56 protein-coding genes and 1 pseudogene (2 of these 57 only partly in view) are annotated in these 57,237 nt (G+C 68.9%); 37 read left to right on the plus strand and 20 right to left on the minus strand.

Going from position 1 to position 57,237, the window contains the following annotated elements; translation table 11 throughout:
* Window positions 1–579: the start of an alkaline phosphatase D family protein gene (locus P3102_RS34255; protein ID WP_276364798.1), read on the minus strand. It extends 993 nt beyond the left edge of the window; only the first 579 of its 1,572 coding nucleotides appear in the window; the start codon lies at window positions 577–579; its stop codon lies off the left edge, out of view.
* Between the two features lie 147 nt (window positions 580–726).
* Here P3102_RS34255 and P3102_RS34260 point away from each other — a divergent pair, with 147 nt between their 5' ends.
* The 3 genes from P3102_RS34260 to otsB all read left to right on the plus strand — a co-directional run bounded on the left by P3102_RS34260 (window position 727) and on the right by otsB (window position 6,407).
* Window positions 727–2,301 carry a threonine/serine exporter family protein gene (locus P3102_RS34260; RefSeq protein WP_276364799.1) on the plus strand — a complete coding sequence of 525 codons (1,575 nt, stop codon included), beginning with the start codon at window positions 727–729 and terminating at the stop codon, window positions 2,299–2,301.
* A gap of 82 nt (window positions 2,302–2,383) precedes the next feature.
* Window positions 2,384–3,826: a trehalose-6-phosphate synthase gene (locus P3102_RS34265; protein WP_276364800.1), complete on the plus strand. Its 1,443-nt coding sequence runs from the start codon at window positions 2,384–2,386 to the stop codon at window positions 3,824–3,826.
* A 52-nt stretch (window positions 3,827–3,878) separates the two neighbouring features.
* Window positions 3,879–6,407: a trehalose-phosphatase gene (otsB, locus tag P3102_RS34270; protein ID WP_276364801.1), complete on the plus strand. Its 2,529-nt coding sequence runs from the start codon at window positions 3,879–3,881 to the stop codon at window positions 6,405–6,407.
* A gap of 76 nt (window positions 6,408–6,483) precedes the next feature.
* On the opposite strand, the gene P3102_RS34275 is transcribed toward otsB, so the two are convergent.
* From P3102_RS34275 to P3102_RS34300, 6 genes are all read right to left on the minus strand, one after another.
* Complete coding sequence (locus P3102_RS34275) at window positions 6,484–6,756, minus strand: MoaD/ThiS family protein (protein WP_276364802.1); 273 nt, start codon at window positions 6,754–6,756, stop codon at window positions 6,484–6,486.
* Window positions 6,757–7,809: an exo-alpha-sialidase gene (locus tag P3102_RS34280; protein ID WP_276364803.1), complete on the minus strand. Its 1,053-nt coding sequence runs from the start codon at window positions 7,807–7,809 to the stop codon at window positions 6,757–6,759.
* A gap of 165 nt (window positions 7,810–7,974) precedes the next feature.
* Entirely contained in the window at window positions 7,975–8,931 is a 957-nt protein-coding gene (locus P3102_RS34285; protein ID WP_276364804.1) for a glycoside hydrolase family 6 protein, read from the minus strand.
* Window positions 8,932–9,040: 109 nt separating this feature from the next.
* A complete protein-coding gene (locus P3102_RS34290) occupies window positions 9,041–9,706 on the minus strand; it encodes a C39 family peptidase (RefSeq protein WP_276364805.1) in 666 nt (221 codons plus the stop codon).
* A 455-nt stretch (window positions 9,707–10,161) separates the two neighbouring features.
* A complete protein-coding gene (gene radA, locus P3102_RS34295; RefSeq protein WP_276364806.1) occupies window positions 10,162–11,520 on the minus strand; it encodes a DNA repair protein RadA in 1,359 nt (452 codons plus the stop codon).
* Between the two features lie 148 nt (window positions 11,521–11,668).
* Window positions 11,669–12,400, minus strand: a complete 732-nt coding sequence (locus tag P3102_RS34300; RefSeq protein WP_276364807.1) for a hypothetical protein — start codon at window positions 12,398–12,400, stop codon at window positions 11,669–11,671.
* Between the two features lie 297 nt (window positions 12,401–12,697).
* Here P3102_RS34300 and P3102_RS34305 point away from each other — a divergent pair, with 297 nt between their 5' ends.
* The 11 genes from P3102_RS34305 to P3102_RS34355 all read left to right on the plus strand — a co-directional run bounded on the left by P3102_RS34305 (window position 12,698) and on the right by P3102_RS34355 (window position 20,806).
* Window positions 12,698–13,189, plus strand: a complete 492-nt coding sequence (locus tag P3102_RS34305) for a CarD family transcriptional regulator (RefSeq protein WP_005165253.1) — start codon at window positions 12,698–12,700, stop codon at window positions 13,187–13,189.
* A gap of 74 nt (window positions 13,190–13,263) precedes the next feature.
* Window positions 13,264–13,896 (plus strand): 2-C-methyl-D-erythritol 4-phosphate cytidylyltransferase, encoded by a 633-nt coding sequence (locus tag P3102_RS34310; protein WP_276371479.1) that lies wholly within the window; start codon window positions 13,264–13,266, stop codon window positions 13,894–13,896.
* Window positions 13,893–14,363: a 2-C-methyl-D-erythritol 2,4-cyclodiphosphate synthase gene (gene ispF / locus P3102_RS34315; RefSeq protein WP_276364808.1), complete on the plus strand. Its 471-nt coding sequence runs from the start codon at window positions 13,893–13,895 to the stop codon at window positions 14,361–14,363. Before P3102_RS34310 ends, ispF begins: the two co-directional genes overlap by 4 nt.
* Window positions 14,364–14,391: 28 nt before the next feature.
* Complete coding sequence (locus P3102_RS34320) at window positions 14,392–14,787, plus strand: PPOX class F420-dependent oxidoreductase (protein ID WP_276364809.1); 396 nt, start codon at window positions 14,392–14,394, stop codon at window positions 14,785–14,787.
* A 22-nt stretch (window positions 14,788–14,809) separates the two neighbouring features.
* Window positions 14,810–15,205 carry a PPOX class F420-dependent oxidoreductase gene (locus P3102_RS34325; RefSeq protein WP_276364810.1) on the plus strand — a complete coding sequence of 132 codons (396 nt, stop codon included), beginning with the start codon at window positions 14,810–14,812 and terminating at the stop codon, window positions 15,203–15,205.
* A gap of 106 nt (window positions 15,206–15,311) precedes the next feature.
* Entirely contained in the window at window positions 15,312–15,998 is a 687-nt protein-coding gene (locus P3102_RS34330) for an HAD family hydrolase (RefSeq protein ID WP_276364811.1), read from the plus strand.
* Window positions 15,999–16,044: 46 nt separating this feature from the next.
* A complete protein-coding gene (cysS, locus tag P3102_RS34335) occupies window positions 16,045–17,436 on the plus strand; it encodes a cysteine--tRNA ligase (protein WP_276364812.1) in 1,392 nt (463 codons plus the stop codon).
* 35 nt (window positions 17,437–17,471) lie between these two features.
* A complete protein-coding gene (rlmB, locus tag P3102_RS34340; RefSeq protein WP_034310192.1) occupies window positions 17,472–18,428 on the plus strand; it encodes a 23S rRNA (guanosine(2251)-2'-O)-methyltransferase RlmB in 957 nt (318 codons plus the stop codon).
* Window positions 18,429–18,514: 86 nt separating this feature from the next.
* Complete coding sequence (locus tag P3102_RS34345; protein WP_276364813.1) at window positions 18,515–19,948, plus strand: MBOAT family protein; 1,434 nt, start codon at window positions 18,515–18,517, stop codon at window positions 19,946–19,948.
* 12 nt (window positions 19,949–19,960) lie between these two features.
* Window positions 19,961–20,314, plus strand: a complete 354-nt coding sequence (locus P3102_RS34350) for a hypothetical protein (protein WP_276364814.1) — start codon at window positions 19,961–19,963, stop codon at window positions 20,312–20,314.
* A 9-nt stretch (window positions 20,315–20,323) separates the two neighbouring features.
* Window positions 20,324–20,806 carry a hypothetical protein gene (locus tag P3102_RS34355; RefSeq protein ID WP_276364815.1) on the plus strand — a complete coding sequence of 161 codons (483 nt, stop codon included), beginning with the start codon at window positions 20,324–20,326 and terminating at the stop codon, window positions 20,804–20,806.
* Here the strand turns inward: P3102_RS34355 and P3102_RS34360 are convergent.
* Entirely contained in the window at window positions 20,740–21,453 is a 714-nt protein-coding gene (locus P3102_RS34360) for an alpha/beta hydrolase (protein ID WP_276364816.1), read from the minus strand. The genes P3102_RS34355 and P3102_RS34360 overlap by 67 nt on opposite strands.
* A gap of 87 nt (window positions 21,454–21,540) precedes the next feature.
* Between P3102_RS34360 and P3102_RS34365 the strand changes: the two genes are divergently transcribed.
* The 5 genes from P3102_RS34365 to P3102_RS34385 all read left to right on the plus strand — a co-directional run bounded on the left by P3102_RS34365 (window position 21,541) and on the right by P3102_RS34385 (window position 25,365).
* Window positions 21,541–22,113: a TetR/AcrR family transcriptional regulator gene (locus P3102_RS34365; RefSeq protein WP_276364817.1), complete on the plus strand. Its 573-nt coding sequence runs from the start codon at window positions 21,541–21,543 to the stop codon at window positions 22,111–22,113.
* A gap of 144 nt (window positions 22,114–22,257) precedes the next feature.
* Complete coding sequence (locus P3102_RS34370) at window positions 22,258–22,704, plus strand: transglutaminase domain-containing protein (RefSeq protein WP_276364818.1); 447 nt, start codon at window positions 22,258–22,260, stop codon at window positions 22,702–22,704.
* Between the two features lie 149 nt (window positions 22,705–22,853).
* On the plus strand, window positions 22,854–23,900 hold the full coding sequence (locus P3102_RS34375) for a hypothetical protein (protein WP_276364819.1): 1,047 nt from the start codon (window positions 22,854–22,856) through the stop codon (window positions 23,898–23,900).
* 40 nt (window positions 23,901–23,940) lie between these two features.
* A complete protein-coding gene (locus P3102_RS34380) occupies window positions 23,941–24,579 on the plus strand; it encodes a hypothetical protein (protein WP_276364820.1) in 639 nt (212 codons plus the stop codon).
* A gap of 66 nt (window positions 24,580–24,645) precedes the next feature.
* A complete protein-coding gene (locus P3102_RS34385; RefSeq protein ID WP_276364821.1) occupies window positions 24,646–25,365 on the plus strand; it encodes an HD domain-containing protein in 720 nt (239 codons plus the stop codon).
* Window positions 25,366–25,444: 79 nt separating this feature from the next.
* On the opposite strand, the gene P3102_RS34390 is transcribed toward P3102_RS34385, so the two are convergent.
* The gene (locus P3102_RS34390; protein WP_276364822.1) at window positions 25,445–26,095 is read right to left on the minus strand and encodes a class II aldolase/adducin family protein; all 651 of its coding nucleotides are present in this window, start codon (window positions 26,093–26,095) and stop codon (window positions 25,445–25,447) included.
* A 49-nt stretch (window positions 26,096–26,144) separates the two neighbouring features.
* The gene (locus P3102_RS34395) at window positions 26,145–27,116 is read right to left on the minus strand and encodes a hypothetical protein (protein ID WP_276364823.1); all 972 of its coding nucleotides are present in this window, start codon (window positions 27,114–27,116) and stop codon (window positions 26,145–26,147) included.
* 120 nt (window positions 27,117–27,236) lie between these two features.
* On the opposite strand from P3102_RS34395, the pseudogene P3102_RS34400 reads away from it, so the two are divergent.
* The 4 genes and pseudogenes from P3102_RS34400 to P3102_RS34415 form a co-directional block, all read left to right on the plus strand.
* A pseudogene (locus tag P3102_RS34400) lies at window positions 27,237–27,506 on the plus strand (DUF445 domain-containing protein); the annotation flags it as partial.
* Window positions 27,507–27,554: 48 nt separating this feature from the next.
* Window positions 27,555–28,781 carry a DUF445 family protein gene (locus P3102_RS34405; RefSeq protein WP_276364824.1) on the plus strand — a complete coding sequence of 409 codons (1,227 nt, stop codon included), beginning with the start codon at window positions 27,555–27,557 and terminating at the stop codon, window positions 28,779–28,781.
* Window positions 28,782–28,825: 44 nt separating this feature from the next.
* Window positions 28,826–30,049, plus strand: coding sequence for a DUF445 domain-containing protein (locus tag P3102_RS34410; protein WP_276364825.1), 1,224 nt, complete (start codon window positions 28,826–28,828; stop codon window positions 30,047–30,049).
* A gap of 100 nt (window positions 30,050–30,149) precedes the next feature.
* The gene (locus tag P3102_RS34415) at window positions 30,150–31,463 is read left to right on the plus strand and encodes a hypothetical protein (protein WP_276364826.1); all 1,314 of its coding nucleotides are present in this window, start codon (window positions 30,150–30,152) and stop codon (window positions 31,461–31,463) included.
* A gap of 89 nt (window positions 31,464–31,552) precedes the next feature.
* Here the strand turns inward: P3102_RS34415 and P3102_RS34420 are convergent, their stop codons facing one another.
* Genes P3102_RS34420 through P3102_RS34430 form a run of 3 tightly spaced genes read right to left on the minus strand, consistent with a single transcriptional unit; the run spans window position 31,553 to window position 34,261 of the window.
* On the minus strand, window positions 31,553–32,482 hold the full coding sequence (locus P3102_RS34420; RefSeq protein ID WP_276364827.1) for a metal ABC transporter permease: 930 nt from the start codon (window positions 32,480–32,482) through the stop codon (window positions 31,553–31,555).
* Window positions 32,483–32,486: 4 nt separating this feature from the next.
* Window positions 32,487–33,320, minus strand: a complete 834-nt coding sequence (locus tag P3102_RS34425; RefSeq protein ID WP_276364828.1) for a metal ABC transporter ATP-binding protein — start codon at window positions 33,318–33,320, stop codon at window positions 32,487–32,489.
* Window positions 33,320–34,261 (minus strand): zinc ABC transporter substrate-binding protein, encoded by a 942-nt coding sequence (locus tag P3102_RS34430; protein WP_276364829.1) that lies wholly within the window; start codon window positions 34,259–34,261, stop codon window positions 33,320–33,322. Before P3102_RS34430 ends, P3102_RS34425 begins: the two co-directional genes overlap by 1 nt.
* A gap of 199 nt (window positions 34,262–34,460) precedes the next feature.
* On the opposite strand from P3102_RS34430, the gene P3102_RS34435 reads away from it, so the two are divergent.
* From P3102_RS34435 to P3102_RS34450, 4 genes are all read left to right on the plus strand, one after another.
* Window positions 34,461–35,561, plus strand: a complete 1,101-nt coding sequence (locus P3102_RS34435) for a LacI family DNA-binding transcriptional regulator (RefSeq protein ID WP_276364830.1) — start codon at window positions 34,461–34,463, stop codon at window positions 35,559–35,561.
* Window positions 35,562–35,613: 52 nt separating this feature from the next.
* Window positions 35,614–36,114, plus strand: a complete 501-nt coding sequence (locus tag P3102_RS34440) for a carbonic anhydrase (RefSeq protein ID WP_276371481.1) — start codon at window positions 35,614–35,616, stop codon at window positions 36,112–36,114.
* Between the two features lie 9 nt (window positions 36,115–36,123).
* Window positions 36,124–36,999, plus strand: coding sequence for an A/G-specific adenine glycosylase (locus P3102_RS34445; protein ID WP_276364831.1), 876 nt, complete (start codon window positions 36,124–36,126; stop codon window positions 36,997–36,999).
* A gap of 88 nt (window positions 37,000–37,087) precedes the next feature.
* Entirely contained in the window at window positions 37,088–38,050 is a 963-nt protein-coding gene (locus tag P3102_RS34450) for an N-acetylmuramoyl-L-alanine amidase (RefSeq protein ID WP_276364832.1), read from the plus strand.
* Here P3102_RS34450 and P3102_RS34455 read toward each other — a convergent pair.
* Window positions 37,995–39,158, minus strand: coding sequence for an MFS transporter (locus P3102_RS34455; protein WP_276364833.1), 1,164 nt, complete (start codon window positions 39,156–39,158; stop codon window positions 37,995–37,997). The genes P3102_RS34450 and P3102_RS34455 overlap by 56 nt on opposite strands.
* Window positions 39,159–39,326: 168 nt before the next feature.
* Between P3102_RS34455 and P3102_RS34460 the strand changes: the two genes are divergently transcribed.
* Entirely contained in the window at window positions 39,327–40,769 is a 1,443-nt protein-coding gene (locus P3102_RS34460; RefSeq protein WP_276364834.1) for a M1 family metallopeptidase, read from the plus strand.
* A 269-nt stretch (window positions 40,770–41,038) separates the two neighbouring features.
* Here P3102_RS34460 and P3102_RS34465 read toward each other — a convergent pair whose 3' ends face one another.
* The 3 genes from P3102_RS34465 to P3102_RS34475 are packed head-to-tail and all read right to left on the minus strand — an operon-like array spanning window position 41,039 to window position 44,018.
* Window positions 41,039–42,019 (minus strand): LysR family transcriptional regulator, encoded by a 981-nt coding sequence (locus P3102_RS34465; RefSeq protein WP_276364835.1) that lies wholly within the window; start codon window positions 42,017–42,019, stop codon window positions 41,039–41,041.
* Entirely contained in the window at window positions 42,016–43,329 is a 1,314-nt protein-coding gene (locus P3102_RS34470) for a cytosine permease (RefSeq protein ID WP_276364836.1), read from the minus strand. Before P3102_RS34470 ends, P3102_RS34465 begins: the two co-directional genes overlap by 4 nt.
* 2 nt (window positions 43,330–43,331) lie before the next feature.
* The gene (locus P3102_RS34475; RefSeq protein ID WP_276364837.1) at window positions 43,332–44,018 is read right to left on the minus strand and encodes a tRNA-dependent cyclodipeptide synthase; all 687 of its coding nucleotides are present in this window, start codon (window positions 44,016–44,018) and stop codon (window positions 43,332–43,334) included.
* Window positions 44,019–44,184: 166 nt separating this feature from the next.
* Between P3102_RS34475 and P3102_RS34480 the strand changes: the two genes are divergently transcribed.
* The 3 genes from P3102_RS34480 (at window position 44,185) to P3102_RS34490 (ending at window position 46,043) form a co-directional block, all read left to right on the plus strand.
* Complete coding sequence (locus tag P3102_RS34480) at window positions 44,185–45,138, plus strand: LysR family transcriptional regulator (RefSeq protein ID WP_276364838.1); 954 nt, start codon at window positions 44,185–44,187, stop codon at window positions 45,136–45,138.
* 91 nt (window positions 45,139–45,229) lie between these two features.
* On the plus strand, window positions 45,230–45,580 hold the full coding sequence (locus tag P3102_RS34485; RefSeq protein ID WP_276364839.1) for a rhodanese-like domain-containing protein: 351 nt from the start codon (window positions 45,230–45,232) through the stop codon (window positions 45,578–45,580).
* A gap of 28 nt (window positions 45,581–45,608) precedes the next feature.
* Window positions 45,609–46,043 carry a thioredoxin family protein gene (locus P3102_RS34490; RefSeq protein WP_276364840.1) on the plus strand — a complete coding sequence of 145 codons (435 nt, stop codon included), beginning with the start codon at window positions 45,609–45,611 and terminating at the stop codon, window positions 46,041–46,043.
* On the opposite strand, the gene P3102_RS34495 is transcribed toward P3102_RS34490, so the two are convergent.
* A complete protein-coding gene (locus tag P3102_RS34495) occupies window positions 46,025–46,822 on the minus strand; it encodes an alpha/beta hydrolase (protein WP_276364841.1) in 798 nt (265 codons plus the stop codon). The genes P3102_RS34490 and P3102_RS34495 overlap by 19 nt on opposite strands.
* On the opposite strand from P3102_RS34495, the gene P3102_RS34500 reads away from it, so the two are divergent.
* The 3 genes from P3102_RS34500 (at window position 46,821) to P3102_RS34510 (ending at window position 49,507) form a co-directional block, all read left to right on the plus strand.
* Window positions 46,821–48,266, plus strand: a complete 1,446-nt coding sequence (locus tag P3102_RS34500; protein WP_346660153.1) for a M1 family metallopeptidase — start codon at window positions 46,821–46,823, stop codon at window positions 48,264–48,266. The two genes, P3102_RS34495 and P3102_RS34500, sit on opposite strands and share 2 nt — an antisense overlap.
* Before the next feature lie 124 nt (window positions 48,267–48,390).
* A complete protein-coding gene (locus P3102_RS34505) occupies window positions 48,391–48,699 on the plus strand; it encodes an antibiotic biosynthesis monooxygenase (RefSeq protein ID WP_005165349.1) in 309 nt (102 codons plus the stop codon).
* Complete coding sequence (locus P3102_RS34510; RefSeq protein ID WP_276364842.1) at window positions 48,692–49,507, plus strand: Sir2 family NAD-dependent protein deacetylase; 816 nt, start codon at window positions 48,692–48,694, stop codon at window positions 49,505–49,507. Before P3102_RS34505 ends, P3102_RS34510 begins: the two co-directional genes overlap by 8 nt.
* An 81-nt stretch (window positions 49,508–49,588) precedes the next feature.
* On the opposite strand, the gene P3102_RS34515 is transcribed toward P3102_RS34510, so the two are convergent.
* Window positions 49,589–50,614, minus strand: a complete 1,026-nt coding sequence (locus P3102_RS34515; RefSeq protein ID WP_276364843.1) for an endonuclease/exonuclease/phosphatase family protein — start codon at window positions 50,612–50,614, stop codon at window positions 49,589–49,591.
* A 146-nt stretch (window positions 50,615–50,760) separates the two neighbouring features.
* On the opposite strand from P3102_RS34515, the gene P3102_RS34520 reads away from it, so the two are divergent.
* Window positions 50,761–51,738 carry an ATP-binding cassette domain-containing protein gene (locus P3102_RS34520; protein WP_276364844.1) on the plus strand — a complete coding sequence of 326 codons (978 nt, stop codon included), beginning with the start codon at window positions 50,761–50,763 and terminating at the stop codon, window positions 51,736–51,738.
* A complete protein-coding gene (locus P3102_RS34525) occupies window positions 51,735–52,535 on the plus strand; it encodes an ABC transporter permease (protein ID WP_276364845.1) in 801 nt (266 codons plus the stop codon). The genes P3102_RS34520 and P3102_RS34525 overlap by 4 nt, the downstream gene beginning before the upstream one ends.
* Before the next feature lie 62 nt (window positions 52,536–52,597).
* On the opposite strand, the gene P3102_RS34530 is transcribed toward P3102_RS34525, so the two are convergent.
* The gene (locus P3102_RS34530; RefSeq protein WP_276364846.1) at window positions 52,598–55,783 is read right to left on the minus strand and encodes a BTAD domain-containing putative transcriptional regulator; all 3,186 of its coding nucleotides are present in this window, start codon (window positions 55,781–55,783) and stop codon (window positions 52,598–52,600) included.
* A gap of 185 nt (window positions 55,784–55,968) precedes the next feature.
* Here P3102_RS34530 and P3102_RS34535 point away from each other — a divergent pair, with 185 nt between their 5' ends.
* Window positions 55,969–57,237: the 5' portion of a M1 family metallopeptidase gene (locus tag P3102_RS34535; protein ID WP_276364847.1), read on the plus strand. It continues 147 nt past the right edge of the window; only the first 1,269 of its 1,416 coding nucleotides appear in the window; the start codon lies at window positions 55,969–55,971; its stop codon lies beyond the right edge, outside the window.

Raw genomic sequence — 57,237 nt, forward strand, 5'->3', positions numbered from 1 at the left:
CGCAGGGTTGGGATTCCCTTCGTAGAGGTAGTCACCCAGGTGAATGAAGGCGTCCAGGTCGTCACGGTCGGCCAAATAGCCGTAGGGGGCGAAGTGACCGACAGCCCAGTTCGCACACGAGACCACGCCGAAACGCAGGCTCGCGACGTCTTCGTCGTGCGCGGGCGCGGTGCGCGTCCGCCCGGTCTGGGAGACCTCTCCTTGAGCCGTGAAGCGGTACCAATACGCCGTCGACGCGCGCAGTCGGTCCGCCGTCACCTTCACCGTATGGTCACGCTCCGCGCTGGTCCGCACGTGACCGCGAGCGACGACATCGGTGAATCCGGCGTCCTTCGCCACCTCCCATCGGACGGTGACCGGCGCTCCTTTCCCGGATCCCGGAGCGGCCTCGGCCGAGGGTGTGACGCGGGTCCAGAGGAGCACCGAATCGGGCATCGGATCACCGGAGGCGACCCCGTGTGCGAAAACCGGGGCCTCCGCCCCGCTGGATACCCCCGGAAGGGTGAATGTCGCCGCTGTCCCGGCCGCGGTGAAACCGGCCGCACGGAGAACGGATCGCCTGCTCACGGGAAAGGTCATGGCATGCAGTGTGCCTCAAGCCGATCGAGTGACGATGATCTTGGTTCGACGTGGTGGAGGCCACTTCGAATTTCCTGCAACAGTCGGGCCGCCGCTCCCGATGGTCCTCGGGAAGTACCGGCGAAAGAGTGAGGAGGTGGAGCGATCATGAAGATCAACGAGCACACCAGGGGAGCCCAGCGCGGCGAACACATCGAACACGGTGCCGAAAAGAACCAGGACGAAACACCCGAACGGGGCGAATGGCTGCTGGAAGCGCCGCGCCAACGTGACGGAGAGCGATCGATCCCCCAGGCCCGCTCGCATCGGCCGAATCTGCTTCGCCGCCGCGCCTGGCAGATCCTCGAAGCCCCGACGGCCGAGCAGCCCGCCGTCGAGAGCGACGAGGCGATGGGCCCGAAGCCGCCCGACGACTCGACGGTCAACTTCGTCCTCGACCTCGCGCTGCGCATCGGCGAGGTCCAGATGTCGAGCGGCGCCGGCGCCTCCGACGTCACCGCGACGATCATCGCGCTGACCTCCGCCCTCGGGCTGCCGCATTGCGAGGTCGACGTGATCTTCACGTCGATCACGGTGACCTGCCACCGCGGCACCGACATGGCGCCGGTGACGGCGCTGCGGGTGGTCCGGTCGCGCGGTCTCGACTACACGCGGCTCACCCAGACGGAGACGCTGGTCCGCCGGATCGTCCGCGGCAACATCGGCGCCGAAGAGGCCCAGCAGGCACTTCAGCGGATCACGACCGCGCCGCATCCGTACCCCCGCTGGGTGGCCACGGCCGCCTGGGGCGGGCTGGCCGCGTTCATCACCCTGATCCTTGGCGGCAGCATCGACGTCGCACTGGTCGCGCTGGTGATCAGCGCGGTCATCGACCGGCTCGGGCGCCTGCTGAACCGCTTCGCGCTCCCCTTCTTCTTCCAGCAGGTGATCGGTGGTCTGGTCGCGACGCTGTCCGCGATGGCGATAGTCAGCAGCGATCTGCTCACCACGGACAAACCCACGCTGGTCGTCGCCGCGGCCGTCACCGTGCTGCTGTCCGGTCTTTCCACGGTTTCCGCCGTGCAGGACGCCATCACCGGCTATTACGTCACGGCGGCCGGGCGCACGATGGAAACCGCGTTGATGAGTGCCGGGCTGATCGCGGGGGTGGTGCTCGCGCTGAAGATCGCGCTGCTGCTCGGCCTGCCGCTGACGCCGCTGCCCGAGGTCGTCTCCTCGACGCCCCAGCAACTTCCGATCATCGTCGTCGGCAGCATCGGCGCGTCCGCCTGCTTCGCGCTCGCCTCGTATTCGACGCTGCGCGCGATGATCGTCGCGGGTGCGGCGGGCGCCATCGGTGGCGCGGTGTACGGCGCCTTGATGCTGACCGACTTCCAGGCCGTCAGCTCCTCCGCCATCGCCGCCACGCTGGTCGGTTTCTGCGGTGGCGTACTTGCCAGGCGGCTCAAGGTGACGCCGCTCGTGGTGGCTGTGTCCGGCATCACGCCCCTCCTCCCCGGCCTCTCCACCTATCGTGGTCTATACCAATTGGGCGTCGAACCCGGCGGGAACATCTCGACGCTGATGACCGCGGTCGCGATCGGGCTTGCCCTGGCCGCGGGCGTGGTACTCGGCGAATACCTCGCACAACCGGTGCGGACGGGGCTCGGCAGGCTGGAACGCAAGTTCGCCGGGCCGCGGATGGCGGGTCCGCTGGAACCCGCCGAACGACGCTTGGAGTGATCGCTCGCCGAGAAGGCCGCGGTCTCCTCACGCGATAGGGTTTCCGCTTAGGGCAGCGACCCGCGAACCGAGGGAGCGGCTGGTGGACGAAGTGACGGGCAGAACGGCCTCCGCGGAGTTCGTGGTGGTGGCGAACAGGCTTCCGGTGGACCTCGAACGGACCGCCGACGGGAGCAGGCGTTGGACGGCGAGCCCCGGCGGGTTGGTGTCGGCGCTCGAACCGTTCCTGCGCTCCCGCAAGGGCGCCTGGGTCGGTTGGCCCGGCGTGCCCGACGTCGAGGTGGAGGAGTTCGACGACGACGGTTTGGTCCTCCATCCGGTCTCCCTGACGTCGGACGACGTCCGCGACTATTACGAAGGCTTCTCCAACGCGACGCTTTGGCCGCTGTACCACGACGTGGTGGCCAGGCCGGTGTTCGACCGGAGCTGGTGGGAGTCCTACGTCCGGGTGAACCGGCGCTTCGCCGAGGCGAGCGCGAAGGTCGCCGCCGAGGGCGCGACCGTGTGGATCCAGGACTACCAGTTGCAGCTGGTCCCGGCGATGCTCCGCGAACTCCGGCCCGACCTGCGGATCGGCTTCTTCCTGCACATCCCGTTTCCCCCGGTCGAGTTGTTCATGCAGATGCCGTGGCGGACCGAGATCGTCCGCGGCCTGGTCGGGGCCGACCTCGTCGGCTTCCACCGGCCGGGTGGCGCGCAGAACTTCCTCTGGCTGGCGCGGCAGCTCGCCGGTCTCGAGTCCAGCCGCGGCGCGGTCGGCATCCGCACCCGCCCCGGCCTGATGCAGGTCGGCGACCGCACGGTGCGGGTCGGCGCGTTCCCGATCTCCATCGACGCCATCGGCCTCGACAAACTCGCCAAGACCAAGGGCGTCGCCGAACGCGCCGCCCAGGTGCGCCGCGATCTGGGCAATCCGAAGACGGTTTTGCTCGGCGTCGACAGGCTCGACTACACGAAGGGCATCGACCTGCGGTTGCAGGCGTTCCACGAGCTGCTGCACGAAGGCCGCGTCCGGCCGGAGGACGTCACGTTCGTCCAACTGGCCACGCCGAGCCGCGAGCGTGTCGAGCACTACCAGCGGATGCGCGGCGACATCGAGCAGATGGTCGGACGGATCAACGGCGAATTCGCCCGCGTGGGTCATCCGGTCGTGCACTATCTGCATCAGTCCGTGAACCGGACGGAGCTGGCCGCGTTCTTCTCGGCGGCCGACGTCATGGTGGTCACTCCCCTGCGTGACGGGATGAACCTCGTCTGCAAGGAGTACGTCGCCTGCCGCCACGACCTGGGCGGCGCGCTCGTGCTTTCGGAGTTCGCCGGCGCCGCGGCGGAGCTGACCAGTGCGCTCCTGGTCAACCCCCATGACCTGGACGGGGTGAAGAACGCCTTGGAGACTGCCATTACGCTCGACCCCGCAGAGGGACGCCGCCGTATGCGCGCCATGCGTCGTCAGGTCCTCACGCACGATGTCGACCGCTGGGCGCGTTCGTTCCTCCAAGCGCTCGGTGCCGAACCGGCCGACTAGGCAGTATTCGTACAACCGCCCCTCCCCCCGCATAGTTCCCGAGGAGAAATCGTTGACCGCCGAGGCACTGCCCGCCGAGTTGCGGCGCGCGATTGTCCAGGTCGCGCGGACCCCGCGGCTGCTGGTCGCCTGCGACTACGACGGCACGCTGGCCCCGATCACGGCCAACCCGGACGAAGCCCGGCCGCTGCCCGAATCGGTGGGCGCGCTCAGGTCGCTGGCCGGCCTGCACGAGACGACCACCGCGGTCATCTCCGGCCGCGCGCTGCGCGATCTCGCCACCCTGTCCCGTCTTCCGGCCGAGGTGAACCTGGTCGGCAGCCACGGATCCGAGTTCGACATCGGCTTCATCCACGCGCTCGACGACAAGGCCCGTGAGCTCCACAGGCGGCTCGAGGCCGAGCTGGAGAACCTGGTGCTCGACGTGCCCGGGGTGTCGCTCGAAGTCAAGCCCGCGAGCATCGCGGTGCACGTCCGCCGCGCCGAGCACGAGGCGGGCCGCCGGGTCCTGCGCGACGTCCACACCGGCCCCTCGCAGTGGGAGGGCGTGTCCACGACCGACGGCAAGGAGGTCGTCGAGCTCGCGGTCGTCCAGACGGACAAGGGCCGCGCGCTGGACACCCTGCGTCACCAGGTCGGCGCGACGGCGGCGGTCTTCCTCGGCGACGACGTCACCGACGAGAAGGCGTTCGCCCGGATCTCCGGCCCGGACCTCGGTGTGAAGGTCGGCGACGGGGAAAGCCTCGCGCAATACCGCGTCCCGGACACCGTCGACGTCGCGATGGCGCTCGCGTTCCTTCTCGAAGAGCGGCGCAACTGGCTCTACGGCGAGCAGGCACCGCCGATCGAGCGGCTTTCCATGCTGGCCAACGAACGGTCGGTCGCGCTGGTCACGCCGGACGCCCGGCTGACCTGGCTGTGCCACCCCGGCCCCGACGCGCCCGCGATCTTCGCGGATCTCCTCGGTGGCGCCGGCGCCGGTCACTTCTCGATCAAACCGCACCGCAACGGCCTGCCGCTCGGACAGCGCTACCTGCCGAACACGATGACGGTCGAGACCCGCTGGTCGCGGCTGCTCGTCACCGACTACCTCGAACCGGAGAGCCCCGCGCACCGCACGGATCTCGTCCGGGTGGTCTCCGGCGAGGCGGCGGCGGAGATCGTGTTCGCGCCGCGTCCCGAATTCGGTGGCGTGCCGGTGAAACTGGTCGCCAACGAGGACGGGATCCTGGTGCAGGGCACCTCGGAACCGTTCGCGCTGCGTTCGCCGGGTGTGGCGTGGGAGATCACCTCCGACGGGATGAACGACACCGCCACGGCACTCGTCACGCCCTCCCCGGAGAGCCCGGTGGTGCTCGAACTCCGGTGCGGCACGTCGGATCTCGGCGCGCACGAACTGTCCGAAGTGGAGCGACGGTCGCGGGCGGGCGACTACTGGAGCACCTGGGCGCAGACGCTCAAACTGCCCAGTGTCCAGACCGAACTCGTCGGCCGCTCGGCGCTGACCCTGCGCGGCCTGGTCAACACCGATACCGGCGGTGTGCTCGCGGCGGCGACGTCCTCACTGCCGGAGGAGATCGGCGGCGTCCGCAACTGGGACTACCGCTACTGCTGGATCCGCGACGCGGCCATGACCGTGCGCGAACTGGTCCACCTCGGCTCGACCGACGAGGCCGAAGGCTACCTCCGCTGGCTGCACGGTGTGCTGTCCACTTTGGCCGGTCCGGAACGGCTGCACCCGCTGTACACCTTGGCGGGCAGCGTGATCGGCGCCGAAGCGGTCATCGAATCGCTGCCGGGCTACGCCGGTTCGCGGCCGGTCCGCGTCGGCAACCTGGCGAATCACCAGGTCCAGCTGGACGTGTTCGGCCCGGTCGTCGAACTCGTGCAGACGCTGGCGGAGGCGCGCGGCGAACTCCGCGACGAGGACTGGCAGATGGTGCGCGCGATGGCCGAGGCCGTCACGCGGCGCTGGAACGAGCCGGACCACGGCATCTGGGAGGAGCGGCACGTGCCGCGCCACCGGGTGTACTCGCGGGTGATGTGCTGGGTGACCATCGACAGGGCGATCAAGCTGGGCGAGGTGTACGGCCGGGTGGTGCCGGGCGCGTGGCCTTCGCTGCGGGACGAGATCGCCTCGGACGTGCTGGACAAGGGCTGGAACGAAGAGGTCCAGGCCTTCACCACCGCATACGACGGCACAGACCTGGACGCCGCTTCGCTGTTCGTCGGGCTGACCGGGCTGCTCGATCCGGCCGACCCGCGCTTCCAGTCCACGGTGACCGCGATCGAGGCGGAACTGCGCAGTGGGTCCACTGTGTACCGTTACCGCCGCGACGACGGCCTTCCCGGCGGCGAGGGCGGTTTCCACATCTGCGCGGCCTGGCTCATCGAGGCGTACCTGCTCACCGGGCGGCGCACCGAGGCCGAGGAGCTGTTCACGCAGATCGTCGACGCCGCGGGCCCCACCGGCCTGCTGCCCGAGCAGTTCGACCCGATCGCGGAACGCTCGCTGGGCAACCACCCGCAGGCGTACTCGCACATCGGGCTGATCCGCTGCGCGAACCTGCTTTCCCGCTGACCGACCCACGCAATTCGGCACCTGCTTGCGCTAGTTGCACACGCAAGAACCGCAAGCAGGTGCCGAATGGCGGGGTTCAGCCGCCGGCGACGGACGGGATGATCTGGACCTCCTTCGCGTCGGCGAGGGAGGTCTTGGCGCCGTCGAGCCGACGGCATTCCTCACCGTCCACGTAGAAGTTCACGTAGCGACGCAGCGCGCCGGTCTCGTCGCGCAGACGGCGTTCCAGCCCCGGGTGCTCGACGCCGAGCGAGTCCAAGACCGCGTCGAGCGTCGGCGCGTCGACCTCCAGCGTGCCCGCGCCACCCGCGAGCGGCCGCAGCATCGCGGGCAGCAGGACCCGGACCACCTAGACCACCTGGGCCCGCACGCACAGCACGTCCGGCAGATGCGCGGCCACCTGGCGCCAGGTGCCGCCTTCGTCGGGACTGGCCCACACTTCACCGGACCGAGTGCCGAAGTAGACACCACCCCGCGCGTCGACGCACATCCCGTCGCGCAGCACACCCGCGTAGAAACCCTTGTCCGGCAAGCCGTTCCCGAGTCCCGTCCAGGTCTCGCCCGCGTCCTCGCTGCGGTAGACGCGGCAGCGGCCCCCCGGCGGGAAGCGGAGTACGTCGGCCACCAAAGGGAAGTTGTAGACGGTGTCCGGTTCGGACGGATGCACGACCATGGCGAAGCCGAAGTCGTTCGGCAGACCGTCGGCGATGGATTTCCACGTCTTCGCGTCGTCGTCGCTGCGGTAGACACCGCCGTGGTTCTGCAGGAAGAACCGCTCGGGGCGCGAGGGATGCATCGCGACCTTGTGCACGCACTGCCCGAATTCGGGCTCCTCACCGGGCAGGAATCCCGCGCTGATCCCGCGGTTGGCCGCCGTCCAGCTCTTGCCGCCGTCCTCGGTGCGATAGACCCCGCCCGTCGACATGGCGACGGTGATCCGGCCGGGGTCCACGGGATGCGGCAGGATCGTGTGGATCATCTGGCCACCACCACCGGGAGTCCAGTGTGGACGGTGCTCGTGGTCCCACAGGCCGCGGACGAGCTCGAAGGTTTCGCCGCCGTCTTCGGACCGGAACAGCGCGGACGGTTCGACACCCGCGTAGACGACGTCACCGGCGACGACGATCTGCCAGATGCCTTCGAGCGCCGTCTCCGTGTCCCCGGGGAAGGCCACCGGGGCGTGCTCGGGTTCGGACCAGGTCTCGCCGAAGTCGCCGGACGTCGCGATCGTGGGGCCGAAGTGTTCGTTGACCGCGGCGGCGTAGACCTTGGACGGTGTCAGCGCCACGGCCCGCACGGCCTCCATCGGGAACTTCGGTGTGGACAGTTCCCAGCTCTCCCTGTCCTCGCTGCGGGCGAGGAACAGGCCTTTCCTGGTGCCGATCCCCAGCTGGAACTCCACGACGCCGCCTCCTCGGTAGGTGCTGTGACTCAGGTCACCTCGCACCGTACTACCAGAAGCGCGCGCAGGCGTCGCGCCGGCTGCTGTCCAAGGGGTCGTGGCCTTCGCCTTCTCGGGGAACGAAAGTCACAGACGAGCAGCCGGCGCGACGGGTTTCGGGAGCGGTCAGCTGCCGTTGATCAGGCGCAGGGCCAGATCGGGACTGAACTGGCCGGCTTCGACGTTCGGCGCGATCCCGCACTTGCCGTCGGAGTCACCGGGCACCTTGACCCACAGCAGCATCTCGGCACCGCCGCCGGTCTGCGAGGTCGCCCCGAGCTTGCGCCCGGCCGGGTTGCACCACTCGGAGCCCAGCGGGCCGTTGCCGTTGCGGCTCGTGTCGATCACGAACGGCTTGGTGTAGCCGTACTTGCTCGACAGCGCGGCGCTGACGGCCTTGCCGTAGTTCGCCGAATCGGTGGTGGTCTTGTAGTTCGACACGTTGATCGCGAGACCGCGGATCGACTTCACGCCGACGGCGTTGAGCCGGTCGGCCATGGTCGCGGCCGGAATCCAGGTCGAGTTGCCGCCGTCCATGTACGCCCAGGTGTTCGGGGCCTTCGTGGCGAACTGCTCCGCTGCGTACTTGAGCAGGTCGAAGCGGGTCTGGCGCTCACCGGCCGGCAGGCAGTCGACCTGCGCGAGCGCGTCCGGCTCGATGACGACGACCGCGGGCTTGCCGCCGATGCCGGCGGCGAAGTTCGAGATCCAGGTGCGGTACGCCTCCGGGCTGCCCGCGCCGCCACCGGAGTGACCACCGCAGTCACGGCCGGGAATGTTGTAGGCGACCAGGATCGGCAGCTTGTCCGCGACGTCGGCGGCGTAGGTGTAGGTGTCGACGGCGGTCTTGACGTTCCCGCTCCAGTTGCCGAACCAGCGCGCGCCCGCCTTGGTGGCGATGGCGGCCTTGATCTTGTCGGCGGTGCTGCCCGGATGGTTCTTCACCCAGACGGCGGGGTTGGAGTTCGGGTCGACGTAGAAGCCGTTGGTCTTCTCAAGGGGGTTGCCGTCTGCGGCCTGAGCCGGCGCGGCGATGAGGGCCAGCAACGAAGCGGCCAGCAAACCGAGCGTCTTGATGCGCATAGACGCCAGCTTCGAGCTTTCCCGTACAAGATTCGTACAAACGCACGCCATTGGACACCTGCTTGCGGTGCGCGAGCATCGCAAGCAGGTGCCCAATGGCGAAAAGGGGTCAGGCCGAGTAGCCCTTCGGCGGGATCAGGGTGGCGAGCTGGTTGAAGGTGAGCCAGTAGATCTGGTTGCCGCCGAAGTTGGCCGGGTCGGCGATCTTCACCGTCATGTTGCCGCTGTTGTAGCCGATGATCGTGAAGTAGTGGTAGATCGTGTAGTTCGGGTAACCCGGCGGGTGGTTGTCCGCCGGGGCGACGATGTTCGCGACGAGCGCGTAGCCCCTGTCGACGTCCAGCACGATGTCGCGCCACAGGAGATCGCGCTGCGCCTGGGTCGGCGGGTCGTTCGGCATCTCCTTGGTCTCGTACCAGCCACCGGCGACGTGGTTGTTGAGCACGCGGGTGACCTGGCCGATCCAGTCGGTGCCGTTGGTGGTGGTCGGCAGCTCGTTCGCGAGCTGCTGCTGGCTCGGCGGGTTGCCGTTCTTCGCCGAGATGGCGATCCGGGTGGCGGCCGGGCCGCACCAGTACCCGGTCTGCTGGATCTGGTACTGGATGTTGAGCTCCGCGGCCGCCTTGACCCCTTCGACCTTGGCGGGCGGCGCCATCGACTGCACGAAGTCGGGCGCGGGTACGACGTTCTCACTTTGAGCGACGGCCACCGCCGGAGCGGTGATCAGTGCGGACACCGCGAGCGCGGCGACGACCGCGGTCCTGAGTCGACGCATGACAATCCTTCCCCAGTTTCCCGTTTGAACGGTGAATAGTGAACAGGATCGCCGGTCACATTGCTTTTGTCTGCGGCCTCACCTGCGCCGCCCCTGATCGGCCCACGACGAAAGTAGGGTCGAATGAACGTTCGGGGGCTCATCGGGCAATAGCGACCGTGCAGGTGAGGAGAAACGTCCTCCGGTCTTCCCAGGATCTCGGCGCGCCGCGAGTGGCGCTGTGCCAAGCACTCGCGAGGATGCCCGGCGTCGCCGTGGAGAGCGTGGCAACTCCCGGTGGACGGCCCGCGGTGTCCTTCACGGTCGCGTTGCCGGACCGGCCCCGCACTTTCGTCGTCGACAGCGCGACGGCGGCCGTCGTCGGGAACCGCGCCGTCCGGCCCAGCGGCCAGGACGAGGGCTGGCCGGGGCTGACCCTGTTCGACGACGATCTCGGTGGTGGTCCCCGAGCCTCGCTAGCGCGCGTGCTTGGCGGCGTTGAGCGCGCTTCCGACGTCCGAGACCTCCAGCACCCGGATTCCCGGCGGGATCTTGCCGGAGTCCGGCGGCACCAGGGCGTGGGTGAAGCCGAGCCGGGCGGCCTCCGCGAGCCGCCGCCCGACGCTCGGCACCCGCCGGACCTCGCCCGACAACCCGACCTCGCCCATCGCGACGAGTTGGGGCGAGAGCGGGGTGTCCCTCGCCGAGGAGATCAGGGCCAGCACCACCGCGAGGTCGATCCCGGGTTCGGTGATCTTCATGCCGCCGACCGTCGCCACGTAGACGTCCTTGTCGCCGACCTTGACGTTCGCCCGTTTCTCGACCACGGCCAGCACCATCGCGACCCGTGCCGAATCGAGACCGCTCACCGCGCGCCGCGGCTGCGGTGACTGGGTCGCCGACACCAGCGCCTGCACCTCGCCCAGCAGCGGCCGCTTGCCCTCCATCGTCACCGTGACCGCGGTGCCCGCGACCGGCTCCGCCGTGTGGCTGAGGAACAACCCCGACGGGTCGGGCACGCCGACGATGCCTTCCTCGACCAGTTCGAAGCAGCCGATCTCGTCGGCGGCGCCGAACCGGTTCTTGATCCCGCGCAGCATCCGCAGTGTCGAATGCTTGTCGCCCTCGAACTGCAGGACGACGTCGACCAGGTGCTCCAGCACGCGCGGCCCGGCGACCGAACCGTCCTTCGTGACGTGACCGACCAGCACGATCGGCAGCCCGCGCTCCTTGGCGAGCGCGACCAGCCCGGCGGTGACCGCGCGGACCTGCGTGACCCCGCCCGGCGCGCCCTCCACCTGAGGCGAGGCCATGGTCTGGACCGAGTCGACGATGAGCACCCCCGGCTTGACCGCGTCGACGTGGCCGAGGATCGCGGAGAGATCGCTTTCGGCCGCGAGGAACATCTCGTCGTGGACGTTGCCGGTGCGCTCGGCACGCAGGCGCACCTGCCCGGCCGACTCCTCACCGGTGACGTACAGCGCGCGGCCCGCGGTGGCCGCCCATTGGTAGGCGACCTCCAGCAGCAGGGTCGACTTGCCGACACCGGGCTCGCCGGCGAGCAGGATCACCGCGCCCGGCACGAATCCGCCGCCGAGCACGCGATCCAGTTCGGAGACGCCGGTGGGCCTGGCCCGTGCCGTCTCGACGTCGACCTCGCCGATCGGACGCGCCGGGGCACTGGGCGCGCCCGCCGCGACCCTGGCTATCGCGGGGCGGGCGTCGCCGCGTTCTTCGAGCGTTCCCCACGCCTGGCATTCCGGGCAACGCCCGACCCACTTCGGCGCCTCGTACCCGCATTCGCCGCAGCGGTAGGTACTGCCTTTCTTGACCACCCCGCGAGGCTAGCGGCCCCCACCGACAAACCCCGGCAACGACGCAAGCACCCGAAGGCCCCCTTCCTGTACTCGATCCGATACCGCGCGCGCCGGCGGGGGCATGGATGGAGCGAGGAAGGGGGCCTTCAGGTACTTCTGGAAAACTTCAGTGCCCGCCGCCCTTGGCTTCCTTCTCGGGCGCGGGTGCCCGGCTGCCCGGGTGCGACGGCGCCGCGACCGGCAGGTCCAGCGTGACCGGACCGGAGTTCTTGAAGACGAAGGTGACCTTGATCGTCTGGCCCGCCCACACCGGCTGCTTCAGCCCCTGCAGCACGATCGTGGCCTTGCCCACCTGATCCGGCGCGTTGGTCGTCTCCGGGCCCGCGGACGGGGTGACCGTCCCGGCGGCACTCGACGACGGGGCCCCGGACTGACTGCTCGACGGGGCACCCGAGGACGACGGCGCGCCGGAAGACGGCGGGGCGCTCGTCGGAGCGACCTCCTTGGCCGACTCGGCCGGTTCGGCCGCGGTGCCGCCTTCGGGCGGGCCGATCACGAGCGCGTGGCTCGAGACGACGACCTTGGCCCCGGTGATCTTGGCGTCACCCGTGGCGGCTTCGGAGGACACCGAGACGAGCTCGTCGTCCTGCTTGCCCTGGTTCACGATGGTCAGCGTCAGCGGCACGGCGGCACCGGCCGGGTACGCCTGCCCCTCGGCGGGGAACTGGAGCGCGGCGTTCCGCAGCACCAGGTCCTTCGCCTGCGCGTACGTCCCGTTGACCGCGGGCTGCTGCGAGTCGGTCTGGGTGATCTGACCAGCACCGCAGCCGGCGAGCACGAGCGCGGCGCCGAGCGCCAGCACACCTGCGCCGAACACGCGACGATTCTGCAGCCTCACGTCGGAGTCCTTCCATCTCACGGCCTCTTCACCGCGAAGACTAGCCGGGCGGCTTCGCGACCGGAGAACCCGGTGCGTGTTGACACGCCACCAATGCGGTGACGTGCCCAAGATCAACCGTCCACAAAGGATTTGGAAATCGTTCGCTTCTCACCAGCGTGAGCATGGGCGAATTGGATTTGTCAACCCCCGGGCGGACCACCGTCAGGCCGCTGACCTGCGACGACGATCGCGGGCCGCTAGGTGGGCCTCGTCGGCACGTGCTAAGATGAATTCAGCGAAAGGGGCAGAGGACACATGGTTTTCAAGGTCGGAGAGACCGTCGTCTACCCGCACCACGGTGCCGCACTCATCGAAGCCATCGAGACCCGCGTGATCAAGGGCGAGGAGAAGAAGTACCTCGTCCTCAAAGTCGCGCAAGGGGATCTTACGGTTCGCGTGCCCGCTGACAACGCCGAGATCGTCGGTGTTCGTGATGTCGTCGGGCAAGAAGGACTGGACAAGGTTTTCGACGTTCTGCGTGCTCCGCACACCGAAGAGCCCACGAACTGGTCTCGTCGGTACAAGGCCAACCTCGAGAAGCTCGCCTCCGGCGATGTGAACAAGGTGGCCGAAGTGGTGCGCGACCTCTGGCGGCGAGAGAAGGACCGCGGACTTTCAGCCGGCGAGAAGCGCATGCTGGCGAAGGCGCGGCAAATTCTGGTCAGCGAGCTGGCGCTCGCGGAGGGCACCGACGAGGACAAGGCTGAAGTCCTCCTCGACGAAGTTCTGGAAACCGCGGCAGTCTGAACCGGCGGGTGTCCCACGCCAGGTGAGGCTGCGAGGGATACCTCTACGATCGCGCACATATGAGCACCGTCCATATGAACACGATCGTGTTCGTCACTGTCGTCAGACACCATGCCTCCGACGCGGAGCTCGCTCTCGCGCCGGTCGATGGTGAGGCGTTACTCACGCACACCGTGCGGGGGCTGCTCGCGCTGCCGGATCTCGATCTGGTGGTCGTGGCGGCCCCCGAGCGGTGTGCTGATTCGTTTTCGGCCGCTTTGAGCGGCTTCGAGAAGCGTTGCCGGATAGTACCCGGCTCGTCGCTCAAGCATGCTTTCGACACCGTCGAAAACGAAATCTTCGGAAACCCCGTCTTTCTCGTGCACGACGCTTTGCGTGCGTTCACTCCCGCGGACACCGTCCGTGCCGTCGTGGACGCGGTCCGTGCCGGTTCGCCATGCGTGGTCCCCGTACTTCCGATGGCGGACACCGTGAAGGTGACCGACGCGGCGAAGGTGATCACCGCCACGGCGGATCGCGCATCCCTGCGCACGGCCCAAACCCCGCTCGGCTTCACACGTGAGACTTTTCTCTCGTATGTCGACAAGCCGTCTCTCGAGGGCGCCCACACCGTCGCCGGACATCCCGACGCGATGCGCGTCACCAACGGGTTCGAACTGAAACTGGCCGAAGCGATCGCGGTGGCCGGGAAAGAGGAAATCCTGTGAGGATCGGCAACGGCGTCGACGTCCACCCCGTCGAGGCGGGCCGCGAATGCTGGATCGCCGGGCTGCGCTGGCCCGGTGTCGACGGCTGCGCGGGGCATTCCGACGGTGACGTCGCGGCGCACGCGTTGTGCGACGCGCTGCTGTCCGCCGCCGGGCTCGGTGATCTCGGCGCGGTGTTCGGCACCGGCGATCCGCGGTGGGCGGGCAAGCACGGTGTCGAGTTCCTCGCGGAGGCTCGGCGCCTGGTCGAAGCGGGCGGCTGGACCGTCGGGAACGCGACCGTCCAGATCGTGGGCAACGCGCCACGCGTCGGGAAGCGCCGCGAAGAGGCGCAGAAGGTGTTGAGCGAGGCCGTCGGCGGGCCGGTGAGCGTCTCCGGCACGACGACCGACGGACTCGGCCTGACCGGACGCGGTGAGGGCATCGCGGCGTTCGCGACGGCACTGCTCCTGCCCTCGCAGGAATAGCCGCCACCGGGAACCGGTTCGGGCTGTCATGGCAGTCACACTTCCCGAACCGGTCCGTGAACTGGTGAACGGCAATAACTTCGCGACCGTGGCCACGCTGGACGCCGACGGCGGTCCGCAGACCTCGGTCATCTGGGTGGGCCTCGACGACGGCGAGCTGATCTTCAGCGCCACCGAAGACAGGCTGAAGGTGCGAAACCTCCGTCGCGACCCTCGCGCGAGCGTGTCGATCACCGACGCGGAGAACCCGTACCGGCACACGCAACTGCGCGGCACGGTCACGATCACTCCGGACCCGGAGAAGACGCTGCCGAAGGTGCTCAGCCACAAGTACCTCGGCCAGGACCCGCCACCCGAAGGCGACGAGGTCGAACGGGTGATCGTCCGCCTCCGGGTGGAACGGATCGCCGGGAACGTCCGGTGACCGGGCCGATTAGGATTCGGACATGGGTGTGACCTTCAACGACGCGACCAAGAAGCTCCTCGACGGCAACAACTTCCCGGTGCTGGCGACCATCAACGCCGACGGCTCCGCGCAGACGTCCGTGCTGTGGGCGAAGCGGGACGGCGACACGGTGGTCTTCGCGACCGTCCGCGGCCGTCTCAAGGAGCGGAACATGGCCAGGGACCCGCGCGTGTCCGTCTCCGTCTTCGATCAGGAAAACCCGTACGACTACGTCGAGATCCGCGGGACCGTGGAGATGACCGACGAAGGCGGGCGCGAGCTGATCAACGAGCTCTCGCACAAGTACCTCGGCGAGGACTACCCGGAGGAGCCGGCGGACGTCGTCCGCGTGCTGGTCCGGATCACGCCCACCAGGATCACCGGCAACGCCGCCTGAAGCTGAGCTGAAAGGCCCCTTCATCGCAAAATTTGCGATGAAGGGGCCTTTCCTGTCACACGCGAGGGGCGGCGAGGACCCCACGATCGTGGCTAATGTGGGGCCCGTGACCTTTCGCGCTGTGTTGTTCGACTTCTCCGGCACGGTCTTCCGGCTCGAACAGGACGAGACCTGGCTCGCCGACCTCACCGACCACGAGGGCCAGAGCCTGGACATCGAGGCCCAGACCGAGCTGATGCGCCGGATGACCGCGCCGGTCGGCCAGGTCGTCGAGCTCGACGACGAGCACCTTCACGCCTGGAACCACCGCGACCGCGACCCGGTGCTGCACCGGAAGGTGTACCTCGAGGTGCTCAAGCAGTCCGGGGTACCGCACGCCGACCAGGCCGTCGCGCTCTACACCCGGCTGATCGATCCCACCCAGTGGACGCCGTACCCGGACACCGAAGCCGTCCTCAAGGGCGTCTCCGGCAAGGGCGTGAAGCTCGGGGTGCTGAGCAACATCGCCTTCGACATCCGGCCCGCGTTCGGCCGCCGGGGCTGGGACGCCTACGTCGACGAGTTCGTCCTGTCGTTCGAGGTCGGAGCGGTGAAGCCGGAGCCGGAGATCTTCCGCGCGGCCGTGGAGCGGCTCGGCGTCGACCCCGCGGAAACGCTCATGGTCGGCGACAGCGAGGAGGCCGACGGCGCCGCCCGCGAGATCGGCTGCGCGTTCGCGCTGGTGGAGCCCCTGCCGACGACCGAGCGGCCGGACGCCCTGCTCACCATCATGCGTACCCATAACGTGCTGTAATACGGTCACTGCGACACCGCTCACGCCGACCCCGTACCCTTTCGGGGTGGCACTTCACCTCTATGACACCGCGACCCGGAGCGTGCGGGAATTCCATCCCGCCCGTAGCGGAACGGCGTCCATGTACGTGTGTGGTGCCACCGTGCAGGGGGTCCCCCATATCGGCCACGTCCGCGGCGCGCTGAACTACGACGTCCTGCGCCGCTGGCTCGTCCACAATGGACTCGACGTGCTGATGGTCCGCAACGTCACCGACATCGACGACAAGATCCTCACCAAGGCCGCGGCGGCGGATCGTCCCTGGTGGGAGTGGGCGGCCACGCACGAGCGCGCCTTCGAATCGGCGTACGAGTCGCTGGGCTGCCTGCCGCCCTCGATCGCCCCTCGGGCGACAGGGCACGTCACGCAGATGGTCGAGCTGATGCAGCGGCTGATCGACGGCGGGCACGCCTACGCCGCGGGCGGCGACGTGTACTTCTCGGTCAAGGCGTTCGACGGCTACGGCGATCTGTCCGGCCAGAAGCTCGACGAGGTCCAGCAGGGCGAAAGCCTCGGCGAGGGCAAGCGCGACTCGCGCGACTTCACGTTGTGGAAGGCCGCGAAGCCGGGTGAGCCGTCGTGGCCGACGCCGTGGGGCCCCGGCCGTCCCGGCTGGCACCTCGAATGCTCGGCGATGGCGACGGCGTATCTCGGCGCGGAGTTCGACATCCACGGCGGCGGCGTCGACCTGGTGTTCCCGCACCACGAGAACGAACGCGCGCAGTCCAACGCGGCGGGCGACGGGTTCGCGCGGTTCTGGCTGCACAACGCCTGGGTGACCATGTCCGGCGAAAAGATGTCGAAGTCGCTGGGCAACACGGTGTCGATTCCGGCGATGCTCGAGGACTACCGGGCCCCCGAACTGCGGTACTACCTGGTCCAGCCGCACTACCGCTCCACGATCGAGTACTCCGACGGGGCACTCGGCGAGGCCGCGCAGGGCTACCGGCGGATCGAGCAGTTCCTCCGCCGCACGGCGGGCATCGCCGGTGCGGTCCACCTCGGCGAGGTGCCGGTCGAGTTCGCCGCCGCGCTCGACGACGATCTGGCCACTCCGCAGGCCTTCGCAGTGCTGCACAACACGGTCCGCGACGGTAACGCGGCACTCGACGCGGCCGACAATTCCCAGGCACTCGAAATCGCCGCCTCCGTGCGCGCGATGACCGACGTGCTCGGCCTCGACCCGCTCTCCGCGCGCTGGTCCGAGGCGGGCGGCAACGAAACGCCCACCCGGCAGGCGCTGTCCGAACTCGTGGAAGGGCTGCTCGCCGAACGGCAGCAGGCCCGCGCCGAGAAGGACTTCGCCCGTGCGGACGCCGCGCGTGACCGCCTCCAGCAGGCGGGCATCGTGGTGGAAGACACCCCGAACGGTCCACAGTGGACCGTCAAGGACGGCTGACACTTACTCGGTTTCTAGCTCAAGGATTCTCACTGATGGCAGGCAACTCCCGGCGCCAGGGCGCTATTCGCAAGCCCGGCACGAAGAAGGGTCAGGTCGTCGGCTCCGGCGGCCAGCGCCGGAAGGGCCTCGAAGGCAAGGGCCCGACGCCCAAGGCCGAGGACCGGCCAGGGCACAAGGCGTACCGGATGGCCAACGCGCGTGACCGCAAGGACCAGGCGCGGCAGAAGAAGGCCGACAAGCCGGAGCTGATCGCCGGGCGCAACCCGGTCGTCGAGGCGCTGCGCGCCGACGTGCCCGCCACCGCGCTGTACGTCGCGATCAACATCGAGATCGACGACCGCGTCAACGAGGCCGTCCGGCTCGCCGGCGACAAGGGCATCTCCATCCTGGAGATCCCGCGCGAGGAACTGGACCGCAAGACCAACCGGGCCATGCACCAGGGCCTCGGCCTCCAGGTCCCGCCGTTCGTGTACGCCGACCCGCGCGACCTGATGGCGGTCGCGAAGGACTCGGGGCAGACCCCGCTGTTCGTCGCGCTCGACGGCGTCACCGACCCGCGCAACCTCGGCGCGGTGATCCGCTCGGCCGCCGCGTTCGGCGCGCAGGGTGTCCTCCTGCCGGAGCGGCGCAGCGCGGGAATGACCGCGGTCGCGTGGCGGACCTCCGCCGGCACCGCCGCCAAGCTGCCGATCGCCGTCGCCACCAACCTGACCCGTCAGCTGAAGGCGTGGAAGGACGACGGCCTGATGGTCGTCGGCCTCGACGCGGACGGCTCGGTCGACATCGACGAACTGGACCTCGCGGCGGACCCGCTGGTCATCGTGCTCGGCTCGGAAGGCCGCGGCCTCTCCCGGCTGGTGCGTGAGACCTGCGACGCGACCGTGTCGATCCCGATGGCCGCCGGTGTCGAGTCGCTCAACGCGTCGGTCGCGGCCGGGGTGCTGCTGGCCGAGGTGGCGCGCCGCCGCCGTCTCGCGGGACGTGTCTGACCCCGTAGTTCTTCGACACGGTGCGGGGGCCGCAGGCTAGGGTCACCAGCGGATAACGCGTAACCGCCCTGGGGGACCCCGCACCGATGTCGTTCATTTCACCGCTGTTCCTGTGGTACTTCATGCCGGCGGTCCTGCTCGCCGTGCTGGTGTGCCCGCGCGGCTGGCGGAACGGCATCGTCGCGGTCGGCAGCCTGATCTTCTACGCCACCGGCGCCGGGCCGTACACGCTGGTGTTGATCGGCTGCATGGTGGTCAACTTCCTGGCCGGGCCCGCGCTGGAGCCGAACGCGTGGGACCTGCAGAACAAACGGCGCAAGCGGCTGCTGCTGGGGGTCGTCGGCCTCAACGTCGGCATGCTGCTGATCTGGAAGTACGCGGGGTTCGCGACGCAGCAGATCGCGGCCGTGACGCACTGGTTCGGCGGCGGTTTCCCGGTGGCCGACCTGGTCATCCCGATCGGTATCTCGTTCTACACCTTCCACCACATCTCGTACGTGGTGGACATCTACCGCGGTGAACGCCGCGCCCTGCGCAACCCGGTGTCGTTCGCCGCGTACATCGCGATGTTCCCGCAGCTGGTGGCCGGGCCGATCGTGCGGTACCGCGAGATCGCCGACCAGCTGCCGCAGCAGCGGTCGCACCGCCTCGACGACATCGCCGCCGGTTTCCCGCGGTTCGCGCTCGGCCTGTGCAAGAAGACGATCATCGCGGACTCGCTCGGCCCGATGGTGGACGCCTGCTTCGACACGCAGGCGGATCAGATGACCTTCGCGATCGCCTGGCTCGGCGCGATCGGATACACGCTTCAGCTGTTCTTCGACTTCTCCGGGTACTCCGACATGGCGATCGGACTCGGCCGCATGCTCGGCTTCCGGCTCCCGGAGAACTTCGCGCGACCGTACTCGTCGGTGACCATCACCGAGTTCTGGCGGCGGTGGCACATGTCGCTGTCCCGCTGGTTCCGTGACTACGTCTACATCCCGCTGGGCGGCAACCGCGCCGGCGCCGGGCACACGTACCGGAACCTGTGCGTCGTGTTCGTGCTGACCGGCTTCTGGCACGGCGCGCAGTGGACGTTCCTCATCTGGGGCGTCTACCACGGCGCGCTGCTGATCGTGGAACGCGCTTTCGGCTACGACGTCACCCCGAAGACCCAGGCGGCCCGCGTCGGCCGCCGCACGCTGACGCTCGTGCTCGTGGTGTTCGGCTGGGTGTTCTTCCGCGCCAAGGACCTGCCGCACGCGCTCGGCATGATCGGGCACATGGTGCTGCCGGACTTCACCGGCCTCACCGACGTCGTCGAGAGCGCGGTGACCAACCAGCGGCTGCTGATCCTGCTGTGCGCGCTCGCGATCGTCTTCCTGCCCGCGCATCCGGTGACCGGACCGCTGCTGGAGTCCTCGCGAAGCCGCCCGGCCACCGCGCTGCGGATCGGCGTGATGACCGTGGGGCTGGTGTACGCGGCCATCCTGATCGCGACCGGCACGTTCAGCCCGTTCCTCTACTACCAGTTCTGAGGGAGCCCGAGGATGACCGAACCGATCGATCCGGCGAAGCTGCCGGGTGTGATCCCGTACGTCGACAACCACGACGGCCCTCGCCGGCTGCTCACCGTCGAGCTACGCCCGTTCCCTTCCTCCTCCGTCCCGTACGTGCCTCTCGTGAGCATCGACGGCAGACAGTTCGTGGTCTCCTGGGGTGCGGTCACCTTCGAGATCCCGGCCGACCGGAACGTCCACGTCAGCGCGCGTCTGCACACCAACTACGGGTCGCAGGCCGCCGCGACGCCGTTCGCCTCGATCGTCCTGGCGCCGCATCCGGAGCCGGTCCGGCTGGCCACGCAGTTCACCGGCCAGGGTGGTTCGATCCTCCCGGTCGGTTAGCTTGGGCTCATGACCGACGGCTGGCAGCGGGACCGGATCGGCTCGGCGCTGCGCGGGGAGAACCCGACCGTGTTGCGGCGGCTCGACGCGGGCTTCGCGGTGGTCGGCGATACGCAGTTCCTCCCGGGTTACTGCGTCCTGCTGACCGATTCCCCGGCCGTCGGCAGGCTGACCGAGCTGCCGCGGCCACGACGGCTGGAGTTCCTGGCGGATATGGAGTTGCTCGGCGAAGCCGTCGAGAACGTTTGCGCGCGAAGGGATTCCGGCTTCCGGAGGGTGAATCTGGAGATCCTCGGCAACACGGATCCGTTCCTGCACGCGCACGTCTGGCCGCGCTACGACTGGGAACCGGCCGACGCGGTCAAGCGTCCGGTCTGGCTCTATCCGCGGGAGAACTGGGCGGTGGCCTCGCTGGGGCCTGAGCACTACTCACTGCGTTCCGAGCTGGTCGTGGAGATCGACAGGCTGCGGGCCGCGTCGAGCACCAGCTGAGCGAATTCCTTGCCGCGCACCATCGGCAGGTAGTGCCCCGCCTTGGGGACGTTGATCAGCCTGCCGTCGGCGCAGGCGTCCAGGAAGCGGTGTTCGTGGCGGCGGAAGTGGTCGCGTGAGCCGTTGATCAGCCATGTCGGTCCCGGATATGTCTTCAGTTCCGCGAGCACGTCGAAGTCGGCGAGAGCCTCGACGACGTCCGGGATCACTTCGGTCGCGATGCCGCCGCCGATCACGGCTTCGGCGAGTTTCGGCGGCAGGACGCCCCGGAACTGCCATCGGCTCAGCCGTTCGCCCTGGTCCGGCAGCCGCATGAGCAAGCGGTGCGCCACGCGGAACGGTGTCTCCAGTGTCCGGCCGGGCAGGTGGGTCGAGCCCGCGACGACCAGCCCGGCGACCCGCTCCGGATGCCTTGCCGCCGCGGCGATCGCGACGAAACCACCGAGGGAATGCCCGACGACCAGAGCGGGTTCGTCGAGGCCTTCGACGACCGCGTCCGCTGCCGCGGCCAAGGTGAACCGCTCGCCCCGGCGGGTGCCGTGCCCCGGCAGGTCGACCGCTCTCGCGGGAAGCGTGGCGCGGTGCAGCTGCTCGGACCAAGCGGCGCCGCTGAGCCGGATGCCGTGGACGAAGACGAGGGGAACCATGACGAACCTCCTGAAAACAACGCACCGTTGCGTTGCAAAGTACGGGTTATCGCAGTACAACGCAACGGTGCGTCGTATTCTTCTCCGGTGAGTACCCGGAACGGCCCCCGCAAGGCCGAGGCGATCTTCGCCGCCACCCTCGCCCTGCTGGCCGAGCACGGTTACGACAAGCTCGCCATCGAGGCCGTCGCCGCCCGGTCCGGCGTCAACAAGACGACGTTGTACCGATGGTGGCCCTCGAAGGACGCGCTCCTGGCCGCCGCGCTGCGCGATTCGGGTCTGTTCGCCATCGACGTTCCCGACACCGGCAGCTTCCGCGGCGATCTCCTCGCCGTGGCCACACGAATTCACCGGCTGCTGACCGCGGAGGACACCGCCCCGGTCGTCACGGCGGCGCTGACGGCAGGCCCTCGCCGTCCGGAACTCGGTGACGTGTCGCGGAGTTTCTTCGCCGACCGCATGGCGCGCGAAGAGCCGATCTTCACCCGCGCCGCCGCGAGAGGCGAACTGCGCGCCGGCGTCGACCCGGTCCTGGTGATGGATCTCCTCGCGGGGGCGATCTGGTTCCGGCTGTTGCTGCGCGGCGGCGATGCCGGTCCGGGATTTCTCGAAGAGGCCGTCGACACGGTACTGGGCGGCGCCGCGGGAGAATCGCGCTGAAGATCGAATCCGAGCGGCTCGAAAACTTGTCTCGCCGCCGACGCGGTGGTCGAGCACGACCATCGGCTGATCCGCGAAACGGCTGACAGGCGGTCACCGACCGGCGGCACCGAAGCCGACGTGATTCGTTCGATGTTTCACTTCGTGCGCGAAGAGATAGCCCATACGGTGGACACGGCCGATCCCCGCGTCACCCTGATGGCCTCCGAGGTGCCGCGCGAGCGGGCCGGGCTCTGCTACGCGAAGGCCCACCTGCTGGCCGCTTTGCTTCGCAGCCAAGGCGTTCCGGCCGGGTTCTGCTCTCGGCGAACCGGTTTCCCGCACGGGCTCAACGGCGTGGATCTCGCCGGCCTGGGCCGGTGGATCCGGCTCGGCCCCAGAGGCGACAGAAAGGGCGCGGACGCGCGCTTTCCTTTGCGGCGAGCAAATCGCCGGGAAGACGAGCGGTTCGCGCGGACACTGGACCCCGACCGAGGCAGGATCGATTTCCCCACGGTGTACACCACCCCGTCTTCGGCCGTCGCCGAAATTCCGTCCTCGGCGAAGCCCGGATCCGCCTGGTACGAAGGAATCCTTCCGCACGCTCCGTGAGTGGTTTTTCCGTGATCCGGCGAAACCTCCGATGCGAAACCGGTATTGCCGAGCGTCACCTTCCTTGTTGGTGTCTTTCCCCCGAATTTCTTATTTCGACATTGTCACCAGGCGCGTAGAGTAACTCCCCGCGCTCGAACAGATACGCAATGCGTTCGTCCGTTCGAGTGCTGATCGAGGAGGTGACCCCCGTGCCCGCGGAAGCCAACCGGCTCCGCCGTACCACGTTGCAAGAGATCTTCTGGACCAGGACGAGCCTGCTGCTCACCGTACTGGTCGTCGTCGCGGGCCTCAGCCTGTGGATCTCCAGCATGATGGATCCCGGCGCCGGTAAAACGTTGCTCACGTCCCTGGGCACCGGCACCCTGATCTCCGCGGTGGTCGGCTTCGGCCAGACCTTGATCACCGCCACCGCGTCACAACGCGCGATGGTGACCCCGGTGATCGAGGAGAGCCGCCGCGCGCTGGAAGCACTCAGCGCCGAATACCGTTCGCTCAACAAGGAATTCTTCCCCACCCACGTCTTCGAGGCGACCACCGATCCGGATCCGTTGTTCAACCGGGTGATGACCGAAGACCTCGACGTGACCAGGCACTACTTCTTCCGCGGGTTTTCCGGCAGGCACGCCGCGGCCCGATTGCTGTTGTCCCGCACGGAAAGGGAGCTGCGCGTGGTCATCGCCGACCCGCGTGACGAGGGAGCGATCAGCGGCAGGGCGCGTTATCTCCTGCGCAGTGAAGAAGCGGGCATGGATTACGAGACGATCCAAAAGCGGCTCGACGACGAGATCAGCATCGGCCTGGTCGGGCTGTTCCTGGCTCGCAGCCGTTGCTCACTGGTGGACATCACCGTCGTCGCCGACCCGCCACTGGACCGGCTCGAAGTCTTCGACGAGAGCGTTTGGGTGACCCTGTACAGCGACATCCGCGGCGCGACCACGCTCTATCCGCGAACACTGCGGTTCAGCGAGGGTTCCTTCCTGTACAACAAGGAACGCTCCGAGTTCCTGCGGGTGTCCCAATCCCGGTCCGGACGGCATTTCCGCATCTCCACCACGACGACGAGGGCGGATTTCCTCGCCCTGTACGAGAAGATCACCGGATCTCCCCTGTCCGAAGAGAACTTGCACGAACTGGAAGGGAAATTCCACGCCTTCCGGAAGGAGTTCACCACCCTCGCCGAGTTGAACCCCTGACGACTCGGCGTCGCAGAGCACTAGATTTGAGGAGCTGAAGTTGCTCACTCGCTTGTCCCCCCTCACCCAGCTCTCCGCACTGCTCCGAACCACGGATCTGCCCCTCGCGCAGCATTGGCAGATCGTCGACGAGATCTTCCGCGACTGGACGTCGAGACCAGAGCTGCGCGACGATCTGCGGCGGCACTTGGGTTCGCTGAGTCCGGACGAGGCGAGCGCGGTGCTCGCGCGGTCGCGGGAGACCACCACCCATTTCGCCTGGTGCCTGCTCGACTGCCCGAACGACCCTTTCTCGGTCTGGCTCCACGAGTACAAGGCGCCGGAGGACTGGCGTGCGGGGTATGCCGATTCCGTGCACAACCACAGATATCACTTCTGCACCACGCTCCTCCGGGGCAACTATGTCCACGAACGCTATTCGACCCTGCGTGACCAACTTTCCGGATTGATCACATCGGTTCGGTTACGACGTAGCACGCTGTGTCAGGCGGGGTCGGTAGGCGTCATGTACGCGGACGAGTTCCATCGGATTCCCGAAGCCACCAAAGGGACTATGACGTTTCTGGTGAAATCACGCCCGGTGAGCGAATTCAGCCTTTCCTATGACCCGAAGACCGGTACAGGGCATCGTCACGTTCCGGTCGAGGTCCGATTGGGGGACCTCGCCGACCGCCTCTGACTACACACCGCCGCCGAAGGCGCTTACCCTTGCTCCACCCGTCTGTAAACGGGATCGGAGAGGTGTATGCGCGCGCGAAAGAGCACGATTCCTTCCCAGACCATCGACGCCGTCGAACATCGCGTCCGGCGACTGTGCTGGCGTTATGCCGACAAACTGCAGTTCCACGGCTGGCATCACGTGAGTTTCGTCCGGGCCAAGGCCGCCGGGTTCGCCGACCACAACGGGGCGGATCGCACCGTCGTCGAAGTGGCGGCGCTGGTGCACGATGTGAACTACATCGTGCTCCGCAACTCCCCCGCGGCCGCCGGGCGAGACCTCCGGCTGGACATCCTGCGGGAATGCGGTGTCGAGGAGACCGTGGCCCGATGGGTCGACGAGATCGTCGACGAGGCCGAGATGGCGACCAGGGGCCGGCACATCTCGCTGGAGGCCCAGGCGTTGAGCGACGCCGACACGCTGTTCAAGGCGCTGCCGGTGACGCCGGTCGTCCTCGCTCACCGCTATCTGCGGGAGAACGGGTTGAGCCTGCGGGAGCTGGCGCACAAGATCGTCGGCGAACAACGCGACGTCCACGACAGCGGCTACTACTTCTACAACCCGAAGGCCGCGGAGAACTACTCGCGCTGGGCGCTGGCGAATCTTCAGTTGTGGCAGTGCATCAAGGAGGCCGTCGACGATCCGACCGTCGTCGAGCTTCTCGACGCGGTGCATGCCGTAGACACCACTGCCACCACTGTCACCACAGCCGCCACGGAATACGAGGCCGAGCCCGCTGCTTCCTGATGTCGCGTGAGCCCGCTTGGTTCGTCATCCGCCGGCGAAAGACGGGTTCCGCGTGATCGGAGACGTGACCCGGGTGCCGTCAGCGCTGGCCGTAACCGCGGAGTTTCTCCACGACGTGCTCGATCTCGGCGGGCGGGAGCAGATTCGGCGTTCCCGCCGCTCGGGCCGTGAGCCAGACCTGGCAGACCCACTCGAGCTGCCGCGCCCGGCTGTAGGCGGAACCGAGACTGTCGCCGAAGGTGGTGGTGCCGTGGTTCGCCAGCAGACAGCCTCGGCGGCCGTCCAAGGCCTCCAGCATGGCCTTGGCGAGTTCCTCGGTGCCGTACGTCGCGTAGGGCGCGACGCGGGCTGTCGGGCCGATCGCGGCGAGCATGTAGTGGATCGGCGGCACCTCGGCGACGAGGGTGGAGACGGCCGTGGCGTGCACGGAATGCGTGTGCACCACGGCGGACACCGGTTCGCCGTCCGGATCAGCGGCCTGCCGGTACACGGTGAGGTGCATCGGCAGTTCGCTGGTCGGTCCGAGCGCACCGTCGACGACGGCACCGTCCAAGCCGACCACCGGCACGTCTTCCGGCCGCAGCCCGGCGTAGTCGACGCCTGTCGGGGTCACCGCGATCAGCTCGCCCTGCCTCGCGGAGACGTTCCCGGAGGTGCCGACCACGAGTCCGTCGGCGGCCATCCGGCGGGCGAACTCGCAGACCGCCGCGCGTTCTTCGGCCAGGATCATCGGCAAGGGGCGGCGTCGGTGCGGGTGGTCGTCCTATGGCGTCGCACGATCAGGAAGGGCGTGGGCCGGTGGGCTTGGCGGGGGCCGGCTTCCGCGTGGCCCCCGGTTTGGTCGCTTCCGGTTCGGCGGCTTCGGCGTCGGGGGCCGGCGACAGCAGCCGGATGGCCTCCTGGACGGCGACGTCCGTGGCGGAAAGCCGTTCGGCGACCTTCGACCGGAGGTCCAGCGAGAGCTTCCGCGCCTGCTGAGCCTCGGCCTGCTGGGTCTTCGCGTCGGTGAGAGCCTCCGCGACCTGCTCCTGCTTCGCGGCGATGTCCTCCGCCGAAGTCTTCTCCGCCTTGCTGATCTTCTCCGCCGAGACCCGCTCGGCTTCGGCACGCTTTTCCGCCGACACCCGGTCGGCCTCCGCGATCTTGTCCGTGGACGCCTTCTCCGCCTCCGCGCGACGAGCCGCCGAAGCCTCTTCGGCCTTCTTGTCCGCCGCGGCGCGGGTGCGAACGCTTTCCAGGTCGAGCTCCTTGCGCTTCTGCGCCGCCTCGGAGTTCAGCCGTTCGATCTCGGCCTTGGCGTCCGCGAGCAGCTTTTCGCGCTCCGCCTGCGCGTCCTTGGCCGCCTTGTCACTCGCGCGCTGGGTCTCGTGGGCGTACTTGTCCGCTTCGGCCCGGGTCGACTTCGCGTCGGCTTCCGCGGCGGCCTTGAGATCGGCGATCTCCTCCTCGGCGAGCTGCATCATCATGCGGACGCGTTCGGCCATCGCGCCGGCGCCGGACGGGCTCGAGCTCATCCGCACGAGCGCGGCCTTGGTCTCGTCCAGTTCCTTCTGCGCGTGGCCGAGTGCCTTGGTGAGTTCGGCGGCGGTCGCCACGGCCTCGTCGCGGTTGCGCGAGAGCTTCTTGAGTTCGGTCGACAGTTCGGCGAGCCGCTCGTCGACCTGTCGCTTGTCGTAGCCACGCACGGAGCCCGCGAATTGGGACGATTTCGCTGAGGGCGCCTGAGGCGCCGTCTTCTCAGGAGCGACCATGGCGGCCACCTTAATGAGCGGGCACCCGTCGAGTAGTACCGCCAAACGGCTGCACTCGGCGGGTGACGGGGCGATCACCTGGCATCCCGCGTTGTCGACAGGTCGTAAGCAGGGAGGCCCGGCGGCGTGCGGTATCAGGAGATGAAGAAGGCGGCGGCCGAGAAGGCGATCGCGTATCTGCCCGAAACGGTGAGACGCGTGGAGAGCTACGCCACTGACGCGCTCGACGTCCGCAACACCATCGTCACGAGGATGCGGCAGCTGACCCCGCTCGAGTTCGAAGGGATCCTCCGGCCCGCCTTCCAGCAGGACGAAGGGAAGTTGATCGCGGTCGGCGCGGTGATCGGCGGGCTCGTGGGTGAACTTCAGGTCCTGCTACTCCTCCAGTGAGGACAGGCGGCTAAGTTCCCCTCAAGCGAGACGCGGGAGGGGCTTCGAGTGGACGCCGTCATCGCCGACCTCGGCGAGCACTGGCCGGTGTACGTCACCATGCCGTTCATCGCGGCACTGATCGGTTACGTCACCAAACGCGTCGCCATCGAGATGATGTTCAAGCCCCTGGAGTTCGTCGGGATCAAGCCGGTCCTCGGCTGGCAGGGGGTGCTGCCGGCGAACGCCGAGCGGATGGCGGCCACCGCCACCGAGATGCTGACGAGCAACCTCGTCGATCCGAAGGAGATCTTCGCCAGACTCGACCCGGCTCAGGTGGCGAAGGAGATCGAACAGCCGCTGCTCCGCGTCGTCGAGGACGTCACCCGCGAGGTGATGGAGCAGTACCAGCCGCGGCTGTGGGAAGTGCTGCCGAACAGCGCCCAGCAGCTACTGCTCAAACGCGTGCAGGCCGAGGCACCGCGCGCGATCACGAAGATCATGGGCGAGCTCGCCGGGAACATCGACGACGTACTCGACCTCAAGCACATGGTCGTGACGAACCTCGTGCGCGACAAGGCCTTGCTCAACCGGCTGATCCGCGACATCTCGCGGCCGGAGATGCGGTTCATCGCGCGGTCGGGGATCGTGTTCGGGTTCTCCCTCGGCTGTGTCCAGCTGCTCGTCTGGGCGCTGACGAAGTCGCCGATCGTGCTGCCGCTGTTCGGGATCGCCATCGGCTGGTTCACCGACTGGATCGCCCTGAAGATGATCTTCCTCCCGCGTGCGCCGAAACGGTTCTTCGGCCTCTACACCTGGCAAGGCGTGTTCCAGAAACGCAAGGACCAGGTCGCCGCCGACTACGGCGACATGATCGCCCGCGAGATCATCACCATCCCGAACCTGCTCGAAGCCGTGTTGAGCGGGCCGAAGTCGGACAAGCTGTTCACGATGATCACCCGCGAGGTGCAGCGGACCGTCGACGCGCAGGCGAGTGTCGTGAAGCCATTCGTCGCGATGGCCGTCGGCAGCAGGCGCTTCCAGGAGATGAAGCAGACGGCGGCGGCGAAGGCGGCGGCACGGATCCCGGAGACGATCCGGCACGCCGAGAGCTACGCGGTCGACGCGCTCGACGTCCGGAACACCATTGTGGACAGAATGCGGCGGCTGAACCCGCTGGAGTTCGAGCAGTTGCTGCGCCCGGCGTTCCGGCAGGACGAGTGGAAGCTGATCGCGGTCGGCGCGGTGATCGGTGGCCTCGTCGGTGAACTCCAGGTGCTCCTGCTGCTCCACTGACGTGTACCGGATACCGTTTCCCATCCCACGAGCGAGGAGGTCGGATGGACACCGTCCTGGACGACCTCGCCCGCCACTGGTGGCTGTACGCGGCGATCCCGTTCGTCGCCGCGCTGATCGGCTACGTCACCAAACGCGTCGCCATCGAGATGATGTTCAAACCCCTGGAGTTCGTCGGGATCAAACCGTTCCTCGGCTGGCAGGGCGTGGTGCCGAAACACGGCGGGCGGATGGCCGCCGTCGCGACCGGGTTGCTGACGTCGAACCTGCTGGACGTCAAAGAGGTCTTCCGCCGGATCGATCCGGCGATCATCACGCGCGAGATCGAGCAGCCGCTCCTGCGGGCCGTGGACGAAGTCACCCGCGAAGTGCTCGAAAAGCACCATCCCAGGCTCTGGGAGGTCATGCCGACGATGGCGCAGGAGCTGCTGATCAAGCAGGTCCAGTCGGCGACGCCGCGGCTGGTGCGCGAGTTCATGGAAGAGCTGACCGCGCACCTCGACGAGGTGCTCGACTTCCAGCACATGACCGTGCAGCGGCTCACCAGGGACAAGAAGCTGCTCGTCCGGCTGATCCGCGAGACGTCGCGGCCGGAGATGGCGTTCATCGCACGCACGGGGAGCTACTTCGGCTTCGGGCTCGGCATCGTCCAGGCGTTCGTCTGGGCGCTGACGAAGGAGCCGTGGGTACTGCCGATCTTCGGTGGTTGCATCGGGCTGTTCACCGACTGGCTGGCGATCAAGCTGATCTTCGTGCCGCGCGAGCCGGTACGCGTCGGCAGGCTGGTCCTGCAGGGCAAGTTCCAGCGGCGGCGGGCCGAGGTGGCGCATCAGTACGGCGAGATCATCGCGCACGAGATCCTCACCGTGCCGAACCTGCTCGACGCCGTCCTGCGCGGGCCGCGGTCGGACCGGCTGTACGCGCTGGTGGAACGGCTCGTGGCGCGGGCCGTCGACCGGCAGGTGAGCGTCGCGAAACCGATGGTCACGATGGCCGTCGGCGGGCAGCGGCTGAACGAGATCACCCAGGCGGCCGCGCGGAAGGCGCTGGAGCGGCTCCCGCCGACGATCCGCCACGCCGAGGGCTACCTGACCGAGGCGATGGACGTCGCGAAGATCGTCGAGCGGCGGATGCTCGGGCTGACGCCGCTGGAGTTCGAGGGGCTGCTGAGGCCGGCGTTCCGGCAGGACGAGTGGAAGCTCATCGCGGTCGGCGGGCTCATCGGCTTCCTGGTCGGTGAGCTGCAGGTCCTCCTGATGCTCCACTGATTCGACTGACGCCACTGACGCCGGATCGCGTTTAGCCCGCTGAACGCGCTTTGCGGGTGGTTCTCACCTGCGGGAGACACGGGATGATTACGGTGGAGGGGTGGCGTCCGAACCCCAGCAGCTGCCAGCCGTCCACGAGGCGTGGCTTCCGCGTGAGCACGCGTTGCACCGTCCCCGCCACGGTGGCAGGCAGCTGACCGCGCTGATCAGCGCGCTCCTGTTCTTCACCACCCCCGCGCTGCTGTGGGTGTCCGGCGTGCGGCCGGGCGAGATCGAGAACCACAAGCTCGCGAGTTTCCCCGGCCTCGACAAGGGCTGGGGATTCTTCACCGACCTGCCGACCTGGGCCATCGACCAGCTGTCGTTCCGGCCGGGCGCGATCGCCGCCGCGGACGCGATCAGCCGCGGTGTCTTCGGCGAGGGCGCCCCGCTCGACCAGCCGCCACCGCGGCAGCGGGCAGGCCCGATCCCCGCCCCGCCGGCGCCGACGCCGTCCAAGACCGCGCCCACGCAGGGACCGACGCCGAACGTCGCGTCCGGCTATCGCCGCGTGGTGCAGGGCCGCGACGGCTGGCTGTACTACGGCTACGACGCGGACGCGAAATGCGATCCGTCCCGTCCGCTGACCGAGACGATCGCCAGGATCAACGAGTTGCGGCGCGCGGTCGAGCGGTCCGGGAGGCGGTTCGAGCTCGTCGTCGCGCCGGACAAGTCGACGATGGTCCCGCAGTTCCTGCCCGAGACCTATCCCGGCAAGGACTGCTCGCGGTCGGCCGAGGCGGCCACCTGGCACCGGATGCTGAAGGACGCGCGCGCGATCGACCTGCGGCCCGAGCTGCGCGCGTCCGAGGGCCGGGTGCAGCGTCCGGTGTACCCGCCGAACGACACGCACTGGGCGGACGAGGGTGCGCTGGTGATGACCCGCGCCATCGCGAACGCGATCAAGCCGGGTGTCACGCGGACCTGGGTCAGCGTTCCCGTCGGCCAGTACGACACCGTGGCCGATCTGCCCCCGCTGATCAGCAAGCAGGGCACGAAGACGAACACGCTGTACAGCCTCCGCCCGGACGGTGTCGTCGAGCGGGCTGGTGAGCCGAACGGCGACATCGACCGGCCGGTGTACCGCACGGCGAGTCCGCTGATCGGGACCGTGGACGACAAGATCCTGATCTACGGCGACTCGTTCACGAAAGCGTCTTCTCGGTATCTCTCCGGCGCATTCACGAATTTGACGATGCTGGCGCACTTCACCCAGAAGACGTCGCGCGCCGAAGCCGTCGACGCTTTCGTGAACGCGAACGTGGTGGTCGTCGAGGCCGTGGAGCGAAGCGTGGCCGGCGGTCAGCTCGCGTTCATCGACCCCGGTTTCCTCGAACCGGTCAAGAAGGCCTTGGCCGAACACCCGATCCGCTAGGGCTCTGGGTCGGAAGTGGCAGGCGAGGCGTGCTTTCCGTGCAGCTCGGTGCAGCTCGTGAGTGGCGAAGAGGCCACGTATTCGCTTACTTACGCGGGTGTCGACGATGGAGGAATCGGGACGTCGAGTGTCCCGATTCCTCCATCGCCGGGGGCGTTCGGGGCTCGGTGTTCGACGCGGAACCGCGAGCTCCTGCCGCGCAGCCACGCGATGAGACGGCAGACCAGGTAGATCACGAACGAGATGGCCGTGACGAACGCGCTCACCGGTTTCCCCGGCGCGAGCGAGAGGATGATCCCGCCGAGTGCCGCGATCTCCGCGAAGACGATCGACAGCACCGTCGCCTTCCACGGGCTCGCCGTGACCCGCGCGGCCGCCGCGGCCGGGGTCACCATCAGCGAGACCACGAGCAGCGCGCCGACGATCTGCACGCCGAGGGCGCTCGAAATCCCGACCAGCACCGCGAAGATCAGCGACAACAGCCGCACCGGCACACCACGCGCCGTCGCGACCGCCGGATCGACCGTGGCGAACAGCAGCGGCCGGTAGATCACCGCGAGCACCACCAGGACGACGACCGAGGCACCGACGAGCAGGTTCAGGTTGGTCGAGTCGATGGTGATGATCTGGCCGACGAGGATGCCGAACTTGTTGGCGCTGCGGCCGTCGTAGAACGACAGAAGCAGCACGCCCATGCCGAGGCCGAAGGCCAGGATCACACCGATCACGGAGTCGCGTTCGGACTCGCGGCCGCCGAGGAGCCCGATCAGCAGGGCGGCGAGGACCGCGCCCGCGAGACCGCCGAGTTCGACGCCGACACCCAGCAGCAGGGCACCCGCCGCGCCGGTGAAGGCCAGTTCGGCGGTGCCGTGCACGGCGAACGACATCCGGCGCATGACCACCAGCGGGCCCAGCACCCCCGCGACCAGGCCGAGGACGGCGGCCGCGAGCAAGGCCGTCCGCACGAAGTCGAGACCGAGAAGTTCGCCGGTCAGGGCGAAGTCGAACATCTTGTCCACGGTGCTAGCCGGCCCGTTCGTCGATGTGGTGGGGTTCGTCCTCGCACAGCGCGCTTTGCGCCCCCGCCACGTGGATCTGCCCGCCGACCTTGAGCACCTCGATCCGCGTGCCGTACAGCTCGGACAGCGTCTCCGAGTTCATCACCTCGTCCGGCTTGCCGATCCGGAACTGGCCGTTCACCAGATAGAGCACCCTGTCCACATAGGACAGGATCGGGTTGATCTCGTGGGTGACGAACAGGACGGCGGTGTCCGCCGATCGCCGTCGCTCGTCGATCAGCTCGCTGACCGCGCGCTGGTGCGCGAGGTCGAGGGAGAGCAGCGGCTCGTCGCACAGCAGGACCTCGGGGTCGCCGACCAGCGACTGCGCGACGCGGAGCCGCTGCTGCTCGCCACCGGAAAGCCGCCCCACCGGCTGCTTCGCGTACGCCTGGGCGCCGACGGACTCGATGGCCCTCGACACCAGTTGACGTCGTTTCGAAAGCCCGAAGAGGCCGGTGCCCCACCGGTGCCCGTCCAGGCCGAGGCCGACCAGGTCCACCCCGCGCATCGTCAGGCCCTCGTCGAGGGCGCGCTGCTGCGGGATGTAGCCGATCCGCCGGTTCGTCCCGCCGGGGCGCCGCCCCGCGATCTCGACCGTGCCCTCGGGCAGCCCCTGCTGGCCGAGCAGGACCTTGAGCAGGCTGCTCTTCCCGGAGCCGTTCGGCCCGAGGATCGCGAGGAACTCACCGGGCTCGACGTCCAGGTCGAGCCCGGACCAGAGGGTCCTGGAGCCGAACGCGAGGCTCGCCCCGCGGACATGGACCGCGGGGCGCGCCCCGGCAGGTACGGAAGTCACTACTTCAGTGCTCCCGCCAGCGAGTCCACTTCCTTGGTCATCCATGCAATGTAGTCGGTCACACCCTGCGGAAGCGTTTCGGTGACGTCGACGACCGCGATCCCGGCGTTCTTGGCGTCACCGACGACCTGCTGGGTGACCGGGGTGGTGGTCTGCGCGTTGTTGACCAACGCCTTGACCTGCTTGGCCGAGATCAGCTGCTTGACCTCGTTGAGCGCGGCGGCGGGCACGTCCTGCTCCGCTTCCACGGCCTCGGCGAAGGCGGGCGGGGTCGCGTCCGTGACCTTCGCGCTTTCGAGCAGGTAGTGCGCCACGGGCTCAGTCGCGACGACGTTGACACTCGCGCCGTTCGAGCCGCCCAGGCCGGAAACCTTCTTCAGCAGCTCCTGGGTCTTGCCCTTGAACGCGGTCGCGTTGGCGGTGAAGGCGTCCTTCGAGGCGGGCTGGATCTCGCCGAGCTTCGCGGCGACCTGGTCGGCGATCTTCTCGACGCCGGGCAGGCTGTACCAGACGTGCTCGTTCTCGTCGCCGGTCGCGGCGATGTCGACGGCGACCAGTTTCTGCGCGCCGGCGGCCTGGTCGGCGAGCTTCGAGAAGAAGTCGTCGTAGCCGCCACCGTTGGACAGCGTCAGCTTCGCGTTCTTCGCGGCGATGGCGTCACTCGCGGTGGTCTCGTAGGAGTGCGGGTCGGCCGAGGGGTCGTGGATGATCGAGGTGACCTCGACCTTGTCGCCGCCGACGGCGGTCACGACGCTGCCCCAGACGTCGGTCGAAGCGACGACCTTGATCTTCTCGCCACCGCCCGGGTTCGCGGCGGACGCGTTCTGCGAACCGGAGCCCGTCGACGGCTTGTCGCTCGACGCGCAAGCCGTCGCGCCGAGCGCGAGGACGGCCAGGGCCGACACGGCCGCGAAAACACTTTTGGTACGGCGGGAATTCATTTACTGCACTCCTGCGGATGCCCAGGCCAGTGTCACCGACGCCAGGTAATGGAAACCGTTGTCAGATTCAACTGTACCCCATTCGGTTGACCGGGCCCGCCGCGCTGGTAGGCGCTGTACCCAGGGTCACTCTGAATCGAGACCTGCCACACGTCGGGTGATGCTTCTGCAAAACGTTCTGAACCGTTACGGTTTGCGGATGGGCCGTCCTATCCGCACCAGGAGGCAGGCGACACTGGCGTCGTTGGCCGCAGAGCTCGGTGTGTCGAGGACCACCGTCTCGAACGCCTACAACCGACCGGACCAGCTGTCCCCTGAGCTGCGCCGACGCGTCCTCGAGACCGCGCGGCGCCTCGGTTACCCGGGCCCCGATCCGGTGGCCCGTTCGCTGCGGACGCGCAAAGCCGGCGCCGTGGGTCTTTTGCTCACCGAGAACCTCTCCTACGCCTTCCGCGACCCCGCCGCCATCGGCGTGCTCGAGGGGCTCGCGCTGGCCTGCGAGGACGCGGGCGTCGGCCTGCACCTGGTCCCGGCCAGCCCCGGCCGCGAGGACGTCGCGGCCGTGCACCGCGCCGGCGTCGACGGTTTCGTCGTCTATTCGGTCCCCGACGACGACCCGCATCTGGGTGCGGTACTGGAGCGCCCGGTGCCGACGGTGATCGTCGATCAGCCGCGTGTGGACGGTGTCGACCGGGTCGGCCCCGACGACGCGGCCGCGGTCACCGCGATGGCCGAACACCTCATCTCCCTGGGACACCGGCAGATCGGCGTGCTGTGCATGCGGCTCGCCCGCGAGCGCAACGACGACTTCGTCTCCATCCAGCGGCAGAGCGCCGCGCATTTCCACGTCCAGCGGATCCGACTGGAGGCGCTGGCCACCGCGTTCTCCGCGGCCGGGGTCGACTGGGCGACGGTGCCGGTGGTCGAGCGCTTCGACCACACCGTCGATGACGGCGCCTCGGCCGCACGGCAGCTTCTCGACGCGTATCCGCAGGTCACCGCCGTGATCTGCACCTCGGACATCCTCGCGCTCGGGGCGCTGGCCGAGGCGGAACGCCGGGGACTGCGGGTGCCGCAGGATCTGACGGTCACCGGTTTCGACGGCATCACCGAGGCCGAGCGTTCCGGGCTCACCACCGTCCACCAGCCGGTGCTCGAAAAGGGCAAGGCGGCGGGCAAGCTGCTGCTCAGCTCGGCCGACCGGGTCGGGCCCAAGGTGATCACCCTGGCCACGGAACTGCGGGTCGGCCGTACGTCGGCACCGCCGCGGACGGCCGAAGAGCGCTGGTTCGGACCGTGACGTGAGCCCCGAGGTGCCGGTGTCCTCCGGCCCGTCCGGTCCCCCTGGGCCGGTGACCTCCATCGACGTACTGCTCAAGCGCAATCGAGACCTGGGCGATGTCACCCCCGGTGACCGTTCTTCCCCGAGGCCCTCGCTTCAGGTGACGATCCTGACCTGCATGGACGCCCGGATCCGGGTGTTCGAGATCTTCGGCCTGGTCCAGGGCGAGTCGCACATCCTGCGCAACGCGGGCGGCGTCGTCACCGACGACACGATCCGTTCGCTCGCGCTGAGCCAGCGGAAACTGGGCACCCGCGAGGTGCTGATCGTCCAGCACACCGACTGCGGTCTGTCCATGGTCACCGAAGACGATTTCAAGGACGAACTCGAAGCCGCCAGCGGACTCCGGCCGACCTGGTCGGTCGAGGCGTTCCGCGCGGTCGAGGACAGCGTGCGCCGGTCACTGCAGCGCGTCCGGCGCAGCGACTTCCTGCCGCACACCGGCCACGTGCGAGGCTTCGTCTACGACGTGAAGCTGGGCCGCCTGACCGAGGTCGGACAAGGGTTTTAAGCTGGTTCCGTGGGCGTCGACGCGGATGTGCTGACCGAATGGTTCGACGAAGTGGGGCGCGATCTGCCCTGGCGGGAACCGGATTGCACCGCCTGGGGGGTGCTCGTCAGCGAGATCATGTTGCAGCAGACGCCGGTCGCGCGCGTCCAGCCGATCTGGCTCGAGTGGATGGCGCGCTGGCCGGTGCCGTCGGCGCTGGCGGCGTCGTCGCAGGGCGAGGTCGTGCGTGCCTGGGGCAAGCTCGGCTACCCGCGTCGCGCGTTGCGGCTGCACGCCGCCGCGGCCGTCATCGCCGCCGAACACGGCGACGTCGTTCCGTCCGATGTGGACACTCTGCTCGCGTTGCCGGGGATCGGCGCGTACACCGCGCGTGCGGTCGCGGCCTTCGCCTACGGCAAGCGGGCGCCGGTGGTGGACACGAACGTCCGGCGCGTGGTGGCCAGGGCGGTGCACGGCGCGGGTGACGCCGGGCCGCCGTCGAACACCCGTGACATGGCCGACGTGGAGGCGCTGCTGCCGCCGGAGGACGCGCCGGCCGCGAAACTTTCGGCGGCGCTGATGGAACTCGGCGCGCTCGTCTGCACCGCGCGGTCACCGCGATGCGCGGACTGCCCCCTCTACGAAGACTGCGCCTGGCAGCACGCGGGCAGACCCGCCTACGCCGGACCCGCGAAACAGGTCCAGAAGTTCGCCGGGACCGATCGCCAGGTGCGCGGGCTGCTGCTCGACGTCCTGCGCGGAAGCGAAGGCCCGGTCGAGAAGGCACGGCTCGATCTCGTGTGGAGTGAATCCGGGCAGCGCGACCGCTGCCTCGACTCCCTGCTGGTCGACGGCCTGCTCGAACAGACCAGGGATGGCCTGTTCGCCCTCCCCGGCGAGCACTAACACGTTACGACAAAAGCTGGTCAATGGTTGTCATCGGCGCGCCGGCGGGTTACTTTTCCGGCCAACGCGCATGATGGGAGTTTCGCCCGTGGCCGACTTCGACCGACGTACCGCGCTCAAGGGCGGCTTGACGGTGAGTGCCGTCGGGCTACTGGGAACAGCGACGATTTCCGCCGCCGACGCGGCGTCCGGGGTGCCGGAACCGAAGATCCACGGCACGGCCGCGTGGGGCGCACGGCCGCCGAACGGCGCGATCGAGGTGCAGAACCACAAGCCGACGTACATCGTCGTGCACCACACGGTCGAGCCGGGGAACGTCACCGACTACACGCTCGAACACGCCTTCTGGGCGTCGCGGGCCATCCAGAATTTCCACATGGACACCCGTGGCTGGATCGACACCGGCCAGCAGTTCACGAACAGCCGCGGCGGGCACATCACCGAAGGGCGGCATCGCAGCCTGGAGATCCTGCGTGGCGGAACCCGGCATGTGCTGGGCGCGAACGTGGGCAACAACAACAGCACCTGCATCGGGATCGAGAACGAGGGCCTCTACAGCAAAGAGGACGTCACGCCGGCACTCTGGAACTCGCTGGTGAAGCTGGTCGCGTACATCGCCTCCCGGTACGGGATCTCGCCGGAGTTCATCAAGGGACACCGCGACTTCAACTCGACCGAATGCCCGGGAACCGTGTTGTACGACCGGCTGCCGGCGCTGCGCACCGAGGTCGGGAAGCTGCTGGGCGCCTCGACGCCCAAGGTGGGCCCGCCGGAGTGGCCGCTGCTCAAACCCGGTGACAGCGGGCCACGCGTGCGGACGGCTCAGGAACTCCTGCGGGCCCGCGGTTTCGCCGTACCCGTCGACGGCCTGTTCGGACAGTCCACAAAGGACGCGGTCGCCGCGGTGGCGGCGCGGCACGGGCTGGAGCGGGACACCTGCGGCGCGACCGCGGCGACCGACGAGACCGGCTTCCTCGGCTCCGACGTCTGGCCGCTCATCGTCGGGTCCGGCACCGATCCGCGGGCGCTGAAAGCACGACTCGCCGGCTGAACAACAGCGGCGACAGGACGATCAAGGCGGCACACCAGGGAAGCAGGTCCGTTCCCAGCGGCAGCAACAAGCCGCCGATGAGCGCTCCCCCGGCGACGGCGCCGTTCCAGGCCGCGATCGTGAGCGACTGGGCGGCGTCGGCCGTGGGGCCCGCGAGCAGGGCGGTGACGGCCTGGAAAGCGGTCGGCGCGCCGCCGAACCCCAGGCCCCACAGCCCCGCGGCGGCCAGCACCAGACCGTGGACCCCGTCGCTCACCCCCAGTAGCACGATGGCGGTGGCGGTCACGGCGGTGCAGGTCAGCAGCACGGCGCGAGGACGGCCGTCGAGCGCGGAGCCGACCGCGACCAGCCCGCCCACCGCGGCACAACCGAACACCAGCAGGGCCGCGGCAGGCAACGTCGCCGCGCCGAGCCCGGCGAGCACCGGCCCGATGTAGGTGTAGGCCACGTTGTGCCCCAACGAGAACAGCGCCACCGTCGCCAGCACGGGCCGCATCCCCGGCAACCGTGACGCGGCCAGCGGCCGGGTGGTAGCCACCGGATCCGAGGACCCGGTGGCTACGGCGGGCACCGCGACGAGCACCCACCCCAGCAGCGGAACGGTGATCAACGCCATCGCGGCGAACGCCCAGCGCCAGTCGGCCAGTTCACCGAGCGCGGTACCGGCGGGCACGCCGAGGGCGAAGCCGATCGGGGTGCCGGACATCGCCACGGCCAGCGCGCGCCCGGTGCGTCCCGGCGGGGCGAGCCGCATCGCGTAACCGGCGACGAGGGACCACATCACCCCGGTCAGCGCCCCGGAGACCACCCGCGTGGCCAGGATCAGCGGGTACGACGACGACACGGCGATCACCAGATTGGTGATCAGGAAGCCGGTGATCAGCGCCAGAAGCAGCCGTTTGCGCGGCACACGCAGCGTCGCGCCGGTGAGCGGGATGGCGGTGAGCGCGGTGGTGATTGCATAGACCGTCACCAGCTGGCCGGTGGCCGACGGGGACACCCCCAGCTCCGCGGACATGCCCAGCAGCAACCCGGCGGGCAGCACTTCGGTGAGGCAGCCGAGGAAGACCGTCGTCGTCAGCGCGAGCAGCGCGGGGAGGGGCGGCATGCCCCGACGATCGCTTGCCCGGCGTCGCGCGGGGTAGTCCCTGGCGGGTATGCCGCCGCGTTATCGGCCGGGGATAACCCCACGGCATGACCGGCTGACAGTGCCGCGCGCGGCACGGACGGACGCACGATGACCGGGCATCCTCCCCCGTAGAGAGAAGGCTCGTTCATGACCGTGCGGATTCGGTGGCAGGAGCCATTGTGCACCGCGTTGCTCGCCACCACGATGATCGGCGCCTGCCCGGCTTCGGTGGCGGCCCAGCCGGAACCCGGCAGCGACGGGTACGTGCACGTCTCACCCGACGGCACCGTCCTCGGCCCCGATCCTTACTACCCGAAGGACGGCAACGGCGGTTACGACGTCGACAAGTACTCCCTCGCGTTGGACTACGCGCCGTACGCGATGCTGTTGAGCGGCAAAGCGACGATCACCGCGACGGCGACCCAGGACCTGAACCGGTTCGACCTCGACCTGCGCGGGCTCACCGTACGATCGGTCACCGTCGACGGCGTGGCCGCCGCGTTCCGCCGGGCGGGCGAACACGAACTCGTGATCACCCCGCGGACCCCGCTGGCCGCGGGCAAGCGGTTCACCGTCGTGGTCGACTACGGCGGGCGCCCGGAGCCGATCGCCACGGCACGCGGCCGGGTCGGCTGGCTGGCCGCCTACGGCGATTCCGCCGTGGCCACCGGGCAGCCGCGTTCGGCGATGACCTGGTTCCCCGTCAACGGCACCGAAGTCGACAAGGCCACCTTGCACGTCTCCGTCACCGTTCTGGAGGAATTCTCCGTGCTGGGCAACGGTTCCCCGGTCTCGGACGTCCCCGCGGGCGCGGGACGGCACACCGTCACCTGGGCGGAGGACTCCGCCCTCGCACCGAGTACGGCGATGCTCGGCATCGGGCGCTGGGAGGTCGAGAGGATCACGCTTCCCGGTGGCCGGACCGCGATCAACGCCTACCATCCGTGCGCGACGGGCAAGCGCGAACTCGGCGGCAAGCTGCCCGAGGTGCTGGAATTCCTCACCGGGAAGTTCGGCGACTACCCGCAGTCGGCGGCGGGCGGGCTGTTCCTCGACCGTTCCCTCGGCTACACGCACGGCGCCCAGACCCGGCCGGTGTACGGCCGCGCGGCCACCATCGCCGACCTGGTGTACGCCACCGCGTACCAGTGGTGGGGGGCCGGTGTGAGCGGCAAGATGTGGCGCGACGCGCTGATGCCCGAAGCCATCGCGCAGTACGCGGTGTGGCTGTGGGACGAGAGCGAGAACGGGGTCGACCTCGACCGGCGGTACCGCGAGCTGGTGGCCGGGGTGAGCGGTGACGCGGGCTTCTGGGCACCCGAACTCACCGATCCCGGCAAGGGCACCGAATTCGCGCCCACCACCAAAGCGGTGCTGATGGTGCACGCGCTCCGGCGGCTCATCGGCGACGACGCGTTCTTCCAGATCTTGGCGGGATTCCCGATGATCAACCCGCAGGGAAATCAGGACTGGCACGACTTCGAGCTCTACGTCTCCGCGATGACGCAGCTCGACCTCGGCGAGTTCAACCGGGCGTGGCTGCACAGCACGGTGCGGCCGCCGGACGACCTCCTCTTTCCCGGGCACTGACGGACCTCGTGAGTGCACGAGTACCTGAAGGTCCCCTTCAGGTACTCGTGCGGGCAAAGACACTGGCACCTGAGCCGCCGCACCGATGCGGCGAATTCGGGTGATCGACCGGACGTCACGCGTGATCAGGTGGACGTCACGCGTGACTGGATGGACGGCACACGCGCGGCCGGGATCCGCCGGGAGTCGTCCGCCTGAACACGCGTGTCGTCCGTCCAATCACACGAGACCGCCGTCCACGCACCGGCAGTCCGTACCCAGGACCGTCCTCACCACTCACGGGTCCTGTCCAGGTACGCCGCATAGACCGGCGCCGTCTTCGCCTCGGCCCAGTACGCCTCGACCACCGCGGAGATCAGCTCCGCCCGCCGCCCCGCCACGAAGGTCTCCTTGTTCCAGGCGAGCACATGCCTGCGCGGCAACACGTTCCCGCGCAGCGGCCGGGTCACCAGGCCTTGGTTCCGCGGATCGCAGATCGGCTGCGAAAGCCCGATCGCGCCGGACCGCACCACCAGCAACGCCACCTGCTGCGAAGTCACCTGATGGGCGACCGACGGGCTGAACCCGTGCCGCACGCAGGTTTCCACGAAATACCTGGTGAACGTGGCCGCCGATGAGTCGGACACCATCACCCAGGCTTCGTCCCGCAGCGCCCGCAGGTCGATCGTCTCCTCGCCCGCGAGCGGATGGTCTTCCGGCAGCAGGACGAAGGTCGGCTCGGTCGCCACCACCGCGGTGTCCACGTTCGCGGGGATTTCGAGCTCGTAACCCGGATAGTCCTTGACCAGCCCCACTTCCGCACGCCGCTGGGCCAGCAGAGGCAGCAGCCGTCCGGGGTGGTCGTCGTGGACGACCTGCACCTCGGAGATCTCCGGCCACAGCCCGGTCACCAACGACGGCAGACGCGCCACCAGCGCGCTCGCCACCGCCGCCACCCGGACGACGCCGGGCGGGCCGCTGGGACAGACGCGCTGCTCGAGGTCTTCGAGCAGTTTGTCCAGCTGTGGCAGCAAAGCGGCGGTGCGGCGTAACAGCAGTTCGCCCATCGGCGTCGGTGTCACCCGGCCTTCGCGCCGCTCGAACAGCTGATAGCCCAGCATGTTCTCCAGCCGCTTGAGTTGCGCGGAAACCGCGGGCTGGGTGACACCGAGAGCGATCGCGGCACGGGAAAGGCTGCCCGTGTCCGCGATCGCCCGGATCACCCGCAGGTGGTGGACATCCAGCTGTACGACGTCGAACTCCTTTGTCACGAACGGGTTTTCGACCCGCCGAAAGAAGTCATGGCCGAGGGAAGCACCGCGGACGCGGTTCGTCTGCCGAGCAGAATATACAGCAGAAAAGCACCGAAAACGGAATTCACCGTCGGGATTCCCCACGGCAGCCAGCTGCCCACCGCGGCCCCGGCCACCCAGCAGATCAGCCCGGCGGGAACCCAGGACGGGCAGGTCGAAGGCAGTGCTCCGGACGCGCGGCCGGCTTCCAGTTCCGGTTTCCAGCGCCGGACCACGTAGTACTCGGCGATCACCACCCCCGCCACCGGTGGTGTGAGCACGCCGACCCAGGTCAGGAAGGCGGTGAAATGGTCGAGGATGCCGATCGCGGAGAGCACCGTGCCGAGACCGCCGAGCAGCAGCGTCGCCGTGGTGCGGTCCAGCCGCCGGGACAGCAGCACCTGCACGGCGTTCACCAGCCCGAGCGAGGACGAGTAGAGGTTCCAGTCGTTGATCTTCAGGATCGCGGTGACCAGGATCAGCGTGCCGAGCACCCCCGACGACGAGGTGATGATCCCGACCACGTCGGCGCTTTTCGCCGCGTGCGCGAGCAACACCCCGATCAGGCCGATCAGGTACTGGCCGAGGGTGACGCTGACCAGGGTCTGCTTCACCACGTCGGACGCGGTCCGGTTGAACCGGGTCATGTCCGGGGTCATGATCGCGCCCATGATGAACGCGCCCGCCACCAGCGTGGTGCCCTGCGCCAGCGACATCGACGGCCCCGGCGGCGGTTCGGACATCAGCGCGGGCAGCGAATGGTCGTCGAGGGCGGTGATGATCGAAAAGCCCGCCAGCGCGAGGAAAGCGGGCACCGTGAGATACGCCGTCCAGGCCATCGCGTGGAAGCCGACCACGACGATCGCGGTCACCAGCGCGCCGCCGGCGAGCGCCCACACCCACACCGGCGGGCCGCCCATCAACGCGTGCAGACCGTGGGCGAACACGTCGTTCTGCACGCCGAACCAGCCCGCCAGGCTCACCGTCATCAGCAGCCCGACCAGCGAAGAACCGCCGGTGCCGAAGCCCGCCCAGCGCGCGAGCACCGACGTCGAAAGTCCTTCCCGGGTGCCCGCGACGCCCATCAGGATGGTGATGATCTCCAGCAGTACCGAACCGATCGTGATGGCCAGCACCGCGTCCCGGAAGGTCATGCCGAAGCCGAGCACCGCGCCGAGCAGGAACTGGTGGAACGAGGACACCTGCCCGAACCGTTGCAGGGCGACGGAAATCCAGGAGTAGCGGCGTTCGGTGGGCACCCGGCGCAGCGAGAAGTCGTCGTGGTCCACGATCACTCCACCCGTTCCGGGACGGCTTGTTCGAGGACGGCGAAACCCTGGCCGGGCAGTGGCCGCCAGGAGAGTTCGCCGCGGTAGAGCCGTTCGAGGAACGGGACCCGCTGGTGGTAGGCGAACACGGAACTGCCGACCCCGGCCACGGCGACGGTGCCGACGAACATCGGCAATTCGGCGAGGAAATACCGGACGGCGCTGCGCAGCTGGTCGTGCGTGGGGTGTTCGCCTTCGGGCAGCCGCCGGTCCAGCACCCAGCCCGTGGCGCCGAGGCACTGCCGGGCGAATTCCGGGTCGGTGGCGAACCGCCGGTGCGCCTCGGAAAGCAGGCCCAGATACGCGGGATCGGTTTCGAGCACCGCGGTGTCCAGGATCAGGGGGTGCGGATCCGACGGGCAGACCTGCTGCAGCGCGCGGACGATCTTGTTGCGCGTGTAATTGCCCTGCCGCTGCGCCTTCTGCGCGGCGCGCACCGGGTCGTAGCCGAGTGCTTCGAGGGTGAACGCGGACGGCCCGTCCGGGACGAAGAAATGAAAACTCCCGAAGGCGGACCCGGCCCAGCGGGCGAGATCGGCGATACGATCGACGGTGAAATAGCTGTTGAAGGGGCTGACGCCGAGGCAAACGTGCTCGGCCCGCGCCAGCGGATCGGCGCAATGCTCGGTGAGCGGCAGTGGTCGCGGCAAGACGGCTCCTGAATCGCGTGATATACGGGAGAAGAGGCGTCGACCGAACGTAACCGTGGCCCGATGGCACGGGTATTGCCACTGAATGTTGTCACCGGATTATGAGAAACGGCCGCTCTCGACTTTCGGAGGTGCCGGGCGCGAACGGGCCGCGGTATACGAAGTCATGGAGATTCAGGTTCGGCATCTTCGCGTGCTTTGTGAGATCGCTGCCCACGGCAGTCTGAACCGTGCCGCCGCCGGACTGGGGCTCGGGCAGCCCGCGCTCAGCCACCAGTTGCGCCGGATCGAGCGAATGGTCGGCGGCTCGCTGTTCCACCGCGACCAGCACGGGGTGCGGCCCACCGAACTCGGCGCCCTGATCCTGCGGAGGGCACGGGCGATCGTGCTCACCTTCGACGAGCTGGAGCACGACTTCCACCGGCAGGAGCCCGAGACCGGCGAATCGATCAGGATCGGCTGGAACGACAGCGCCATCACGGGTTCGCTGCTCGGCGGGCTGCGCGACCTGCGGCCGGGTGAGCCGTTCCGCACCCGCGCGGACACCTCGCGCACCCGGTTGCTCGCGCAGGTCGCGAACCGGGGCATCGACCTCGCCCTGATCATGATCTGCGGAAGGCGCGGCCTCCCGGTGCCGCCGGAGGTGCGGACCATGACCTTGGTCGAGGAGCCGTCGTTCGTCGCGCTCCCCGCCGAACACCCGCTCGCCGACGAAGAGGAGATCGAACTCGCCGAACTGGCCGGGGAGGACTGGATCGTGTCGAGCGGCGGCGACGGTTGTCGCGTGGTGTTCCGCGAGATGTGCCTCGCGCACGGTTTCGACCCGCGGATCACCCACGACGTCGACATCGACACCGCACGGGAGGACCTGGTCAGCGGCGGCCACGGTGTCGGGCTGGTCCAGCCGACCCGGCCGTCGTCGGACGGCTTGGCCATCCGTCCGCTGGCGGGCGCGCCGATGTACGTGCGGCACGTGCTCGCCTGGCGGGAGGACGGCCCGTGCGCGCCCGGCGTCCCGGAACTCGCCACCGAGGCGACCGCCGGATACTGGCGGCTCGCCGAGCGGACGGCGCCGTACCGCACCTGGCTGCACCGCCACGGCAGGCCGGCCGCCGGATAACCCTTCGACATGCCGAGGCGGCACTAGAGCGTGTCCCGGCGGTCGGCCGACGATGGGAATCGTCCATCACGGCCTGCGGAAAAGGGGCACCATGCTGCCGTTGATCACTCGTACGGAACTGCGCTCCGGACTGGAGACCGGCTCGGTGATCGTGGTCGACACGATGCCGGTCGCCTATTTCGAAAAGGAGCATCTTCCCGAAGCCCGCAACATTCCGGGATTCCCGTACGAACAGGCGGCCGAATTCACCGACCGCCTGGCACCGGCGGTGCTTCCGGACAAAACGGCCGCGATCGTCGTCTATTGCGCGAACACGCCGTGCCGCAACAGTGAATTCGTCGGACGGCGCCTGCTGGAACTCGGGTACACGAACGTCCGCAAGTACCGCGAAGGCATCGAAGACTGGGTGGCGAACGGTTTGCCGACCACGTCTTCGTCCTGAGTGGACTCTCACCGCCAAGGAGATCGTCTTGTCCAAACTCAAACGATTCGTCTGTGTGCTGGCCGGCGTGCTGGCACTCGTCACCGGCTTCGGCACCGGCGTGGCTTCCGCCGCGCCGACGGCCGAGAACGTGCTGACGGTGACTTCGGCCAACTACGCCGAGGTCATGAACATCTCGCGGCAGAAGCTGGTCATCATGGACTTCGGCGCGACCTGGTGCCCGCCGTGCCGCCAGATGAAGCCGGTGATCGAACGGCTCGCCGGTGAATACGGCGGCCGGTTCCTGCTGGGCGAGGTCGACGTCGACCGGAGCCCGGAGCTGTCCAGCCGGTACGACGTCCGCTATCTCCCGACGCTGGTCGGCGTCCGCAACGCCGCCGAACTGCCGTCCTCGCGCAACATCGGTTACCCGGGTGAAGCGCGGTTGCGCGCTTGGATCGACGCTCAGCTGGCGAAGGGCTGACCGATGACGTCGGAGAGGAACGCTTCGACGGCACCGAGGTAGGTCTCCGGCGCTTCGTCGTGCACCACGTGCCCGGCGCCTTGGACGACGGTGTGGCGTCCGAGGCCGCCGGGCACGCGGGCGGCCAGCTCGGCCTGCTGGCCATGTGGCATCGCGGTCCGTTCGCCTTCGATCGCGAGGAGCGGGCAGTTCACGCGCTCGACGAACGCCCAGAAATCGCGCCGTCCCCATTCCGCCGCGATCTCGTACAGGTGCGAAAGGGACGCGATCAGGTGGTAGCCGTCTTCACGTTCCTCGACGCATTCGATGAAGTAGTCACCGGTTTCGCCGAAGAACTCGCGCACGTGGGCCAGCGAGCGGAACGGGACCGGCCACGACTCGAAGTACCCGCGCCAGGTGTCCACGGTCCGGCCACGCTGATCCGGCGCGAAATCCTCGCAGACCACGGCGCGGACGAGGTCGGGATGCATCGCCGCGGTGACCCAGGCGTGCAGGCCGCCCATCGAATGCCCGATCAGGACGGCGGGCTCGTCGAAGGTCCGCAGCACCGCCGCGACGTCGTCGGCGAACCGCTCGGTGCGCCAGGGCCCGCCACGCGGCCCGCGGCCGTGACCACGCGCGTCGAGGCCGTGGACACGCCCGTACGGTTCGAGCCTTCGCGCGACCCGCCACCACGTCGTCGCCCTGCCCATGAGCCCGTGCAGAAGGACGATCGGCGGCCCGTCGCCGCCGAAAGTGATCAACCCGTCGCGCTGGATCACCACTAAGCTCCCCTCCATGCGCAGCCGTGTCCCCGCCGCCGGTCTGGTCCTGGGGGTCGTCTGCGCCCTGATTATCGGCTGCACCGCCGACCCTCCTCCGGCCGCGCCCCCACCGCCGCCGCCGATGAACCCGGCTCCCGGCGCTTCGGGCGCGGGCGACCCGTACTACCCGATGGACGGCAACGGCGGTTACGACGCGGCCGAATACCAGGTCGGGATCACTTACGATCCCGCGAAAGGGCGGCTCGACGGCGACACCACGGTGATCGCGAAAGCGACCCAGGACCTCAATCGGTACAACTTGGACTTACGCGGCTTGACGGTCCAATCCGTCGAAGTGGAGGGTGAACCGGCGAAGTTCGCCCGCGAGGGCCAATTCGAACTGGTGGTCACCCCCGCCGAGCCGATCCGGGACGGGACCACCTTCCGCACGAGGATCGTCTACGGCGGCGACCCGTCGGCGACCCCCAAGGCGGGCGGCAGCGAGAACGGCTGGCGGAAGTCGCAGGACGGCGGCGCGTTCATCGTCGGCGAGCCGCATTCGGCGTCGTTCTGGTATCCCGTCAACGAGACCCCGCGCGACAAGGCGATGTTCACCCTCACCGCGCGAGTGCCGGACGGCTGGACCGTCATCTCGAACGGGCGCGAGATCCAGAAGACCGCGGCGAACGGCTGGAGCACGACGTCGTGGCAGGAACGCACGCCCGTGGCGACCTACCTGACCACGGTGGCGATCGACAGGTTCACCGTCGACCGGATGGCGCTCCCGGACGGGACGCCGGTGGTCAACGCGTACGCGCCGGGCGCCGAGGACCGGCGAGACACCGGCAGGCGGCTGCCGGAGATCATCGGCTTCCTGAGCTCGAAGTTCGGCCCGTACCCGGTGGACGCGGCGGGCGGCATCTACCTCGACGAGGACATCCATTTCTCCCTGGAAACCCAGACCAGGCCCACCTACGCGAAATGGGCCGGCCTGATCACCGTGGTGCACGAAACCGCACACCAATGGTTCGGCGATTCGGTGACGCTGACTTCGTGGTCCGACATCTGCCTCAACGAATGCCTCGCCTCGTACGCGCAATGGCTGTGGCAGGAATCGCGAGACAACGAGAACCTGGACGACCGCTACCGCGCCGCCCTCGAGATCATGCGCGGCAGCAAGGACTTCTGGACGCCGAAACTGGTCGGCATGGGAGCCGGGCAGGAGTTCCGCGGCGTCTACGACAAGGGCATCCTGGCCATCCACGCGCTGCGGCGGAAGATCGGCGAAGGAGCGTTCGCGCGGCTGCTGAAGGAGTGGCCGGCGGCGCACCGGAACGCCAACGCGACCTGGGCGGATTTCGAAGCGTTCACGATCAAGCTCTCCGAGCAGGACCTGCGGCCCTTCTTCGACGCCTGGTTCCACGGCACGGCGATCCCGCCGGACGCCGAACTGCTGCCGGGCACCCTACACCGCAATTAGTCACCTACTTGCGGCACGGAGAGTCACCTTCGTGCGGTTCTTCCGGTCGACGGGCGCAGCGTCGGCTGGGAAGATCCCCCGCATCACATCGCGGTGTTGAAGAGTTTCGTCGTAGGCTGGCGGCATGGCTGTCGTGAAGATCAACGCGATCGAAGTACCCGAAGGCGCGGGCCCCGAGCTGGAGAAGCGGTTCGCCGCGCGGCTGCACGCCGTCGACAATCAGCCCGGCTTCCTCGGCTTCGAGCTGCTCCGCCCGGTCTCCGGCGAGTCGCGCTACTTCGTCTACACCAAGTGGGAGTCCGAAGAGGCGTACCAGGCGTGGGCGTCCGGCCCGGCGCGTGAGGCGCACGCGGGCGAGCGCGCGAAGCCGGTTTCCAGCGGCGCGAACCTGCTGGAATTCGAGGTCGTCCAGGCTTCGAAGCCGGGTGAGTGAGCTCGAACGAGCCGCGGAACTGATCGACGGCGCCGGCGCGTTGCTCGTCTGCGCCGGCGCCGGGATGGGTGTCGACTCCGGCCTGCCCGATTTCCGGGGTGACGAGGGTTTCTGGACGGCGTATCCGCCGTACGAGCGGCTGGGCATCAGTTTCGTCGAACTCGCCGACCCGCGGCATTTCGCCGAAGATCCCGAACTGGCCTGGGGTTTCTACGGGCACCGGCTCGCGCTGTACCGCGGCACCGTCCCGCACGACGGCTTCGGCCTCCTGTTGTCCTGGGGAGCACGCAAACCCGGTGGCACGCGCGCCTTCACGTCCAATGTGGACGGACAGTTCCAGAAGGCGGGCTACCCGCACGTCGCCGAAGCGCACGGGTCCATCCACCACCTCCAGTGCCTTGCCGCGTGCACCGGGGAGAGCTGGCCCGCCGACGACATCGACGTCCTGATCGACGAGGACACGATGCGCGCGGTGGCGCCGTTGCCGTCCTGTCCGCGCTGCGGCGGCCTTGCCCGGCCCAACATCCTGATGTTCGGCGACCACGACTGGCTCGGCCGGCGCAGCCAAGCCCAGCTCGACGAGCTGACCGCGTGGCGTCGCACGCAACGCGACCTCGTGGTGGTGGAACTCGGCGCCGGACAGGCGGTACCGACGGTGCGGCGCTATGCGGAACTGGCCAGCGCCGCGAGCGGTGCCCTGGTCCGGATCAACCCACGCGAGCCGCAGGTCCGGCATGGCCGTGGCGTTTCACTGGCGAGCAACGGCCTCGAAACGCTCAGGGCACTGGACGCGCTGCTCGCCTCGTGAGCGGTAAGAACGAGTACAGGAAGACCCCCTTCCTTGCGCCCCGGTACAGGAAGGGCGCCTTCCTGTACCGGGGCGAGCGGGTCACTTCCCGGGCAGTACGACCTCGGCGTAGACGGCGTCGTGGTCGCTGCCGGGCGTCTCCAGCACCTTGAAATCCGCGATGGCCGTCCGCTTGTCCGCCAGCACGTGGTCGATCGGCACCGGCGGCACCATCCCGTTGGTCCAGGTGCCCCGCAACCCTCTCCCCAGCTGATCGGCCGCGTCCACGTAGCCCCTGGTCAGCAGCTCGCGGAAGAGCGCGTGGTCGAGGCCGGCGTTGAAGTCGCCCGCCAGGATCCGGATGTCGTGCTCGGCGTCGGCGTAGGGCAGATCCTTGGCCTCGTCGACCCAGGCGTGTCTGTCCCACATCGGCGCCGCCGGATGGACCGCGACGACCTCGATCCGCACGCCGTCGCCGAGGTCCACGCTCGCGCTGGGCTGCTTGTCGTCCGAATCACCGCTCAGTTTCAGCGGCGTGAGCGGGTACTTCGACACCAGCCCGGAGCCGTACGCCCACTCGGCCGGGTGCAGCACGCGGTACGGCAGGAGGTCGAACAACCCGGCCCGTGCGAGCCCGGTGACCGACTCGGGTGTCAGCTCGGTCAAGCTCAGGACGTCGACCTGGTGTTCCTTCACGTAGCCGACGATTCTCGCCGGATCCTCCTGGCCACCGAGCAGGTTCGACGCCAGTACGCGGACGTGCTTCCCGCCGAGGGCCTTCTGTTCGTTCGCGAAGGCGCGAGGCAGCACCATCGACGCGATCGTGCAGGTCAGCACCAGCGCGACGGCCGCGGTCCACCAGCGGCGGGCCACCAGCGCGAGGATGCCGAGCACCAGCGTCGCGAGGCCGGCGTACGGCGTCAGCGCGAGCGCCGCGATCGTGTAGGTGTTGCCGTCGTAGCCCACCAGCCGCAGCGCCGTCAGCACCGCGAACGGCACGATCGCCGCGATGAGCAGCCCGCCGGCCAGCTTCCGCCCGGCACCCAGGCCCGCCGGTCGGACCACCCGTTCTTCGATCACCATGACGTCGAGTATGCCGATCACCGGCACGGTGACGGCGGTCTCCACAACACCTCCACAACCTCCTCACGCGGCCTCTACCAGCGCCTATCAGTCCGTGTCAGGTGCTGTCAGCAGCTGCCAGCGCGCTGTGCGCGGTCTGCCAGGTACGGCGTGCACCTTCGTCCACGGGGCGAGATCCACAGGAGGAAACGATGACGCACGCGATCAGGGCCGAGGGCCTGGTCAAGCACTATGGGGAGACGAAGGCGCTCGACGGGGTCGATCTGGAGGTCCCGGCGGGCAAGGTGGTCGGGGTGCTGGGGCCGAACGGCGCGGGGAAGACGACCGCCGTCCGGATCCTGGCCACCTTGATCCGGCCGGACCGCGGCCACGCGAGTGTCTTCGGGTACGACGTCGTCAAGAACCCGATGGCGGTCCGGAGCATGATCGGGCTGACCGGGCAATACGCGTCGGTCGACGAGGACCTTTCCGGTACGGAGAACCTCGTCTTGATCGGCAGGCTGCTGGAGTTCTCGAGGGCGGACGCGAAGAAGCGCGCGGCCGAACTGCTGGAACGGTTCGAGCTGACCGGCGCCGCCGGGCGGGCGATCAAGACCTACTCGGGCGGGATGCGGCGGCGGCTCGACCTCGCCGCGAGCCTGGTCGGCCGGCCCAAGGTGCTGTATCTGGACGAGCCCACCACCGGACTCGACCCGCACGCCCGCAACGAGGTCTGGGCCGTGGTCCGGACGCTGGTCGCGGACGGCACGACGGTGCTGCTCACCACGCAGTACCTGGAGGAGGCCGACCAGCTGGCCGACACGATCACCGTGTTCGACCACGGGCAGGTCGTGGCGAACGGGCGGGCCGACGAGCTCAAGCGGCGGACCGGTGGCCAGACGCTGCAGGTCCGGCCGAGCGCGCTCGCCGATCTCGACGCCGTCGAGCGCATCCTGGCCGGGCTCACCGGGACCCGGCCGAACCGGGACGACGACACCGGGCTGCTCACCGCGCCCGTCGCCGACCCCGTCCTGCTGTCCACCTTGGTCCGCAAGCTGGACGAAGCCGGGATCACCGCGGACGAGCTGGCGCTGCGGCTGCCCAGCCTCGACGAGGTGTTCCTCGCGCTGACCGGCAAGAGGACCGCAGAGTCCACAAAGGACACGACTCCGGAAGGGAGCCTGGTATGACGACCATCGCCATCCCCGCACCACCACGGCGCGTTGCGCCGTCGAGCAGCGTGCGGCACGGGCTTTCCCTTGCCTGGCGCGGTGTTCTGAAGATCCGCAAGAACCCGGAACAGCTGGCCGACGTCACCATCGCGCCGATCATCTTCCTGGTCATGTTCGTCTACCTGTTCGGCGGCGCGCTCGCCCCGAGCATCGACGACTACCTCCAGATGATCGTGCCCGGCATCATGGTGTTCAACATCCTGCAGGCCAGCATGACCGTCGGGGTCCAGCTGAACACCGACGTCACCAAGGGCGTGTTCGACCGGTTCCGGGCCATGCCGATCGCGCGGTCCGCGCCGCTGATCGGCGCCGTACTGGCCGACATCGTGCGGTACCTGGTGTGCATCGCCGTGCTGATGGTCGTCGCGACGATCATGGGCTACCGGATCCAGACCGGACCGGCCGAGTTCGCGCTGGCGATCGTGCTCGTCATCGCGTTCGCGCTGGCGTTCTGCTGGGCTTCGGTGTTCGTCGGAATGCTGGTGAAGAGCCCCGGCGCGGTGCAGGGCCTGATGTTCGTGGTGCTGATGCCGCTGACCTTCGGCAGCAACGTGTTCGTGGGGACGAGCACCATGCCCGGCTGGCTGAAGGCGTGGGCCGACATCAGCCCGGTGACGCAGATGTCCGACGTGCTGCGCGGGCTGATGAACGGCGGTCCGGTGGCCGGTCCGCTGACCGGGGCGCTGATCTGGATGGCGGCCGCGCTCGCGGTCTTCTTCCCGCTCGCCACATGGGCTTACCGGAAGCGCGTCTGACGGGGGTCAGGGGGAACGCGCGTGAAGGGCTCCTTGCCTCCGTCGAGGTGAGGAGCCCTTCTTCATGCGCTCACTTCCTGCCGGATCCAGGCCACCAGGTCCGGACGCGACAGGCCGGCGTCCTGCACGAGGAGTTCTTCGTAGCGCTCCTCGCCGAAGTGTCGCTTGAGGTCTTCGATCAGCTTCCGGATGCCGGGTTCCCCGAGGTCCTGCCTGCCGCGCAGCAGCTTCGCCGCGCCGAGCAGCCGGACAGCCGCCTCAGGCCTGCCTTGCCGGAACCGGATCAGGCCGCAGACCTCGACGATCCGTCCCAGATCGGGCATGTCGCCGCGTTCCGCGGTGGACTGCACGACGATCGCGGCACCGCGCTCGGCCCCGGCCAGATCTTCGGCGGCCAGTGCGATCTCCGTGTCGATGTACCCGCCGTACTCGTCGCCGAACATGCCCGGCATCGGCACCGTCGCCATCAGCTCCCGGAACCGGGCGCCGACCGCGCGCGCCTCGTCGACGCGCCCGGCGCGGCAGAGCAGATCGGCCTTCCCCACCAGCACCATCACCGCGAGCTGGTCGTTGCCCGTGTCGATCGCGTAGCGCTCCGCGTCACGCATCTCGCGCATCGCCGTCTCGAGGTCACCGGCCCGCGCGTACTCCGTCGCGAGCCGCCAGCGCTGCTGGATCACGTCGTCCTGCGAACCCAGTTCGAGCGCGAGGGCGAGCCCTTGCCGGTACAGCGCGAGCGCGGCGTCGTGATCGCCCGACATCGAGATGTCGCTCGCCTTCATGCCCACGGCCATCGCGGTGCCCCAGCGATCACCCACGGCCGTGAACCCTTCGTAGGCCTTGTCCCTGGCCCTGTCCGCGCCCTCGGGGTCGCCGTCGTCGGCGAGGACGAAACTCCGCGCCCACGACCCCGCCGCCCTGGCCCACGGGTCCGGGCTCGACAGCGCCCTCTCGACTTCGCGATGCGCGAGTTCCTTGTTCTGGCTGAAGAACGCCAGCATCGGCAGGCCGATGGCCAGCCCGGCGAACCGGCTGTGCGCGTTCGTCCGCACGCAGTCGTCGACGAGCATCCGCACGGCTTCGGGGTCGCCGATCCCGGGCACCATCGAGGTGATCTCGCCCATCGCCCGGAACGCGGCCGCGAAGTCCTCGTCGAGCCGGTCGCCGAAACCGAGCACTTCGGCGACGAAGGACTCGACCCGGTCGCTGTCGCCCTTGACCAGCCAGTACCAGAAGGTGTTGCCCAACAGGCGCGTCGCCATGTCCGCGTCGCCCGCGTCGATGGCCTGACGAAGCGCCGTCACGATATTGCCGTGCTCCGCGTCGTAGCGTGAGATGGCGACGAGCTGATCCGCCGTCCGCAGCATCGGCTCCAGCCGCTCGGCGAGCCGGGCGTAGTACTGGTGATAAGCCTCCGTGAGCTGTGCTCGCTCTTCGGCCTCGTCGAGCCGTTCCGCCGCGTACGCCCGGATGGTCTCCAGCATGCGGTACCGCGGCTCACCGTGGTCACCGGCGACGGCGTCCACAATGGACTTTTCGACGAGCGAGCCCAGGACGTACAGGACGTCTTCGGCGGCCAGGCCGTCTCCGGCGCAGACACCTTCGACCGCTTCGACCTCGGCGCCGGCCCCGAAGACCGAAAGCCGCCTGGCGAGCACGCGCTCGGCGTCGTCGAGCAGATCCCAGCTCCACTCGACGACGGCCCGCAACGTGCGCTGCCTCGGCAACGCCGTCCGGCTGCCCGAGGTCAGCAGGCGGAACCGGTCGTCGAGCCGCTGCGAGATCTGCGCGACGGTCATCGACCGCAGCCGCGCGGCGGCCAGTTCCAGTGCCAGCGGCATGCCGTCGAGCCGACGGCAGATCTGCGCGACGTCGTCCACGGTGGACTCGTCGAGCAGGAAATCCGGGCGCACGGCCACCGCCCTGTCGACGAACAGCCGGATCGCGCCCGCCTCGGCCGCCTGCGGGACGGTCGGCGTCCCCTCCGGGACGGAGAGCGGGCCGAGCGGGCACAGCGTCTCGCCGTCGATGGCCAGCGCCTCGCGGCTCGTCGCGAGGATGCGCAGTGTCGGCACGCGGCGCAGCAGGGTGTTCGCCAGCTCCGCGGCCGCGTCGACCAGATGCTCGCAGTTGTCCAGTACGAGCACCGATTCGCCGGCCCCGAGCGTCTCCACGGCCCTGGCCAGCGCGTCCACCGGGCGCCGCATCGGCTCGCCACCGTGCGAAAGGCCGAGATCCCACAGCTCCAGCGCGGCGAACACCGCGCCGGGAAGGTCGCCGGGGTCGCGGACGCCGGCGAGCGGCACGAACCAGACGCGTCCGCGCGCGTGCGCCGGATGCCGGGTCGCGACCTCGGTGGCCAGCCGCGTCTTCCCGGCGCCGCCGGACCCGACGAGGGTCACCAGCCGCGCACCCGCGAGGAGCTCGGCGACCAGTTTGAGCTCGTCGTCGCGGCCGACGAAACTGGTCAGCCGCACCGGCAGATGATCGGCGGCCGCGGGCGGCGGGCCGAGCTCACCGCGCAACGCGGCGAGATGGATCTCCTGGAGTTCGGCCGACGGATCGACCCCGAGCTGATCGGCCAGCGCCGCGCGGACCTCCTCGTAGCCGGCGAGGGCGTCGGACAGCCGGTCCGCCGCGCACAACGCCCGGATCCACAGCCCGGCGAGCCGTTCCCGCAGCGGGTTCCGCGCGGCCGCCTCCTTCAGCTCCGCCAGCACCCGGCCGTGCCCACCGAGCCGGATCTCCGCTTCGAAGCGATCTTCGGCGGCTTCGAGGCGCAGGTCTTCCAACCGGGTCGCCGGTGCTTGCGCGAAAGGGGCATCGAGCACGTCGGACAGCGCCGTCCCACGCCAGAGGCCGAGCGCTTCGGCGAGGACCGCGGCCGCACCGGCGTCCCGGCCCGCCGCCAGCTCCGCGCGGCCCTCGGCGGCCGACCGCTCGAAACGGAACACGTCGACGTCCTCGCGGGCGACGTCCAGCCGGTAACCGCCGGGCCCGGAGTCGAGGGCGACACCCTCGACTCGCAGCACCTTGCGCAACCGCGAGACCAGGGACTGCAACGCGTTCGCCGCGTCGGCGGGCGGCTCCGCGCCCCAGAGACCGTCGATGAGGGCTGTCGCCGGGACCGCGCGGCCGGCGTCCAGCGCGAGCCTGGCCAAGAGCATGCGGAGGCGGGCACCGCCGATGTCGACCGGGGTGCCGTCACCGGCCTCCGCTCCGACCGGGCCCAGCAGCGTCACACGCACGCCCCCAGCTTTCCAGAACCGGCGAACGGACAGCCCCACCGGCTGTGGCGCGCTGTCGAGCTGCCGGACTCCGATCAGCGACGAAAGTGGGAATTATCCGGGCACGAGGGATCTTTCCGGGCGGACGGCCGTGGTCACGGCGCTACGTTCGTGACCAAGTCACAGCCGATCGACTGGGAGCGTGCATGAGGTACCGGAGTGCGGCCGTCATCGCCACCGTTCTGGCCGCGAGTGTCTTCGGCGGCGGGACCGCCCTCGCCGGCACCGGGAAACCCGGTGCCGACGGCGCGGGCGACAGCTACTACCCGCAGGACGGCAACGGCGGCTACGACGTCGGCGACTACCACCTGGAAATCGGCTACGAGCCGGCCACCAAGCAGCTCACCGGTCTTCAGCGGATCACCGGCCGGGCCACGCAGGCGCTGAGCTCGTTCAACCTCGACCTGCACGGACTGACCGTCGACTCGGTCGAGGTCGACGGGCGGACGGCGGCCTTCACCCGCACCGGTGACCACGAACTCGTGATCACCCCGGCGCGTTCGCTGCGGAACCACGAGCGGTTCACCGCCGAGATCGCCTACCACGGTGTCCCGCAGCCGATCGAGGATCCGTCGCTGGGTGAGAACGGCTGGCAGTACGCGAAATCCGGCGGCGCGTTCGTCGCGGGCGAGCCGAAGTCCGCGACCACCTGGTACCCGGTCAACGACACCCCGCGGGACAAGGCGACCTTCCATCTCGCGGTCACCGTGCCCTCGGAATGGGGTGTCGTCTCGAACGGCCGCGAGCGCGGGCAGTTCACCTCGGGGAGGAACACGACCTACGTCTGGGCCGAAGAGACCCCGGCCGTGCCGTACCTGACGACGGTCGCGATCGACAAATGGGAGGTCGAGCGGACGAAGCTGTCCGACGGCACCCCGGTCGTCAACGCCTACGCCCCCGGCGCCCCCGCGGCGACGAAGCAGGCCGAGGCGCGGCTGCCGGAGATCATCGACTTCCTGGCGTCGAAGTTCGGGCGATACCCGGTGGACGCGGCAGGCGGCATCTTCCTCGCCGAGCCGATCGGCTTCTCGCTGGAGACGCTGAGCAGGCCGATCTACTCGGGCGCGGCGGGCAACGTCCCGACGATCGTGCACGAGAACGCCCACCAGTGGTGGGGCGACTCGGTCGCCGTCGACAAGTGGAAGGACGTCTGCCTCAACGAATGCTTCGCCTCGTACGCGGAATGGCTTTGGTCCGAGGCGAAGTCGGGACAGGACCTCAAGGCGCGCTACCTGACCGCCGTGCAGAAGGCGACGGACCGGTTCTGGGCCGGGAAGCTGTACGACATGGGGCCCGGCAACGAGTTCACGTACGTCTACTCGAAGGGCCCGGTGGCACTGCACGCGCTCAAGAACCACATCGGCGCGGCGGCGTTCGACCGCATCCTCAAGACGTGGCCCGCCCTCCACCGCGAC

Source organism: Amycolatopsis sp. QT-25 (genome assembly GCF_029369745.1).
Lineage (GTDB): Bacteria > Actinomycetota > Actinomycetes > Mycobacteriales > Pseudonocardiaceae > Amycolatopsis.

What these genes read in the sequence shown, in the direction of transcription:
- P3102_RS34260 (WP_276364799.1), top strand. Translation starts at nt 727, where the DNA reads ATGAAGATCAACGAGCACACCAGGGGAGCCCAGCGCGGCGAACACATC.
- P3102_RS34430 (WP_276364829.1), bottom strand. Translation starts at nt 34,261, where the DNA reads ATGAATTCCCGCCGTACCAAAAGTGTTTTCGCGGCCGTGTCGGCCCTG.
- P3102_RS34320 (WP_276364809.1), top strand. Translation starts at nt 14,392, where the DNA reads ATGGCAGTCACACTTCCCGAACCGGTCCGTGAACTGGTGAACGGCAAT.
- P3102_RS34480 (WP_276364838.1), top strand. Translation starts at nt 44,185, where the DNA reads ATGGAGATTCAGGTTCGGCATCTTCGCGTGCTTTGTGAGATCGCTGCC.
- P3102_RS34390 (WP_276364822.1), bottom strand. Translation starts at nt 26,095, where the DNA reads ATGATCCTGGCCGAAGAACGCGCGGCGGTCTGCGAGTTCGCCCGCCGG.
- P3102_RS34325 (WP_276364810.1), top strand. Translation starts at nt 14,810, where the DNA reads ATGGGTGTGACCTTCAACGACGCGACCAAGAAGCTCCTCGACGGCAAC.
- P3102_RS34505 (WP_005165349.1), top strand. Translation starts at nt 48,391, where the DNA reads ATGGCTGTCGTGAAGATCAACGCGATCGAAGTACCCGAAGGCGCGGGC.
- P3102_RS34285 (WP_276364804.1), bottom strand. Translation starts at nt 8,931, where the DNA reads ATGCGCATCAAGACGCTCGGTTTGCTGGCCGCTTCGTTGCTGGCCCTC.
- P3102_RS34360 (WP_276364816.1), bottom strand. Translation starts at nt 21,453, where the DNA reads ATGGTTCCCCTCGTCTTCGTCCACGGCATCCGGCTCAGCGGCGCCGCT.
- P3102_RS34485 (WP_276364839.1), top strand. Translation starts at nt 45,230, where the DNA reads ATGCTGCCGTTGATCACTCGTACGGAACTGCGCTCCGGACTGGAGACC.
- P3102_RS34410 (WP_276364825.1), top strand. Translation starts at nt 28,826, where the DNA reads ATGGACACCGTCCTGGACGACCTCGCCCGCCACTGGTGGCTGTACGCG.
- P3102_RS34385 (WP_276364821.1), top strand. Translation starts at nt 24,646, where the DNA reads ATGCGCGCGCGAAAGAGCACGATTCCTTCCCAGACCATCGACGCCGTC.
- P3102_RS34500 (WP_346660153.1), top strand. Translation starts at nt 46,821, where the DNA reads ATGCGCAGCCGTGTCCCCGCCGCCGGTCTGGTCCTGGGGGTCGTCTGC.
- P3102_RS34435 (WP_276364830.1), top strand. Translation starts at nt 34,461, where the DNA reads ATGGGCCGTCCTATCCGCACCAGGAGGCAGGCGACACTGGCGTCGTTG.
- rlmB (WP_034310192.1), top strand. Translation starts at nt 17,472, where the DNA reads ATGGCAGGCAACTCCCGGCGCCAGGGCGCTATTCGCAAGCCCGGCACG.
- P3102_RS34520 (WP_276364844.1), top strand. Translation starts at nt 50,761, where the DNA reads ATGACGCACGCGATCAGGGCCGAGGGCCTGGTCAAGCACTATGGGGAG.
- P3102_RS34375 (WP_276364819.1), top strand. Translation starts at nt 22,854, where the DNA reads ATGCGTTCGTCCGTTCGAGTGCTGATCGAGGAGGTGACCCCCGTGCCC.
- P3102_RS34350 (WP_276364814.1), top strand. Translation starts at nt 19,961, where the DNA reads ATGACCGAACCGATCGATCCGGCGAAGCTGCCGGGTGTGATCCCGTAC.
- P3102_RS34345 (WP_276364813.1), top strand. Translation starts at nt 18,515, where the DNA reads ATGTCGTTCATTTCACCGCTGTTCCTGTGGTACTTCATGCCGGCGGTC.
- P3102_RS34395 (WP_276364823.1), bottom strand. Translation starts at nt 27,116, where the DNA reads ATGGTCGCTCCTGAGAAGACGGCGCCTCAGGCGCCCTCAGCGAAATCG.
- P3102_RS34525 (WP_276364845.1), top strand. Translation starts at nt 51,735, where the DNA reads ATGACGACCATCGCCATCCCCGCACCACCACGGCGCGTTGCGCCGTCG.
- P3102_RS34495 (WP_276364841.1), bottom strand. Translation starts at nt 46,822, where the DNA reads ATGGAGGGGAGCTTAGTGGTGATCCAGCGCGACGGGTTGATCACTTTC.
- P3102_RS34460 (WP_276364834.1), top strand. Translation starts at nt 39,327, where the DNA reads ATGACCGTGCGGATTCGGTGGCAGGAGCCATTGTGCACCGCGTTGCTC.
- P3102_RS34290 (WP_276364805.1), bottom strand. Translation starts at nt 9,706, where the DNA reads ATGCGTCGACTCAGGACCGCGGTCGTCGCCGCGCTCGCGGTGTCCGCA.
- P3102_RS34305 (WP_005165253.1), top strand. Translation starts at nt 12,698, where the DNA reads ATGGTTTTCAAGGTCGGAGAGACCGTCGTCTACCCGCACCACGGTGCC.
- P3102_RS34310 (WP_276371479.1), top strand. Translation starts at nt 13,264, where the DNA reads ATGAACACGATCGTGTTCGTCACTGTCGTCAGACACCATGCCTCCGAC.
- P3102_RS34355 (WP_276364815.1), top strand. Translation starts at nt 20,324, where the DNA reads ATGACCGACGGCTGGCAGCGGGACCGGATCGGCTCGGCGCTGCGCGGG.
- P3102_RS34455 (WP_276364833.1), bottom strand. Translation starts at nt 39,158, where the DNA reads ATGCCGCCCCTCCCCGCGCTGCTCGCGCTGACGACGACGGTCTTCCTC.